This window comes from Planctomyces sp. SH-PL14, assembly GCF_001610835.1.
In the GTDB taxonomy this organism is placed as follows: Bacteria; Planctomycetota; Planctomycetia; order Planctomycetales; family Planctomycetaceae; genus Planctomyces_A.
On sequence record NZ_CP011270.1, the window covers coordinates 2,341,819 to 2,398,880 of the forward strand.

Annotated in this window: 48 protein-coding genes, 1 tRNA gene and 2 pseudogenes (2 of these 51 only partly in view); 21 read left to right on the plus strand and 30 right to left on the minus strand. The window is 66.3% G+C overall.

The genetic code is table 11. The annotated features are described in order from the left end of the window. On the minus strand, positions 1-1,055 hold the 5' portion of the coding sequence (locus tag VT03_RS09130) for a DUF1549 domain-containing protein (protein WP_075092696.1). Its footprint begins 4,063 nt before the window's first position; 1,055 of the gene's 5,118 nt are visible here — the first part of the coding sequence; its start codon is at positions 1,053-1,055; the stop codon falls past the left edge of the window. 678 nt (positions 1,056-1,733) lie between these two features. Here VT03_RS09130 and VT03_RS09135 point away from each other — a divergent pair. Further along, positions 1,734-2,114, plus strand: a pseudogene (locus VT03_RS09135) (glyoxalase superfamily protein); the annotation flags it as partial. Positions 2,115-2,132: 18 nt separating this feature from the next. On the opposite strand, the gene VT03_RS09140 reads toward VT03_RS09135, so the two are convergent. Both VT03_RS09140 and VT03_RS09145 read right to left on the minus strand, forming a co-directional pair. Next, the gene (locus VT03_RS09140) at positions 2,133-2,891 is read right to left on the minus strand and encodes a DNA polymerase beta superfamily protein (protein WP_075092698.1); all 759 of its coding nucleotides are present in this window, start codon (positions 2,889-2,891) and stop codon (positions 2,133-2,135) included. Continuing rightward, positions 2,888-3,838: a DNA polymerase beta superfamily protein gene (locus VT03_RS09145; RefSeq protein ID WP_075092699.1), complete on the minus strand. Its 951-nt coding sequence runs from the start codon at positions 3,836-3,838 to the stop codon at positions 2,888-2,890. The genes VT03_RS09140 and VT03_RS09145 overlap by 4 nt, the downstream gene beginning before the upstream one ends. An 85-nt stretch (positions 3,839-3,923) precedes the next feature. Here VT03_RS09145 and solA point away from each other — a divergent pair, with 85 nt between their 5' ends. Both solA and VT03_RS09155 read left to right on the plus strand, forming a co-directional pair. Then, complete coding sequence (solA, locus tag VT03_RS09150; protein ID WP_075092700.1) at positions 3,924-5,075, plus strand: N-methyl-L-tryptophan oxidase; 1,152 nt, start codon at positions 3,924-3,926, stop codon at positions 5,073-5,075. Positions 5,076-5,146: 71 nt separating this feature from the next. Then, positions 5,147-5,851, plus strand: coding sequence for a DUF72 domain-containing protein (locus VT03_RS09155; RefSeq protein WP_075092701.1), 705 nt, complete (start codon positions 5,147-5,149; stop codon positions 5,849-5,851). A 139-nt stretch (positions 5,852-5,990) separates the two neighbouring features. Here VT03_RS09155 and glnT read toward each other — a convergent pair whose 3' ends face one another. The 3 genes from glnT to VT03_RS09170 are packed head-to-tail and all read right to left on the minus strand — an operon-like array spanning position 5,991 to position 9,408. Further along, positions 5,991-7,301 carry a type III glutamate--ammonia ligase gene (gene glnT / locus VT03_RS09160; RefSeq protein ID WP_075092702.1) on the minus strand — a complete coding sequence of 437 codons (1,311 nt, stop codon included), beginning with the start codon at positions 7,299-7,301 and terminating at the stop codon, positions 5,991-5,993. A 27-nt stretch (positions 7,302-7,328) separates the two neighbouring features. Beyond that, positions 7,329-8,339: an alpha/beta fold hydrolase gene (locus VT03_RS09165; RefSeq protein WP_075092703.1), complete on the minus strand. Its 1,011-nt coding sequence runs from the start codon at positions 8,337-8,339 to the stop codon at positions 7,329-7,331. A 34-nt stretch (positions 8,340-8,373) separates the two neighbouring features. Next, positions 8,374-9,408, minus strand: a complete 1,035-nt coding sequence (locus tag VT03_RS09170; protein WP_231870632.1) for a fatty acid desaturase — start codon at positions 9,406-9,408, stop codon at positions 8,374-8,376. Positions 9,409-10,159: 751 nt separating this feature from the next. On the opposite strand from VT03_RS09170, the gene VT03_RS09175 reads away from it, so the two are divergent. Further along, positions 10,160-10,486 carry a hypothetical protein gene (locus VT03_RS09175; RefSeq protein ID WP_197489268.1) on the plus strand — a complete coding sequence of 109 codons (327 nt, stop codon included), beginning with the start codon at positions 10,160-10,162 and terminating at the stop codon, positions 10,484-10,486. Between the two features lie 138 nt (positions 10,487-10,624). On the opposite strand, the gene VT03_RS09180 is transcribed toward VT03_RS09175, so the two are convergent. From VT03_RS09180 to queF, 4 genes are all read right to left on the minus strand, one after another. Continuing rightward, on the minus strand, positions 10,625-12,076 hold the full coding sequence (locus VT03_RS09180; RefSeq protein ID WP_075092705.1) for a PQQ-binding-like beta-propeller repeat protein: 1,452 nt from the start codon (positions 12,074-12,076) through the stop codon (positions 10,625-10,627). Positions 12,077-12,207: 131 nt separating this feature from the next. After that, positions 12,208-14,094 (minus strand): FG-GAP repeat domain-containing protein, encoded by a 1,887-nt coding sequence (locus VT03_RS09185; protein WP_075092706.1) that lies wholly within the window; start codon positions 14,092-14,094, stop codon positions 12,208-12,210. After that, positions 14,091-15,359 carry a tetratricopeptide repeat protein gene (locus VT03_RS09190; RefSeq protein WP_082846067.1) on the minus strand — a complete coding sequence of 423 codons (1,269 nt, stop codon included), beginning with the start codon at positions 15,357-15,359 and terminating at the stop codon, positions 14,091-14,093. The genes VT03_RS09185 and VT03_RS09190 overlap by 4 nt, the downstream gene beginning before the upstream one ends. Positions 15,360-15,466: 107 nt before the next feature. Further along, the gene (queF, locus tag VT03_RS09195) at positions 15,467-15,823 is read right to left on the minus strand and encodes a preQ(1) synthase (protein ID WP_075092708.1); all 357 of its coding nucleotides are present in this window, start codon (positions 15,821-15,823) and stop codon (positions 15,467-15,469) included. Positions 15,824-16,428: 605 nt separating this feature from the next. Here queF and VT03_RS09200 point away from each other — a divergent pair. Further along, positions 16,429-16,863, plus strand: a complete 435-nt coding sequence (locus VT03_RS09200; protein ID WP_156514371.1) for a hypothetical protein — start codon at positions 16,429-16,431, stop codon at positions 16,861-16,863. A gap of 109 nt (positions 16,864-16,972) precedes the next feature. Then, positions 16,973-17,800, plus strand: coding sequence for an ExeA family protein (locus VT03_RS09205; protein WP_075092710.1), 828 nt, complete (start codon positions 16,973-16,975; stop codon positions 17,798-17,800). A 93-nt stretch (positions 17,801-17,893) separates the two neighbouring features. On the opposite strand, the gene VT03_RS34585 is transcribed toward VT03_RS09205, so the two are convergent. Both VT03_RS34585 and VT03_RS34590 read right to left on the minus strand, forming a co-directional pair. After that, complete coding sequence (locus VT03_RS34585) at positions 17,894-18,253, minus strand: hypothetical protein (protein WP_231870733.1); 360 nt, start codon at positions 18,251-18,253, stop codon at positions 17,894-17,896. Positions 18,254-18,305: 52 nt separating this feature from the next. Then, positions 18,306-18,461, minus strand: a pseudogene (locus VT03_RS34590) (RNA recognition motif domain-containing protein); the annotation flags it as partial. Between the two features lie 511 nt (positions 18,462-18,972). Between VT03_RS34590 and VT03_RS09215 the strand changes: the two are divergent. Further along, a complete protein-coding gene (locus VT03_RS09215; RefSeq protein ID WP_075092712.1) occupies positions 18,973-20,535 on the plus strand; it encodes a hypothetical protein in 1,563 nt (520 codons plus the stop codon). Positions 20,536-20,864: 329 nt separating this feature from the next. Here VT03_RS09215 and metF read toward each other — a convergent pair whose 3' ends face one another. From metF to VT03_RS09245, 6 genes are all read right to left on the minus strand, one after another. Then, positions 20,865-21,761: a methylenetetrahydrofolate reductase [NAD(P)H] gene (gene metF, locus VT03_RS09220; RefSeq protein WP_075092713.1), complete on the minus strand. Its 897-nt coding sequence runs from the start codon at positions 21,759-21,761 to the stop codon at positions 20,865-20,867. A 267-nt stretch (positions 21,762-22,028) separates the two neighbouring features. Beyond that, complete coding sequence (locus VT03_RS09225; protein ID WP_075092714.1) at positions 22,029-23,246, minus strand: DUF1501 domain-containing protein; 1,218 nt, start codon at positions 23,244-23,246, stop codon at positions 22,029-22,031. 326 nt (positions 23,247-23,572) lie between these two features. Further along, on the minus strand, positions 23,573-23,911 hold the full coding sequence (locus VT03_RS09230) for a translation initiation factor (RefSeq protein WP_075092715.1): 339 nt from the start codon (positions 23,909-23,911) through the stop codon (positions 23,573-23,575). Positions 23,912-23,959: 48 nt separating this feature from the next. Beyond that, a complete protein-coding gene (locus VT03_RS09235; RefSeq protein ID WP_075092716.1) occupies positions 23,960-24,529 on the minus strand; it encodes a DinB family protein in 570 nt (189 codons plus the stop codon). A gap of 429 nt (positions 24,530-24,958) precedes the next feature. Further along, complete coding sequence (locus VT03_RS09240; protein ID WP_075092717.1) at positions 24,959-26,080, minus strand: MraY family glycosyltransferase; 1,122 nt, start codon at positions 26,078-26,080, stop codon at positions 24,959-24,961. A 141-nt stretch (positions 26,081-26,221) separates the two neighbouring features. Beyond that, entirely contained in the window at positions 26,222-26,995 is a 774-nt protein-coding gene (locus VT03_RS09245; RefSeq protein WP_075092718.1) for a metallophosphoesterase, read from the minus strand. Positions 26,996-27,294: 299 nt separating this feature from the next. Here VT03_RS09245 and VT03_RS09250 point away from each other — a divergent pair, with 299 nt between their 5' ends. Further along, the gene (locus VT03_RS09250; RefSeq protein WP_082846068.1) at positions 27,295-28,674 is read left to right on the plus strand and encodes a DUF1501 domain-containing protein; all 1,380 of its coding nucleotides are present in this window, start codon (positions 27,295-27,297) and stop codon (positions 28,672-28,674) included. A 537-nt stretch (positions 28,675-29,211) separates the two neighbouring features. Continuing rightward, on the plus strand, positions 29,212-29,667 hold the full coding sequence (locus tag VT03_RS09255) for a DMT family transporter (protein ID WP_197489269.1): 456 nt from the start codon (positions 29,212-29,214) through the stop codon (positions 29,665-29,667). Positions 29,668-29,685: 18 nt separating this feature from the next. Here VT03_RS09255 and ispG read toward each other — a convergent pair whose 3' ends face one another. Further along, positions 29,686-30,852, minus strand: a complete 1,167-nt coding sequence (gene ispG / locus VT03_RS09260) for a (E)-4-hydroxy-3-methylbut-2-enyl-diphosphate synthase (protein ID WP_075097023.1) — start codon at positions 30,850-30,852, stop codon at positions 29,686-29,688. Between the two features lie 282 nt (positions 30,853-31,134). On the opposite strand from ispG, the gene VT03_RS09265 reads away from it, so the two are divergent. From VT03_RS09265 to murG, 3 genes are all read left to right on the plus strand, one after another. Continuing rightward, entirely contained in the window at positions 31,135-31,470 is a 336-nt protein-coding gene (locus tag VT03_RS09265; protein WP_075092720.1) for an ArsR/SmtB family transcription factor, read from the plus strand. Between the two features lie 345 nt (positions 31,471-31,815). Beyond that, positions 31,816-32,424: an NAD(P)H:quinone oxidoreductase gene (gene wrbA, locus VT03_RS09270; RefSeq protein ID WP_075092721.1), complete on the plus strand. Its 609-nt coding sequence runs from the start codon at positions 31,816-31,818 to the stop codon at positions 32,422-32,424. Between the two features lie 41 nt (positions 32,425-32,465). Then, positions 32,466-33,560, plus strand: coding sequence for an undecaprenyldiphospho-muramoylpentapeptide beta-N-acetylglucosaminyltransferase (gene murG / locus VT03_RS09275; RefSeq protein ID WP_075092722.1), 1,095 nt, complete (start codon positions 32,466-32,468; stop codon positions 33,558-33,560). Between the two features lie 21 nt (positions 33,561-33,581). On the opposite strand, the gene VT03_RS35065 is transcribed toward murG, so the two are convergent. After that, positions 33,582-34,436 carry a hypothetical protein gene (locus VT03_RS35065; protein ID WP_075092723.1) on the minus strand — a complete coding sequence of 285 codons (855 nt, stop codon included), beginning with the start codon at positions 34,434-34,436 and terminating at the stop codon, positions 33,582-33,584. A 271-nt stretch (positions 34,437-34,707) separates the two neighbouring features. On the opposite strand from VT03_RS35065, the gene VT03_RS09285 reads away from it, so the two are divergent. Beyond that, entirely contained in the window at positions 34,708-35,442 is a 735-nt protein-coding gene (locus VT03_RS09285) for an alpha/beta hydrolase (RefSeq protein ID WP_075097024.1), read from the plus strand. 19 nt (positions 35,443-35,461) lie between these two features. Here VT03_RS09285 and VT03_RS09290 read toward each other — a convergent pair whose 3' ends face one another. Then, positions 35,462-37,789 carry an SLC13 family permease gene (locus tag VT03_RS09290; RefSeq protein WP_082846073.1) on the minus strand — a complete coding sequence of 776 codons (2,328 nt, stop codon included), beginning with the start codon at positions 37,787-37,789 and terminating at the stop codon, positions 35,462-35,464. Between the two features lie 178 nt (positions 37,790-37,967). Then, positions 37,968-38,420, minus strand: coding sequence for an RrF2 family transcriptional regulator (locus VT03_RS09295; RefSeq protein ID WP_075092724.1), 453 nt, complete (start codon positions 38,418-38,420; stop codon positions 37,968-37,970). 631 nt (positions 38,421-39,051) lie between these two features. On the opposite strand from VT03_RS09295, the gene VT03_RS09300 reads away from it, so the two are divergent. The 4 genes from VT03_RS09300 to VT03_RS09315 all read left to right on the plus strand — a co-directional run bounded on the left by VT03_RS09300 (position 39,052) and on the right by VT03_RS09315 (position 44,464). Beyond that, positions 39,052-40,401, plus strand: a complete 1,350-nt coding sequence (locus VT03_RS09300; protein ID WP_231870633.1) for a DUF1080 domain-containing protein — start codon at positions 39,052-39,054, stop codon at positions 40,399-40,401. Between the two features lie 482 nt (positions 40,402-40,883). Beyond that, on the plus strand, positions 40,884-41,942 hold the full coding sequence (floA, locus tag VT03_RS09305; RefSeq protein ID WP_075097027.1) for a flotillin-like protein FloA: 1,059 nt from the start codon (positions 40,884-40,886) through the stop codon (positions 41,940-41,942). 162 nt (positions 41,943-42,104) lie between these two features. Next, complete coding sequence (locus VT03_RS09310) at positions 42,105-42,827, plus strand: hypothetical protein (RefSeq protein WP_075092725.1); 723 nt, start codon at positions 42,105-42,107, stop codon at positions 42,825-42,827. Positions 42,828-43,024: 197 nt separating this feature from the next. Continuing rightward, on the plus strand, positions 43,025-44,464 hold the full coding sequence (locus tag VT03_RS09315) for a serine/threonine-protein kinase (RefSeq protein WP_082846075.1): 1,440 nt from the start codon (positions 43,025-43,027) through the stop codon (positions 44,462-44,464). Positions 44,465-44,810: 346 nt separating this feature from the next. Here the strand turns inward: VT03_RS09315 and VT03_RS09320 are convergent, their stop codons facing one another. Then, on the minus strand, positions 44,811-46,037 hold the full coding sequence (locus VT03_RS09320) for a cell surface protein (protein ID WP_075092726.1): 1,227 nt from the start codon (positions 46,035-46,037) through the stop codon (positions 44,811-44,813). 68 nt (positions 46,038-46,105) lie between these two features. Between VT03_RS09320 and VT03_RS33320 the strand changes: the two genes are divergently transcribed. After that, positions 46,106-46,327 (plus strand): hypothetical protein, encoded by a 222-nt coding sequence (locus tag VT03_RS33320; RefSeq protein WP_156514372.1) that lies wholly within the window; start codon positions 46,106-46,108, stop codon positions 46,325-46,327. Between the two features lie 2 nt (positions 46,328-46,329). Here VT03_RS33320 and VT03_RS09325 read toward each other — a convergent pair. From VT03_RS09325 to VT03_RS09340, 4 genes are all read right to left on the minus strand, one after another. After that, a tRNA-Asp gene (locus VT03_RS09325) sits at positions 46,330-46,403 on the minus strand. A gap of 198 nt (positions 46,404-46,601) precedes the next feature. Further along, positions 46,602-47,924, minus strand: coding sequence for a right-handed parallel beta-helix repeat-containing protein (locus VT03_RS09330; RefSeq protein WP_082846076.1), 1,323 nt, complete (start codon positions 47,922-47,924; stop codon positions 46,602-46,604). 80 nt (positions 47,925-48,004) lie between these two features. Further along, entirely contained in the window at positions 48,005-49,297 is a 1,293-nt protein-coding gene (locus VT03_RS09335) for an SUMF1/EgtB/PvdO family nonheme iron enzyme (protein WP_082846077.1), read from the minus strand. Positions 49,298-49,342: 45 nt separating this feature from the next. Continuing rightward, on the minus strand, positions 49,343-50,143 hold the full coding sequence (locus tag VT03_RS09340) for a 2-phosphosulfolactate phosphatase (protein WP_075092729.1): 801 nt from the start codon (positions 50,141-50,143) through the stop codon (positions 49,343-49,345). Positions 50,144-50,422: 279 nt separating this feature from the next. Here VT03_RS09340 and VT03_RS09345 point away from each other — a divergent pair, with 279 nt between their 5' ends. The 3 genes from VT03_RS09345 (at position 50,423) to VT03_RS09355 (ending at position 54,345) form a co-directional block, all read left to right on the plus strand. Beyond that, positions 50,423-51,385 carry a phosphatidylserine decarboxylase family protein gene (locus VT03_RS09345; protein WP_082846078.1) on the plus strand — a complete coding sequence of 321 codons (963 nt, stop codon included), beginning with the start codon at positions 50,423-50,425 and terminating at the stop codon, positions 51,383-51,385. A gap of 64 nt (positions 51,386-51,449) precedes the next feature. Further along, complete coding sequence (locus tag VT03_RS09350) at positions 51,450-52,736, plus strand: formylmethanofuran dehydrogenase subunit B (protein ID WP_075092731.1); 1,287 nt, start codon at positions 51,450-51,452, stop codon at positions 52,734-52,736. Between the two features lie 694 nt (positions 52,737-53,430). Next, positions 53,431-54,345 (plus strand): M28 family peptidase, encoded by a 915-nt coding sequence (locus VT03_RS09355; protein WP_082846079.1) that lies wholly within the window; start codon positions 53,431-53,433, stop codon positions 54,343-54,345. A 333-nt stretch (positions 54,346-54,678) separates the two neighbouring features. On the opposite strand, the gene VT03_RS09360 is transcribed toward VT03_RS09355, so the two are convergent. From VT03_RS09360 to VT03_RS09370, 3 genes are all read right to left on the minus strand, one after another. Beyond that, a complete protein-coding gene (locus tag VT03_RS09360; protein ID WP_082846758.1) occupies positions 54,679-54,942 on the minus strand; it encodes a MazG nucleotide pyrophosphohydrolase domain-containing protein in 264 nt (87 codons plus the stop codon). Between the two features lie 180 nt (positions 54,943-55,122). Beyond that, the gene (locus VT03_RS09365) at positions 55,123-56,580 is read right to left on the minus strand and encodes a hypothetical protein (protein WP_075092734.1); all 1,458 of its coding nucleotides are present in this window, start codon (positions 56,578-56,580) and stop codon (positions 55,123-55,125) included. A 60-nt stretch (positions 56,581-56,640) separates the two neighbouring features. Continuing rightward, on the minus strand, positions 56,641-57,062 hold the 3' portion of the coding sequence (locus VT03_RS09370; protein WP_075092735.1) for a DUF6580 family putative transport protein. 178 nt of this gene lie beyond the right edge of the window; 422 of the gene's 600 nt are visible here — the last part of the coding sequence; the start codon falls outside the window, past its right edge; the stop codon is at positions 56,641-56,643.

Consider the following 57,062-nt stretch of genomic DNA (forward strand, 5'->3'; position numbering starts at 1 on the left):
ACAATCTCGTCCCGCTGCGGATGCCGGGTGACCGCCTGCAGTCCCCCCTTGAGGGCGCCCGGGGTGATCGAAGTGATGTTGTCGATGAACCGCTGCGTCTTGACGTCGTACAGCTTGGCGGTCATGTCCCGACCGACCGAGACGAGGTTCGAGCCGTCCACCGAGAACGCGGTGTCGACGACCCAGTCGTCGTGGGACATGTTGAAGAAGACCTGCTCGCCGGTCGTGCTGTTGAACGCCCGGATCGTCTTGTCCGAGCAGCCGACTGCCACGAGCTGTCCATCCGGCGACCAGCTGGCGCCGTAAATCGTGTCGAACGTCACCGGAACCGAAAGCGCGAGCTCTCCCTTCCAGGTTCCGGCCGCCATGTCTTCAGCGAGGTTCCAGACCTGGAGTTCGCCCATCCGGCCCGGCAGTCCGCCGGTGACGGCGATCCGCTTGCCGTCCGGCGAGAAGCGTGCAGACTCGATCCGTTCGGAGAGCCCGACGAGGCGGGCGACGAGGCCGGAGCCATCGGCCCGGTGGATGAGGACTTCGTGGAAGCCGGCGACCGCCAGCAGCCGGCCGTCGGGCGAGATATCGAGCGAGGTGATGACCGGGGGACGGCTGTAGACGGGCGGGTGGTTGACGTCGAACCGCTGGCGGGCGTTGGCCGGGGTATCGTCGACCGCTCCCTGGGCGATCCAGCGGCGGATGAGGTCGATGTCGGTCGAGGCCAGGGGGGGCTTCCCCTTGGGCATTTCGGCCTTCCCCTCCGTAGGCGTAATCTCCGCCAGGAGGTGGCTCTCGTCCGGCTTTCCGGGGACGATCGCCTTGGAGCCGCTCTCGCCGCCGGCGACCAGCTGGTCAAAGCCAGTCATGACGTAGGCGCCGTTCGGCCGGGCGGGCTGGTGGCAGCCCTGGCAGTGGGCCTGGAAGATTGGACGGATGTGCTGGTGGTAGCTGACTTTATCGGCGGGCCGTTCTTCGGCGTGGAGAGGCGAAGTGGCCGGGGGGGAGAGAGCGAGCCAAGCAGCGGCAAACGCTCCGAGCGGAGCGGATCGGAGAAACGTCATCGGCGGGGCCTCACGCGACCAGCGAGGGATTTGTGGCGGGATTTACGTCACGGTCCGGGATTTGGCGGGCGGCCAGTCGTTGGGATCGATGATGCGATAGCCCCCGGCAGGAAGACCGGCGCCAGCACGTCCCGGACAAAGGGTGGGGAGAGTCATCCAGACATCCACATCTGTCGATGCTACGGGTGTAGGGGGGAAGTTTTCAAGCAGGAGGAAGTATTCCCTGCGGAGCCAACGTCCCTCCACCGGGTCCAGGGGTCACCCTGGTGGGGGATGCAAGGGGGCAACGCCCCTTTGCCCGCCGGAGGCCTGGCCGTCGAGAGATGTCTGAAGGAGGGCGTGTCCAAACGCGGACAACATGCCGGATGCCCCCTCACCAACCCGTGAGAATTGCAGGACCAGCGGCATCCCGTGAGGGAGTCCTCAACACCGGTTCCGCAAACAGACGTCCGTTGCTTGCCACGGTTCCTCATCGAAGCGCCTCCGGCGGCAAGGGGTCGAAACCCCTTGACCCCAGCTGCCGTAGCACATTGGGTTTGAGCGAGCGGAGTCGTGCCGGCAGGAACGCGATTCCCGCAATCCTCACAACACCCTCACCAACGCCACCCGGCCGATCGGTACACTCCCCCGCGATGACGGAAACCCACCCGTCACAGCCAACACACCCAGGAAACCTTTTCCCAGATGGCTGAGCAACGCGTCGTCCCGGCCCTGCGGATCCTCCGCTACGAAACCAGCGGCCCGTTCTACACGAAAGGACTCGGCTTCGAAGTCGAGTGGGAACACCGCTTCGAACCCGACTTCCCGGTCTTCGTCTCCATCGCCCGCGACGGGATGCGGATCTTCCTCACGGAACACACGGGCGACTGTCAGGTCGGAGGACTCGTCCACTTCTACATCCCGGACGTCGACGCCCTCTACCACGAACTCCGCGACCGGGACATCCCGGTCACGGAACCGCCGAACGACTTCCTCCCCAGCCTGCGGACGATGACCGTCACCGACCCCGACGGGAACCAGCTCCGGTTTCTGACCCGCCACCCGCCCGGCGAGGACTGAGCCGCCGCGGCCGCCCGCTCACTCCCGCTCCTGAAGACGGACCCGCACCAGCAGATCGTTCAGCGCGGCGCTCCCGGCCGGAACCTCCGGCAGCGTCGTCTGCTCAAACGCCTGCCGCAGCTCACCCCGCAGCCGCTCATACTCCCGTTCATGGAACGCCAGGTCCGCACGGTCGAGTTCCCCCTTCTCCGGACCGGCCGTCTTCCGGACGATGAGGTCGTCAACATGCGACAGCCGCGCCGTCTCGTTGAGCCGGACCAGATTCGCCTCGACCTCCCCCGTCTGCATCAGGTGGATGCCCGTCAACAGAACGCGGTACACGTACAGCAGCGGTTTCACCCGCGGCGGGTCGGTCTTACGGAACAGCGTCCACTGCGTCTCGGCAAAGCCGAGGTAGTGGTGCGCGTGGTGCCGCGTGACGCAGCCGCGGGCGATGCTCTTCAGCTCCTCGTGCTCCGGCGTCGTCAGGACGACGAGCGGAGAGAGGACCTGCTCCAGCACATACCCGTTCTTCTTCAGCAGCAGCCCGAAGAACTTGGCGACGTCATGCGTCACAAGGTCGATCTCCAGGCCGTCATGAATCCCCGACTTCTCGACGGTCTCCCGGCGGTCAAAGAGCCCCACGACCTCCGCCAGCGGCAACCGGTGCGCGCCTCGCAGGTCGAAGTCGGAGTCGGGCGACGGGAAGCCGTAGAGGTGCGCGCCGCTGATCGTGGCGAAGAGCAGCGGATAGCGATGTTCGGCCACCTGCCGGTGCAGCCGCGGATCGATCGTCATGGCAGGGTCTCCTGAAGGGCGGCCCGGCGGGCCCGGATGAGGAAGGCGTTCGCCCGCTCGTAGTCGGGACGCTCGGGGAGCGTCGACTGCGTCAGGGCGGCATCAAACTCTTCGTGCAGCGACCGCCGCCACCGCTCGGTCTCGTCCCACGGCATCTCACCCCGGCGGATCGTGAGGAGCCGGTCGCGGTGCTCCTCGACCCGAACAGGAACTCGCCCCTCCCGCAGGACCCGGATCCCGGCGATCAGGAGGCGGATCAGGTGCATGACGTGTTTCCACTTCACCGCCCCCTGGTTCCGGAGGTCCGCCTGCATCTTCTTGAACTGCGAGAGGACGTAGCCGTTGTAGGTCTGGTAAACGAGCCGGGAGAGAAAGATTTCCCGCATCGCCAGCAGTTCCTCTCCCAGGGGCGTCGCGGACTCGACGAGCGGGGAATAGAGACACTCCAGCACGTTCGGGTTCGCCTTCAGCGCCAGGACGAGGAACCGCTGGACCTCCCAGTAGTGTTCCTGCGTCGCATCGCGTTCGATCTGCTCCGGCACGCCGTACAGCGACCACTGCAGTTCCGCCGACGGCAGGAACACGCCGCGGTAGTCCGTGTCGGAGTCCGGCCCCTCGAGCCCATAGGCTCGCGAGCCGATGACGCACTTCAGGATCACCCGCTCGTACAGGTCGCTCCGGGCCGCCGAGACGGCCGTGTCGCCGATGGCTCCCGCCTTGTACTCCGCCAGCGGGATGAGCTCGTCGTGACCGAACGACTCCTCCACGCCGTCCGGAAACCGGACCCGATAGGCGTGATCGAGATCGGACGGGGCGCGGACCACGACCCCGACGGCTCCCTGGGGGTGGAGCGTCCGCGAGCCGCGGCCGGAGACGTCCCGCAGGACGACGACCTGCGTGCCGGCCGAGTGCAGGAAGGGTCGGGAGTTCGGATTCGGGTCGGTCATGAGATCGCAGGGGAACAGGGAGTCGGGTATAGAGACCGACGCGGCGGAAAGGTTCGGATCGCAACGGCCCGAGGGAGGTAGACCGGTGGAGCGGCATTGGGGCGTCATTGTGATCGGACTCGGCGGGATGGGGAGCGCCGCCTGCGTCGAACTGGCCCGCCGCGGCGTGCGGGTCCTGGGGCTCGAACAGCACGCGGCGGCTCACGACCGGGGGAGCTCGCACGGCGAAACGCGGATCATCCGGCAGTGCTACTTCGAACATCCGGACTATGTGCCGCTCCTCCTGCGGGCCTACGAACTCTGGGGGCGGCTGGAGCAGGATTCCGGCCGCCGACTCTACCGGCAGACGGGGCTGCTGATCTCCGGGACGCCCGACGGCGAAGCGGTCGCGGGGGCCCGGGACGCGGCCCGGAAGCATGGACTTCCGCTCCACGACCTCTCCGCCGCGGAGGTCGCCCAGCGTTTTCCGTGGTTCCGCAGTCCCGAGGGGCATGCGGCGGTGTTCGAGGAACGGGCCGGATACCTGGCGGTCGAGGAGTGCGTCCGGGCGCACTGGCAGGTGGCCCGCGCCGCGGGGGCCGAGTTGCGGGAGCGGGAGCCGGTCGTCGACTGGCAGGCGACTGATTCGGGAGTCGTCGTCCGCACGGCGCAGGGAACGTACGAGGCCGACCGGCTCATCATTGCCGCCGGGGCCTGGTCGGGGCCGCTCCTGCGGGATCTCGATGTGACACTGAGAGTGGTCCGCAAAGTTTCCGGCTGGTTTCCGATTGCCGGCCCGATGGTTCATCCCGACACCGCCTGTCCGACCTACTACTTCGAACTCGATGACGGTGCGTTCTACGGTTTCCCGAGCCTCGACGGGGCGACGATCAAGGTGGCGGAACACAGCGGCGGGGAGCCGGTCGCCGATCCGGCCACTGTCGATCGGACGGTGCGGCCCGATGATGTCGCTTCGCTCCAGCGGTTCCTGAGCCGCGTCGTCCCCGAGGCCGCCACGACTCCCGCGCGGACGTCGGTCTGCCTGTACACGCTCTCGGCCGATCACCACTTCGTGATCGACCGGCATCCGGCTCATTCACGCGTCGTCTTCGCCGCAGGCTTCTCCGGTCACGGATTCAAGTTCTGCCCGGTCATCGGCGAAGTGCTGGCCGACCTGGCGCTCAACGGAGCAACGGCGCTCCCCATCGGCTTCCTGGGACTTTCGCGATTTGAATCCGGTGGCGAATTGCCTTTGTGATCGGATAGGTTTGACAGGCCTTGCGGGGATGTGCCATCGGTCCCCCCGCCCCTACGTCAGTGGAACAGGCGATGCACTTCTTCGTCGGCACGAGCGGCTACGCGTATAAGGAATGGAAGGGCTCGTTCTATCCCCCCAAGATGCCGCCGGCCCAGATGCTGGGCTTCTACGCGGAGCGGTTCGGGACGGTGGAGATCAACAACACCTTCTACCGGATGCCGGAACCGAGCGTCGTCGAGTCGTGGAAGACGCAGGTCCCGGCCTCGTTCCGGTTCGTCCTGAAAGCCCCGCAGGCGATCACGCATCGCAAGCGGCTGAAGGGGGCGGAAGACGACACCGAGATGTTCCTGGAGGCGGCGGCCGTCCTCGGAAAGCAGCGCGGCCCGCTGCTGTTCCAGTTGCCTCCCAACATGAAGAAGGATCTCGAGCGGCTCGACAGCTTTCTCGATCTCGTCGGGAAGCGGGCGCCGCTCGCCTTTGAGTTCCGGCACGAGAGCTGGTTCGAAGACGATGTCCTGGCCCTCCTCCGGAAACACGCGTGCACGCTGTGCGTCGCCGACACCGACGAGCTTCCGGCCCCCGAAATCGTCGCCACCGCGGACTGGGGCTACCTCCGTCTCCGCCGCGCGGAGTACACCCGCGAGGACCTGGAAACGTGGCTCGAACGAATCCGCAAGCAGAAGTGGAAAGACGCCTACGTCTTCTTCAAGCACGAGGACACGGGAACCGCCCCCCAGTTCGCGACCACCTTCCTCGAATGCCTCGCGGCCAGCTGACTTGGCAATTCGGAAGAAGAGTTAAACACCAAGACACCAAGAAGGCACCAAGGTCACAAAGGGACATAGCCCTATCCTATTCTTGGTGTCCTTGGTGCGACCTTTGTGCCTTGGTGTTTAACTCTTCGTACGGCCAGCCTCAGCAATCCAGCGTCCGCTCTCGCTCCCAGGCGGAGATGTGGCGGCTGTAGTCCTGCCATTCGGCCCGCTTCAGCTTGAGGTAGGACTGGACGAAGGAGGTTCCGAGACGCTCCCGCAGGATCGCGCTCCCTTCGAGCGCCCGCAGGGCGTCGAGGAGGTTGTCCGGGAGCTGCCGGAGCGATTCGGTCCGCGGCTGCTGGTAGACATCGAAGTCCATCGGCGGGCCGGGATGGCGGCGATGCTCGATGCCGTCGAGCCCCGCTTCCAGGATCGCGGCAGCGGCCAGGTACGGATTCGCCGCGCCGTCGACGAGCCGCAGCTCCATCCGGCCGGCATCGGGAATGCGGATCATGTGCGTCCGGTTGTTCCCGGCGTAGCTGATCGTGTTGGGGGACCAGGTCGATCCGGAGGCGGTGATCGGGGCGCGGGTCCGCCGGTAGGAGTTGACCGTCGGATTGATCAGGGCCGCGAGCGGCTCGGCCGAGTGCAGAACCCCGCCGATGAAGTGGTACGCCAGCTCCGAGATCCCCAGCGGATCGGCGGCATCGCCGAAGAGGTTCTTGCCGCCACCTCCGGACGGGCCGCGGTCCCACAGCGAGAGGTGCATATGGCAGCCGTTTCCGGTCAACCCGGCGAACGGCTTGGGCATGAAGGTCGCCCGCAGCCCGTGCTTCTCGGCCAGCGACTTCACAAGGTACTTGAAGAACGTCTGCCGGTCCGCGGTCTGGAGGGCGGTCGAGTACTTCCAGTTGATCTCGAACTGGCCGTTCGCATCCTCGTGGTCGTTCTGGTACGGCTCCCAGCCAAGGTCGAGGATGGCGTCGCAGATCTCGGCGATCAGGTCATAGCGGCGGACGAGGGCGAGCTGGTCGTAGCAGGGTTTTGGCTGCGAGTCCTGCGGGTCGCCGATCTGCTCGCCGTCGGGGGTCAGGAGGAAGAACTCGCACTCGACGCCGGTCTTGAGTTCGTAGCCAAGGTCCGCGGCCCGCGCGAGCGATCGCTTCAGGACGTTGCGAGGGGCCTGTTCGAGCGGCCGGCCGTTCATCCACAGGTCGGAGGCGACCCAGCCCACCTCCTTCTTCCACGGCAGCGGGATGAGGCTGTCGGGATCGGGGATGGCGAAGACGTCGGGATCAGCCGGCGTCAGGTCGAGCCACGAGGCGAAGCCGGCGAAGGCCGCTCCCGCCTCGCCGATCTCGCGGATTGCCGCCGTCGGGACGAGCTTGGCCCGCGGCGTTCCCATGAGGTCGGAGTAGGAGACGAGGAAGTAGCGGAGGCCGAGGTCGCTCGCCTTTTGCGTGAGAGTCATCGATTCGAGTCCATCGGCCGAGCCGCCTTAGCGCGACAGCAGTTCGGCAATCGCCGCCTTGATGAAGTCCTGATCCGCCGGGTTCTTGGAGGGGTTTCCCGCGCGGTGTCCCCAGATCGACGGGATCGGCCGGAACTCGGCGCGGGGGATCCGCTCCGCGTCCGCTCGGGCGTCGTCCGGAGTGAAATAGAGGTCGTGCGTCCCCGGCATGATGAGCGTCTTCGCCCGGATGGCGCCGAGCGCCCGGTCGAGGTCGCCGCCGAAGAGGGCGTTGTCGCTGACATCGGACCGCTTCCAGGTCTCGATCATCGACAGGAGGTTCGCCGCGTCCCGGCGGAGGAAGCTCGCCTCCCAGTCGCGGATGAGGAAGTCTTCGAGCGAGCCGTAGCCATACTCCTCGTAGGCCCGCTTCCGGTAGAACGCCTGAGACAGCGCCCACCCGGCATAGACCCGGGCGAACGCCCGCAGTCCCCGCTCGGGCCGGGCCGTAAACCGCTCGCCATTCCACGCCGGATCGCAGGTCAGGGCGGCCCGGAGACCCTCCAGGAAGACCAGATTGTGGACCGACGTCCTCGCTGATGTGCAGAGGGCCGCGATCCGCTCGACCCGTTCCGGATGGAGCGCTCCCCAGTGGAGCGTCTGCTGTCCCCCCATCGACCAGCCGTACGCCAGAGCGAGCCGCTCGATGCCGAGCTCTTCCGTGACGAGGCGGAACTGCGCGGCGACGTTGTCGACGTGCGTAAAGACCGGACTGCGCGGCCCGCCGAACGGCTCCGGCAGGTTGCTCGGCGACGAGGAGAGGCCGTTCCCGAACATATTCGGAATGACGACGAAGTACCGCGAGGAATCGAGGATCTTCCCCGGCCCGACGAGCCAGTCGACATCGGGGTGCTGGGCCGCGTAGGACGTGGGATAGAGGATCGCGTTCGACCGGTCGCGGTTCAGCTCCCCGTAGGTCGCGTAGACGAGCGTTGCTTCCGGGAGCGTCCATCCGGACTGCAGGCGGAAGTTCGGCAGCGTCAGCGTGTGGACGGGCATGAGGCGAGAGGTGTTAGGTCTTAGGTGCCAGGTATTAGGGCGTCTGTGAGGAGGCAGGCGCTGGTGGCTGGGGAGTCAGCGTGTCGAGGATCGTCCGGTTGGCTGCGACGTAGCTCGGGGCGACGTGGGTGAGTCTTTCCTTGAGCTCCCGGTGAGCGCGGGGGAGCTGATAAAACGGGATCGACGGGTAGAGGTGGTGTTCGGTGTGGTAGGGCATGTTCCACATCAGGAGCCGGATGAAGCCGTTCGTCAGCGTCGTGCGGGTGTTCGTCAGACCGTTCTCGTCGTCGCTGCAGCCGGTGTGCTCGGCGATCAGGATCGCCCGTAGCAACGGCTGGGCCAGCATCGCCGGGAGGAAGAAGTAGAGCAGGGCAAAGTCGTAGCCGAGCGCGATCGAGACGATTCCGGCAACATAGATTGAGAGCTGCAGCGCGGCCGAGAGAGCGACGCGTGATCGGGAGTCGGCGGGCAGGAACGGGTACCGTCCGATCTGTCCCGTGGCGAGGCGGAAGAAGAGGAGCGGGCGATAGAACCAGAAGCCGAGGCCGCTGAGCTCTGATAGGTATTCCCACCGGTTCCGCGGCTTGGGGGTCATGAGCTCCGGGTCGCGGTCGGGGTCCTGCGTGTAGCGGTGATGCCAGGTGTGGTAGTAGCGGTAGTAGGTGAAGTTGTAGAAGCTCAGGAGTCCGGCCAGCCAGCCGAAGACTTCGTTGAGCCACCGCGAGGCGAAGGCGGTCCGGTGGACGCACTCGTGCATCGGGGCGAACATCGTCACGAGGGTGAAGCCGTGGAGGACCATGGCGGGGACGGTGAGCCACCAGTTCGGCCGGGTCCACCAGACGAGCAGTCCCGTGAGGGCCATCACTGCCAGATGGGCTCCGAACCGTGCCAGTCCGTGGAGATCGGAGCGGAGGCTGAGGGAGCGGACGATGGCGATGTCGAGCGCGTTCCGGCCCAGGAGTCCGGCGGTCCCCATATCCCGGGCGTCCCCATCGGCGGCGACGGTGGCATCCATAGCGGCTCCGGCGAGCTTCCCGGTGAGAGCGGGGAGCAGCCAACGAAAACCCATGCTGACGATCGGCCGGAGCGTGAGCGACGATTCGTCGGTACCGAGAGTACGGCGCCCGTCGGGGGACTTCAACCGATCTGGTGCGGAGCGAGCTGAGGGGGGCATTCGCCGATTGGGGGGCGCCCAATTCTGGTCCACTGGGTCCAGGGGCACCCTGGTGGGGGATGCAAGGGGGCGAAGCCCTCTTGCCCGCCGGAGGCCTGGCCGTCGAGAGATGTCTGAAGGAGCACGTGTCCAAGTGCGGACGGCGTGCCGTATGTCCCCTCACCAACCCGCGGGAATCGCAAAGCCAGCTGTGTGATGTGAGGGAGTCCTCAACGCTGGTTCCATAAAGCGGACATCCGTTGTGTACCACGGTTCCTCACGGAAGCGCCTCCGGCGGCAAGGGGTTGCCCCCTTGACCCCGACTGCCGTCGCACGTTGGGCTTGAGCCAGCGTCGCTGTGCCGGCAGGGACGCGGTTCGAGCCAGCGGGACAAGCCATCCCGTCCCTCGTTGACCGACCACCATCCAGCGAATGCAGCCAGCGGAAGGGGCGGGGAGGGCCCGACGTTACGTTTCCGAGAGTCCGTGGCCGAGAGGGCCGCCGGAACGCGCGTTCACTTCACAGAGGATTCCGCTGGACGAATGATAACGTCAGCGGCGATGCGAACGGGACTCACGGGGTCACGTCGACCTGACCGAAGTCTTCCCGCGGGCCGTGTGGGGACGCCAACATGACGGGCGGGGGCAAGCGACTGGCGGGAGTTCTGGTGGCAGCTGTGGTGATGGTGGGACTCTGGGCAACGACCGCCCAGGCGCAGTTCTACGTTGGCGTCGGCTCCGGGTACGGCGGGTACTACGGCGCCCGCTACGGTGGATACGGTTACCGGCCGTACGGCTACAACGGCGGATACGGCTACGGGTACCCCTACAGCATCGGATACCGCAGCTACGGCTATCCCTATGGGGCCGGCTACACGCGGTACGGCGGAGGCTACGGCGGCTACTACGGCCGCAGCAACTACTACGGCGGCGGGGGCTTCTGGGCTCCGTCCTACAGCACCGGGTACTACGGCAACGGCGGCGGATGCTGGTGAGCGAGTCATTCCGCCTCTGCGCTCAGGACGCCCTTGCGGGACCGATCCGCAGCCAGGCCGGGTGAGAGGAAGTAGCGACGAAGTGCTCGGGACTCCCCTCGTTAAGGGGCGTCCCGCGGCGCTTCGCGTCATTGAGGATCAGTTTCGCGAGGCCTGGTCCCGGAAGGCATAGAGGTGCCCGGCGGTCCGGACGTAGAGCGTGTTGTCCGCGATGACCGGCGTCGCGGCGACGCGCTCCTCCAGCGGAGGATTCTGGGCGACCTGCTCAGGCTTGCCGTCCGTCGGCCGGATCACCGTGAAGCCACCTTCGTCCAGCGTCGCCATGTAGACGAGGCCGTTCGCCGCGACCGGCGAGGAGTAGTACCGTCCTCCGCGGACCGCCCGACCCTGGTAGCGGACGTCCCCCGACTTCGTGTCGTAGATCGTCACGAGGCCGCCGTCTTTCACCAGGATGTACTGGTCCTTGTAGACGATCGCCGAGGGGACATACGGCAAACCCTTGCTCGCCTTCCAGACGACATGCGAGGTCGTCACGTCCCCTTTGCCGCCGGGCTTCAGGGCGAAAGCGCTGTTCTTCGAAGCGGACATGAACTTGATGACGGTGTCCCACTCGTCTCGAGTCAGGATTTGGTCCTTGTTCGCGTCGTTGGAATCGAAGAAGCCCTTGATCGAGGTCTTCTCCGACTCCTCGCGGGAGAGCTGCCCGTCCTGGTTGGCGTCCCCTTCCTTCAGGAACGTGTCGAACGACGGCATCTGGAACTCCTTGTCCTCCGCGTCCCCCGGCGACCACCCGGCGAAGTACAGCATGCCGCCAGAAATGACAGGCGTGGTGCAGCAGGCCGAAGGCATACCGGCGACGGACCAGACCTCTTCTCCGGTCTTGAGGTCATAGCCGATCATCCGCCCGAAGCCCGCCGCCACGATCTGTTTCCCCTGCGGCGTGTCCCACAGCACCGGGGTCGTAAAGGCGGAAGGGGACTGCCGGGGGCGTTCCCACAGGACGTTGCCCGACTCCAGCGAGATCGCGTAGATCCGGGCGTCCTTCGTTTCGTCGCGGACCAGGATGACAACGCCGTCGGCCAGGATCGGGGAGGTGCCGGTGCCGAAGTCGCCCGGCGTGGCGGCCAGCGGGGTGGCGAAGTGCCAGAGCTGCTTCCCGGCGAGGTCGTAGCAGAAGAGTCCGCACGATCCGAAGTAGCTGACGATCCGCTTCCCGTCGGTCACGGGGGTCGAGGCGGCAGGGCTCCCCTCCGTCTTGTGATACGGCTCGATCTCTTTGGCCGGAGCTTCGGTCCGCCAGACTTCCTGACCGTCTGCGCGGCGGTAAGCGACCGTGTAGAGCTTTCCTTCGTCGAAGGCGGTCATGACGAGGAGGTCTCCGACCAGGATCGGAGAGGAGTAGCCGCTGGGGGCGGCGACTTTCCACAGGACGTTCTTTTCCGGCCCGAACTCGACCGGAGGCTTCTGCGTCTCGGCCACGCCGGTGCCGGCCGGACCCCGGAACTGCGGCCAGTCCAGCGCGGGATCCCCCGCGACCGCCCCACCAACACCCAGCCCCAACACCAGCGTCCCAGTGATCGCGCCTCTCATGACGACTCTCCACACGAACATGAACGGGGAATGAAGGCGATTTTACTGACATGGTACATAATGTCCATGTCAACTTTTTGCGAGCTATTGTTCGAGTCTTCCGAAAGGGGGACCGCGATGGCGGCCGAGAATCAGCGCAGTTCGAGTTTTGGCCGCAGGGCAGAAGCGGGTGAGGCAGCGGGGGGAGCCGGTTCGCCGGTCCCCTCCCGGAGAGCGTGGAGCCGGTCTGTCGCGAGATTTGTCCATCGCTCACTGCGGCCGGGGCCCCAGCGGACCACGACTTCGTCGATCGATTCCGCGCCGGCCCGTGAGGTCGTCAGGAGGAGCAGGTCGTTGTGCGTCGCCTGAAAGCTTCCGCCCGCCGGGACCGGCATGGCGAGGCGGGGGCCGCCGGAGGTCCACTCGACCCGCCGTCCGAGCGGCTGCCGGGCGGTGCCGGTTCCGATCAGCTTCACGCGGGCGGACCGTCCGACGCGCTCGGTGTCGTTCCTCAGCAGGGCCGGGGCATCGAAGAGCAGTCCCATCACGACATCGGGGTCGCCATCGTTGTCGAGGTCGCCGACGGCCAGTGAGCGGGCCAGCCACGACTTCTTGAAGAACTCTCCCGCCGCGGACGAAGCATCGTCGAAGCGGGTCCCGTCCCGGTTCCTCAGGACCTGTGAGGGCATCCGGTAGGCGTAGTTGAGCGGCAGGTGGGTCAGGTCCCAGATGTGCCCGTTGGCGATCAGGAGGTCGGGCCGCGTGTCGAGGTCCAGATCGGAGAAGGCGATCCCGAACTTGAGGAACGGGCGGGAGACGATGTCGAGCCCCGTCCGGGAATTCACGGCGAGGAAGCCGCCGCCCGCTCTGTCTCCCGCCGGACCGAGGTTCTGGAACAGGTCATTCGGCTGGTGGAGAAAGTTCGTCACGGCGATGTCGAAGCCCTGTCCGTCTTCGCCGTCGAAGTCGCCGATCGCGACCCCCATGCTGGAACCGGCGGTGCCGTCGTGGCTCAGCGCCACCCCCTGCACGACCGCCTCGTCGACGAACGTCCCGTCCCCCTGATTGACGAACAGGAAGTTCGGCGTGGTGTCGTTGGCGACATAGACATCCAGCCGGTCGTCTCCGTTCAGGTCCGCGATCCCGACCGCCAGCCCCTTGCCGGACTCCTCGACGGCGACGCCGGCGGACGGCCCGATGTCTTCGAACGTCCCGTCTCCGCGATTCCGATAGAGGCGGTCGGGCTGGCCCGGCAGCATCGTCGGCGGGCAGGAGATCCGGACCGGCGGTTCGTAGGGGAGGGAGCAGGGGGGGCTGCCGGGCGACCAGTCGACGTAGTTGACGGCGTACAGGTCGAGGAGGCCGTCGTCGTCGAGGTCGGCGAAGGCGGGGCTCGTTCCCCAGCGGTCGTTCGTCACCCCCGCCGTCGCCGTCGCGTCCTCAAATGTCCCGTCGCCGCAATTGAGCAGGAGCTGGCTCGCGCCGTAGCGGGCGATGTAGAGGTCCGGGAAGCCGTCGCCGTTGAGATCCCCGGCCGCGACCCCCTGGCCAAAGCCGTACCCCTCGACACCGCTGACGGAGGTCGCGTCGCGGTACCGCATCGCTCCCAGGCCGCGGTAGAGCCGCTGGGTGTGGGGGAACGCCGCCGGCTGCCGCGTGGTGGAACCGTTCGAAAAGAAGAGGTCCGCGACGCCGTCCTGATCGAAGTCCAGGATCCCGATCCCGCCGCCGTTCTGCTCCGTCATTTCGCAGTCGGCCGAAGGGCCGCCGTAGTAGCGGAAGTCGACGCCGGACTCGTCCGTGACATGGGTGAACCGGATGGGCGACGGGTGAGGAAGCGTGGAGGCCGCCGTCGCCGGGAGCACGATCGGTTCCTCCGCTTCGGTCTCGGCGGGAGGAGCATCCGGGGCGCTGGCCGCGGACTCGACCTTCCGGGGATCGCTGGCGGAGGGGCCGCATCCGACCGGGAGCGAGAACAGAAGCGAGAGTGACAGGAACAGACGGAGCCAGCGATGCGGCGGAGCAGAGGAGCGGCTCACGGCTGGCCCCCGCCGGAGGAGGCGAGCCGGCGGCGGATTTCGAGCCAGCCGCGGGCCTGCAATGGCCTTCCCAGTTCGCCGCAGAGGTCCGAGAAGGTCTGGCAGTCTTCGGGCGTCGGATTCCGATGCGTCCCGGCGTCGACCATCTCCCACAGCCGACGTTCCTGGGACTCCAGCCGTTCGGCCCGCCGTGCCGCGGCCGCCGCCTCTTCGGGCCGCCGGAGCAACCGCAGCAGGCCGGATCGGCGGACCAGCAGTTCCTTGCGGACCGGCCCGAGGGCGATGGCGCGGTCGAGGCTCGGGAGCGCCTGGTCGTACCGCGCACGGCGCTCGTCGATGTCGCTCTTGAGCAGCCAGTACGACTCCCGCAGCGCGGGAGGGACGACCGTTCCCTTGTCACCTTCGGTCTGCAGGGTTTGCAGGAGTGTCTCGGCGGCGTCGATCTGTCCCCGCTCCAGGAGGAAGGCCGAGACGGTCAGCGTGGCGTAGGCGGCGTCGTCCCCTTTGCGGGAGGCGGCCAGGAGGTGCTTCTCAGCCTTCCCGATCTCCCCCAGTTGCCAGTAGCAGACTCCGAGGGCCAGGCCGACGCTCTGCTGTCCAGGAAGCTGCCCGTTGACCGCCTGGAGCGTCTTGAGTCCCTCCTGCGGAATCTGACGCCGGTGCTCGGTTTCGAGGAGGTCGATCAGGGCCTGGAGGTCTCCCGCCTCCAGTTTCCGTTCGAGGACCGCCAGCGCTTCCGATGACCGCAGCAGGTTGAAGTCCAGCCAGCGGAGCTCCTCGAGGGCGGCCAGGTCTTTGGGGGACTCTTTGAGGAACCGGCGAAGAGCGCGAAGGGCGGTGTCCCAGTCCGCGGCGGCCAGGGATGCCTTGGCGTAGGCCAGTCCGATCCGTCCCCAGGCGGGGGACTGGGGCGGCAGGCGGGACCAGAGCTGGCGGGCCCGCTCGGGGGCCTGCTGCTGGAGGCTGGCCATTCCTCCCAGCTCGAGGGCGTCGGCCGACTGGGTGGGGGAGTCGAGCAGCGGGCCGAGGCAGGTGAGGGCGTCGTCCGGGCGGCCCTTCTCCAGGAGGGCCCGGGCGTCTTCGACGATCTGCCGGGCCTCCTGCGGTGATGGAGTCCGGTCGCGGAAATAGAAAACGAGGCCGCCGACGAGCCCCAGCAGCACGGTCACGGCAATCGCCTGAGCTCGCCTACGGATTGCCGGAGACATGAACGCCGTCTGGTGCCACAGCCACGAAGTCCCGCCGCGGCGCCGAGCGGGCTTCACCGCGAGTGATCGAGAGACGAAGCATATCAAGGAGCGCGCTAAGCTGTCAGCCGTGGGCGATCAGGCCGAGGCGGAACATCGCGGGACGGGCTCCGTCCTCTCGGGGGTCAGCTTCGCGTGTACGGGTACTCCACCGTGACCGACGTGCGGATTCCTCCGCGGGGGGTGAAGTCGGCGACGATCTTCATCCGTCGCGGCTGCACGACTTCGACGAGGTCGGTGAGGATGGAGTTCGTGACGTTCTCGTAGAAGGCCCCGTGGTTGCGGTACTGCTGGAGGTACATCTTGAGCGACTTGAGCTCGAAACAGTGCCGGTTGGCGACGTAGGAGATGGTCAGTGTGCCGAAGTCGGGCTGACCGGTCATGGGGCAGACGGAGGTGAATTCGGGGCAGACGGTGTCGATGACGTAGTCCCGATCGGGGAACGGGTTGTCGAAGACTTCGAGGGCGTCGCGAAAGGCCATTTTGTCGGAGTTCCTGGGCGGGAGTGGGGGAACGGATGATAGGCCGCGGGGCGGGAAGGTCGAGACTGCGGGGAGGGCGGGGGGTACGGGCAAGTGGGCTTCGATGCGTCAGGCCGGCGCTTTATTCACCGGGTCCAGGGGCACCCTGGTCAGGGGATGCAAGGGGGAGAATCCCCCTTGCCCGCCGGAGGCTTTGGCCGTCGAGAGATCTCTGAAGGAACACGTGTCCAAGCGCGGACGACGTGCCGTATGCCCCCTCACCAACCCGTGGGGATTCCAGGGCGAGCAGTGAATCCTCAACGCCGGTTCCACAAAACGGGCGTCCGTTGCGTACTACAGTTCCTCATAGAAGCGCCTCCGGCGGCAAGGGGGCCTGTGTGGTTTCTTTGGCCCCTTGACCCCGGCTGCCATGGCACGTTGGGGCTGAGCAAACAAAGCCGCGCCGGCAAGCTCGGAAAAATCGAAGCGACCCGATTCTTCGGCAAAAACCTCACGATCCGCACAACTTCCAGTCGATATCGACCTCACGGGACGGACAGGTCGTCCCGCCGGGGGCGATGAGCAGTCACGTTTCCGCCACAAGAATCGTCTCTCCGGGGGGGAGCATGGCGATTCCCAAATGGGAGCATTGTCTCCAGACGATCCGCAGGGATTCGATCCGCATGATGGCCGCCGGCCTGGCCATCGGGATCAGCGGCCTGCTGGTCTATGGACTCACGTCCGATCCACCGATCACGGTCCAGAAGAGCGACACAACAAACTCCTCCGGACAGGCCATGCGGCAGATCGTCTGCGAACTCGACGCAGACCTCGACCGCGAAGCCCGCCGGAACCCGAAACCGCTCGCCGGAGCGCCGCGGCTGATACCGCGACCGACTCCGGAGATCGTTCCGGCCGTGGCCTTCACCGACACCGCGGAAACCGGAGTCGACCAGTCCATCCAGCGGGTCGCCGCCACGGCCGAGGCCGACCGCGATCCCGCCCCGCGACGGGCGACGTCCCCGGTGCGGTTGACCGGAACCATCGAAGAGATCGACTGACCGAAGACATCGAACGACGGCGGCGACCGGAGTCGGATCCGCGCGGGACGACTCCGGACCGGGACCTCACGAACGTCGCCGAAGCCCCCTCCGGACAGGCAGTGGAAGCATGTATCAACGCTATTGGCATCTGGCCCGCTCGCCGTTCGAGAACTCGCTCGATCCGGGAGACTTCGTCCCGACGTCGACCCATCAGGGCGCGCTGCTGAAGCTCCAGTACGCCGTCGAGCACCACAAGGGGCTCGCCGTCCTGACCAGCGGACACGGGATGGGGAAGACGTTCCTGACCCACGTCCTGGAAAAGGAGCTCGGAGCGGGCTTCGGGCCGATGGTCCGGATCCTCTTTCCCCAGATGTCCCCGGCCGAGATGCTCGGCTACACCGCGATCCGGATCGGCTGCTCGGACCCGGCCCTGGCGTCGCGGCAGTGCGGCGTCGACCAGATCCTGCGACTCATGGAGGGCCGGCTGCGGCAGTTCGCCGACGAGGGGGCCCGGCCGGTGATCGTGATCGACGACGCCCACCTGCTCCAGCCGGAACACCTTCAGACGCTGCAGCTGTTCCTCAACCTGCAGCAGCACTGCGGCGACGTCTGCACCGTGATTCTGGCGGGACGTCCCGACCTCCTGGCCCGCCTCCAGAGGATGGCCGGCCTCGACCAGCGGGTCAGCGTCCGGATGGCGCTTCATCCGCTCACCGAAGAGGATGTCGCCCGGTACGTCCAGGAACGGCTCGAACGAGCCGGCGACGGCGGAGGAGCGATCTTCGACGAGGAGGCGATCCACACCCTGTGGGAACTGTCCCAGGGGAATCCCCGGCGCCTGAACCAGATCTCCGACCTGGCGCTCCTGGTCGGCTTTGCCGACAACCTCTCGAGCGTCACGCCGATCGAGCTCGAAGCGGCGGCCCTGGAACTGACCGGCGTCTCGAACGACTGAGCCTCTTGTCCGTCCGCGAAACCTGCGGCGACGCGATTCGTCAAAAACAGAAGGCCCGGCAGCCATGAGCTGCCGGGCCTTCGTCGTTTTCGATTACATGTTCGGAGCGAGTCCGCGGGAGATCTTAGTACCGACCGCCGCGGCCACCGCCGCCCCCACGATCGTATCCACCACCCCCGCCTCCTCCGCCGCCACGGCCGCCGCGTCCACCGCCGCCGCCACCGTAACCGCCTCCTCCACCACCATATCCACCGCCGCCGCCACCACCGTAGCCTCCTCCTCCGCCACCGCCGTAGCCGCCGCCCCCACCACCGCCGCCGTATCCACCACGGCCGCCGCCTCCACCACCACCGTAACCGCCGCCTCCGCCGCCGCCACGGTATCCACCGCCGCCGCCGCCCGCACCGCGGGGACGTTCTTCACGCGGCCGGGCTTCGTTGACCACCAGGGCACGGCCTTCGAAGTCCGCTCCGTTCATGGCCTCGATGGCGCCGTCGGCCCCTTCTTCCATTTCGATGAAGGCGAATCCGCGCGACTGACCCGTTTCCCGGTCCTTGACCAGATCGACTGCCACCACCGTGCCGTGCTGCTCAAATGCTGCCCTCAGATCGTCCGGCGTGGTACGGAAAGGCAGATTTCCCACGTAAAGCTTCTTACTCATCGTCTTCCTGCGCGGATGCGCCGCTCCAAAAAATGCTTCTCGATGTGGCAAGCCCCCTGGGCTCGCGATGACACATCAAGCTAGGCCCGGATCGACTGGCCGACTTCTCCCGAGGGGACACGTCTGAAAGCGAGACTCGACTGCGTTGCGATTGCGAAGGGCTCGAAGTCTTGGGCGACCAGGAACACGATTTCCAAGGAGATGAACCAAAACCAACAGGCTGGGGCAAAGGCAACCCTGCCGAGTGAACTCGGCCTCTATGGGTGCGGGGACTATACACGCGAGTCTCAATTGCGGGAAGATCAAGGGAGAGGGCTTTGTCCGCCCGACGCCTCGCCGGACGGTCTCGCACGCGTCGGAATTTCGCCGTTCAGATGTTGCCGGAGTCGGCGCCCGGATTTGTCCTGAGGCCCGGAGTTCTGGTCGCCGGCCGGCGCATTTTGCTTCGAACCGCGGTTCGCGGCCGGTAGGCTGGAGTCCACGTCTTTCCAGTCCTTGCGGGAGAGTGGCTATGCGGCACGGACAATCGCGTCGGGCGTTTCTGTCGAACGTGGGGCGGGGGATGGTGGTGGCGAGCGTCGGCACGTCCGTCGCGCACGAGATGGGGCTCGTCTCCCGCGGCTGGGCCGACGAGATGACGGACCGGCCGCTGCAGTTCGGCGACCGGGAGCCGCTGGTGCGGTTCATGCAGGAGACTCCCGCCGCCGCGCTGATCCCGGCTCTCGGCCAGAAGCTCAAGGATGGAGTCGGGCTGCAGGACCTGCTGACGGCGGCCGCGCTGGCGAATGCCCGGGCCTTCGGTGGCGAAGACTACATCGGGTTCCACACCCTGATGGCGCTCGGTCCGGCGTGGCACATGTCGCGGGAGCTGCCGGCGGCGCTCCAGCCGCTTCCCGTGTTCAAGGTCCTCTATCGCAACTGCGACCGGATCGCGAAGACCGGTGGGCTCGGCAAGGAGACGCTCCGCAGCATCGAGCCTCAGTCGCAGTCTCTGGAGAGTACCTCGCTCCGCGACGCCAGTCGGAAGCTGAACAAGAGCGAGGCGGAGCGGATCCTGGCGACGCTGGCCCAGGCCGGTCCGGCCAACGCCTTCAACGCTCTGCTGATGGAGGTGGAGGACGAGACCGAAGTCCACCGCGTCGCGCTGCCGTACCGCGCGTGGGACCTGATGGGGATCATCGGTCAGGATCATGCCCTCACGTTCCTGCGGCAGAGCCTGCGGTACTGCGTCGACGCCGAGGCGCGGCCGCACTCGACGGCGACGCGCGACGCGCTGGCTCATGTGATGAGCGAGTTCCATCTCGACACCCGTCAGCCCGGCGACCGAATCCCGGACGACCAGTGGGTTGAAGAGACCGCGCGGCTGCTGCTCAGCAGTCAGCCGGCCGACGCGGCGGCCGCGGTGGGGGCAGCCCTGGCGGACGGAATCAGTCCTGACGCCGTGACCGAAGCGGCGGCGGTGGCGGCCAACCAGATCCTGCTTCGCGATCCGGGACGGCCGCAGAAGTACGCCAGCGACAACAAGCCGGCCGGGAGCGTTCACGGCGACTCGATCGGCCTGCACTGCTGCGATGCGGTGAACGCCTGGCGGAACATCGCCCGTGTGGCGGATGACCGGAACCGGTTTGCCGCGGCGGTTCTTTCGGCGTATCAGGTCGCTCGCGACCGGATCGTGCCGGGGACGGAAGGGGAGCGGTTCATCGACCGCGAGGCATTGCCGCATGCGGCCGATCGGGAGCAGGTGAAGGAGAGCGAGCGGGGTCCCCTCCTGGCGGCGGCGGAAGAGGCGATCCGCGGTCGCGATCAGCGAAGGACCGTGGCGGTTCTCGAGAAGCTGCTGAGCCGGGGAGAGGCGGAGCAGGAGATTGTCGGGTTGCTGCGGCGGTTTGCGATCAGCGAGGACGGGGCGCTGCATGCCGAGAAGTACTACCGGACCGTGACTGAAGAGCGGGCGACGATCCGTCCGCGGTTCCGGGCGAATCAGTTGCTCGCGCTAGGCCGCGTGACGGCGAGTGCGTTCGGGTATCCGGCGCCGGGATACGACGAGACGCGGGAACTGCTCCGCGTGTCGTAAGGGCCGTCCTTGCCGGCACGACGTGATAGCTCAGACCCAACGTGCTACGGCCGCTGGGGTCAAGGGGGTCTCACCCCCTTGCCGCCGGAGGCGCTTTCCCGCTGAACCGTGGGACACAACGGACGTCCGCTTTGTGGGACCGGCGTTGAGGATCACCGCTCGCCCTGAAGACGCCGCGGATTGGTGAGGGGGCATACGGCACAGTGTCCGAGTTTGGACACGTTCTCCTCCAGACATCTCTCGACGGCCAGGCCTCCGGCGGGCAAAGGGGCGTTGCCCCTCTGCACTCCCCACCAGGGTGCCCCTGGACCCGGTGAAAAGCTGCGGCATCAGGCCAGTTGGAACTCCGCTGCTTCCGGCTGGAAACCCAACGACTCCAGAATCCGCTCACACGCCTGCGACTTGTTCAGCACATAGAAGTGAATCCCAGGAACCCCTTCCGCCCGCAGCTCCTGGCACTGCTGAATCGCATGCTCGACACCAATCTCAAACTGAGCCTCGGCATCCGTCTGCACCGCCTCCAGCCGCGATGCCAGCGAACCCGGAAACTCCGAGCCGCACAGCGACGTGATCCGCTTCATCCTCGCAAACTCGGTGATCGGCATGATCCCCGGCACGACTGGGACCGTCAGCCCCGCCGCCGCGCAACGGTCGCGGAACCGCAGGAAGTGCTCATTGACGTAGAAGAGCTGCGTGAACACCGCATCCGCGCCGGCATCGACCTTCGCCTTGAGATACCGCAGATCACTGTCGGCATCGGGGGACTCCGGATGCCGCTCCGGATACCCCGCCACGCCAATCCCCGTATCGGGAAACGTCGAACGGATCAGGGTGACCAGCTCGTTGGCATTGCGAAGGCCCCCTTCGACCGCCTGGAACGACGTCTGTCCCTGCGGCGGATCCCCGCGGAGGGCCATGATGTTCTGAATCCCGTTCTCCCGGGCGTAGGTCAGCCAGTCGACAAGCTCCTGCCGCGTCGAGCCGACGCACGTGAAGTGAGCCGTCGCCGTCAGCCGCATCTGCTCCTGGATGTTCCGGCAGATCTCGACCGTCCGCTTGCTCGTCGTCCCCCCCGCCCCGTACGTGCAGGAGACGAACCCGGGCCGATACGCGCGGAGCCGATCGAGCGCCTTGTACAGCAACTCGTCCCCCTGCTCGGTCTTGGGGGGGAAGATCTCGATCGACAGTCCGAACTTCGATCCTTCGTAGATCCGGGGCATCAGCATGGGAGGACTCAACTTCCGCGAATTCGTTCAGTCGGCCACGGGCATCGGAAACCGGCCCAGGCCGCGGTACAGCCGGACCCGCGATACCGGGGCGGCTGGTCCCGGGATTGTAGCGAAACGGCCGTGATCGACACGGAAAACCGCCACTTCCTCGCCCGGTGACCACCTACACACACTGGATGGCCCCGGAAGCGATGGCAAGCGCCCGCCGGAGAATTTCCGGTGAACCGGCCGGCTCGGTGCCGGCCGATCGGACCGCACGCAGCGTCACGCGAACCCCAGCTCCGAGATCGGGGCGGTACAGCAAACCTTCTGCTCGGTCTCGCCGCTGCGGACAACCGCATCGGGCGGAATCCGCAGGGCCGAGGCCATCGTGGCGGCCAGTTCGCTGAGCGACACGGGACGGTCGGTCACGTATTCGCCGTGCCGGTCGGTCGCCCCGATCACCTGTCCTCCCTCGGTGCCCGCCCCCATGACGAGGCCGGACCAGGCGTGCGTCCAGTGATCGCGTCCGGAGTGGGAATTGATCCGCGGGGTCCGCCCGAACTCCCCGGTGCAGACGACAAGCGTCTCCCCGAAGAGTCCCGAGGACTGCAGGTCGTCCATCAGGCCGCCCAGGGCCCGGTCGAGCTGGGGGCCGAGCGTGTCGCGGTAGTCGTAAACGGTCGCCGGAGCCGACGGATCGCCGTGGGCATCGAACGTCTTCTGGCCGTGGAACTGGTCGCACAGGTTGACGGTGACGAACCGCACTCCCCGTTCGACGAGCTGGCACGCCTGCCACAGCCGCTGCCCGAAGACCGACGTCCCGTACATCTCGCGGGTCCGCGAGGACTGCTGCTCATAGGGCTCGAGGACCGTCGTCGGCGCGTCGGCCGATTCGACTTCGCCGAGGGCGACCATCCGGCCGCGGGAGTCGACGACCAGAGGCGAAAACTCTTCGCCGAGCGACGACTGCCGGTCGCCGCGGTACGCCACGACGCCGGTGTTGGCGAGCGGGCCGGGGAGGATGACGTGAGCCGGAGCCCCCTTCCGGGGTCCCAGGACGCGGGCGACCATCGAGCCCAGGCTGGGGGGCTTCTGGCTGCCGGAAACGAGGCGGCCGGTCTGGAGGAGCTGCAGGCCGGTCTCGTGGATCGGGGCAGCGGAGTGATTCAGAGAACGAATGACGGTGAGGTGCCGCGCCCGTTCGGCGAGCTGCGGGAACGCTTCGCTGAACTGGACGCCGGGAATGCTCGTCGAGATCGGCCGGACGGGGCCGCGGATCTCGCGCGGGGCGTCGGGTTTGGGATCGAAGGTGTCGAGCTGGCTCGGTCCCCCGGCCATCACGGCAAGGATCACGCTCCGCGGTCCGCTTCGCTTCTGGGCTCCCGCCATGGCTGTGCGCTCCGCCATCGTGAGGCTCATGACACTGAGGCCACCGGCTGCCAGGAAGTCGCGTCGCGAGACGGGCCAGAGCGGACGGAACGACAGAGGAGAGGGAGCCATAGACGCAACTCGACGAGGCGGAGCCCCACGGGAGGAAAGACCCCACGCGCCTCCGGCGGCCAGGCCCGCAAGAGAGGAAGACCCAACTTCCCCGCTCAGGACCGCGCAGACCCAGTTCTGCGCCGGCCGTATGGAATGATTGTCATTTCGTCATCGGGAGCCCGCAACTCAGAATCGACTGAAGGCGGCAATCGGCGGAAAATCCGTTCTGTCAAGAAAACCGCGTGGAATCGACAAAATGCGGTGGTTTTCGCCTGGGCGATCGACCTTCGACGGGGGCCCCGTTTCCCTGTCGCGAGCCGCGACTCGGCGACGGGGAAAAACCTCTATCTCACGCGATAACCGAGCTTTCCGAGAAACTCCCGGACCTTGGTGTTCTGGTCCCCCTGGATCTCCAGGATCTCGTCCTGGAGCGATCCCCCCGCGCCGCAGTGGTTCTTGAGACGCGTCAGGAGGTCGGGAAGATCGGAATCCGCGGCGGCCAGTCCCCGGACGACCGTCACAACCCGGCCCGCCTTCCGCTTCTCGAGGGCGACGCGGGCGGTCTGCTTTCCAGGCGGGACGCGGACCGGTTCCACGGGAGGGCAGGTGCACTCCGCTTCCGGGCGGTCGCAGCGGTCGCAGTGCGGCGGTCGGTCGAACGGCGTTCCGGCGAAGAGGTGCATGCGCTCAGGGGATCAGATCACGGGCGGTTCTGCAACCGGGCGGTCGGCTCAGTCGACGTCGCTCATGTGAGCCCGGTTCTCGGCTCGGGACAGGGAAATCAGCATCAGGTCGGGGAGGGGGGAAACGCCGGAGGTCCGGATCATGTTGACCGTTTGGGCCCCCGTGTAGTGGGCGTGCGTGCAGACGTGGAGGAGGATGTCCGACCGGGGAGTCCCCCACCGCTTTCCCAGGCCGGAGCTTGTACTGACGCGGTAGACGAGTTCGCCGAGTGCCGCTTCGGCCAGATCTGCGAGGTAGGTGGTCCAGCGCTCATCGAGCTGTGTCCACGCGGTGTCGAGGTCTGCGAAGCCGGCGAATCCGCCCGTACCGCGCTGCGATCCCGGCAGCTCGCCCGGGAGGTCTCCGGGGGTGAGCGCTCGTTCGTTCCCCTGACAGGCCTCCAGCCACACGAACTCCGCTGCGTACATGTGTGTGAGCGACTTCCAGATCGATCCCTGTCCGATCATGAAGGACTGCCGCAACTGGTCCTCGTTGAGTGTCCCGGCCGCGGCCCGCAGCTGGCGGTTGGCGTGGATCCGGTGCTGATGCAGGCGGCAAAGGACGTCGAGGGCGTTCATAAGCGGGGCTCGGGGGCATGACGGGGGAGAACAAGCCGACGGACAGTTTGCGGAGCGTGCGGGTTCGCAGGCGACGATGGTCGTACCCGCCGGCAGAGCTTCCATAGCTCAAACCCAACGTGCTACGGCCGCTGGGGTCAAGGGGGCCTCGCCCCCTTGCCGCCGGAGGCGCTTCCATGAGGAACCTTGGGACACAACGGGCGCCCCTTTGTGGAACCGGCGTTGAGGACTCGCCGCTCGCTCTGCAGTCCCTGCGGGTTGGTGAGAGGGCATCCGGCACGGTATCCGCGTTTGGACACGTACTCCTTCAGACATCTCTCGACGGCCAAGCCTCCGGCGGGCAAAGGGCCAAGAAAACAACACAGGCCCCCTTGCATCCCCCACCAGGGTGCCCCTGGACCCGGTTGGTCAATGCCGCGCGCAGACGCGTCACTCGCCGTTCTTTGACTGCTGGATCGTCCGCCGACCAGTGCTCTCCAGAATCGCAATCAGCAGCATGATGCAGACCACGAGCGCCAACACGATCGCCGCCCCCGTCCAGTCCGACACGCGGTAAAGCAGCAGAGCCCCGAGACCCGACATCAGCGTCACCAGATGCACCGTCAGGACCGCATTCTTCCGCGTCAGACCGAGCTCGACCAGACGATGCGAAAAGTGACTCTTGTCCGGCTGGAACGGACTCCGCCCCTGCGACAACCGGATCCACATCACGGAAGCAAAGTCATACAACGGCACCGCCAGGACACAGATCGGTGCCAGGATCACATGCGTCCCCGCGGAGCTCGAATCATAGAACGTGCCGCGGATCGTCATCGTCGCCAGCATCATCCCCAGGAACGTGCTGCCGGCATCCCCCATGAAGATCTTGGCGGGAGGCCAGTTGTGAACCAGGAACCCGGCAATCGAGCCCGCCAGCACAAGCAGGCTGCCGCCGACCAGCCACCGCGGCTCGCTCGTGGCGGTCAGCATGACGAGGGCGAAAATCGACGACGCGATCAGCCCGATCCCCGACGACAGGGCATCCATGTTGTCGAGGAAGTTGATCGAGTTGATCAGCAGCACGATCCAGAAAATGGTGAACAGTGTCCCGACCCAGGGGAGCGAAACGAAGAGCGTCGCATGGACGCCGCTCGACACGACGATTGCCGCCACAAGGAACTGCACGACGAGCCGCGGCGGCCACGGCAGTCCGACGCCGTCATCCAGAAGCCCCATCGCAACCAGGATCGCCCCCGCCGCCACGATCCGCCACATCTGCCCCGCCTGTTCCAGAACGCCGGGAAGGTAGGCGGCGAATTCCGTCGGCAGCCACGTCGGGAGTGTCGGCTGCCGGGAGAGAATGAAGACGCTTAGATGGGCCAGGCCGATCGTCGCCACAAAGCCGAAGAAGATTCCGAGCCCCCCGCCGAGCGGCGTCGGCGTCACGTGGACTTTGCGGGCCGCCGGCTGGTCGATCAGTCCCCACCGCGGGGCAAGACGGCGCATCGCGGCTGTGCCGAGACACGAGAGGACGAACGACGGGACCACGCAGACCAGCAGGAACCAGATCATGGAGACCGACGGAAGAAGACGGGAACCGGGGAGCGGAGTTTAAGACCTCGCTGAGCCCGCCGATACGCCGCCGGTGACGGAAGACTGTCCCTGCGTCCGGACCCTCCGAACAACTGCCGCCCCAGCGGTCCGGGATCCGCGCTAGCCGACGGAGACGAGAGTCACCGCGGGATCGGCGCCTGGAGTCTCGACGTCGAATTCGAGGACGTGAAACCGGGCCTTGCCGATCGGGGCGCCGCCGTTGAAGAACGTGACTCCGCCATGCTCAAAGCCCAGTACGATCCGGTGCGTGTGGCCGAAACAGACCCGTCGGATCCCCTGCTCGGGCCCCTGGGCGATGTCCCGGAGGTAGTGCAGAATCCGCCGGGCGACCGTCTTTCGCGGGTAGACCGCCGTCGGAATGATCCGGTGCAGATGCGACCGCACCACGAGGTCGTACGCGCCGTGGTGCATCTTGCTTCGGGATTCGTGGCAGAACCCGTTCCGCCGCGCTTCCAGCAGGCACTGGGTGGTCGAGTGCCGGTCGGCGACGTCTCCGTGGAGGAAGATCGTGTCCCCCATCCGGAGAAAAAAGTGCTCCCAGGCAAAGTTCGGGAGCCGGCAGGCGAGGGCGGGGAGCCGCTGGATCAGGGCCGGATGAGAGTCGTGGTTGCCGAGCAGGAAATGAAAACGGCACTCGGGCGTCGCCTGGGCGAGCTCGAAGAGCCACGATTCCGCCGCGGCGATCGAAGCGTCGAGCGAGTGCAGCGTCGACCACTTGAAGTCGAAGATGTCCCCCCCGAGGACAAAGTGCTGCGACTTCCTCGCGACGGCGTGGAGGCTGTCGAGATGCCGGGGGGCGCTCGATCGCCGTGAGAGGAGGTGAAGATCGGAGACAAAGCTGACGCGCTGACGGTCGTTCGTGGCCGTGCTCATCTCGGTGCAGTCTCCTGGGGTCGCCCCAATGCTAACGTCCGCTGGACGCCGATCCAGTACGAGTTCTCGCGACAGAATCGCCGATCGGGCCTCGAACTCTTGAGCAAGAGACGTTCCGGACGCCTCATCGGAACGTTGCCGACGGGCGGTGTCGACTCCACCGGGATTCCGATTGTGCCTGCCGATTTGCCTCGGATTTGCCGCGATGGATACGATGAAGGGCCGAAGTCCCCGCGTCACGCCGATTTGAGGACCGCGTGAACCCAGTCTCTCTCTGCCATTCGGTCTCCCGCCGCGACATGCTGGTCCAGGCGGGCGCCGGGTTCGGCGGCATCGTCCTGGCGGACCTGCTCCACGCGGCCCAGGCGGTCCCCCAGATGACCCCTGGCCGGTCCCTCTATCGCCCGACGGCGAAGAGTGTGATCTTCCTCTTCATGGAAGGGGGGCCGAGCCAGATGGACACGTTCGACCCCAAGCCGAAGCTCAACGAACTGGCCGGGCAGCCGCTTCCGCCCGGCTACAAGCGGGTCATCACCGCGATGGGGGAGATCAACTCGCCGCTTCTCGCCTCGAAGCGGAAGTGGAAGCAGCACGGCGAAAGCGGGATCTGGGTCTCGGACTGGCTGCCTCACACCGCCCAGTGCGTCGACGATCTGGCGGTCATCCGCTCCTGCTGGACCAACGGAATCAACCACTCCGGCGGCGTCTGCCAGATGAACACGGGGACGCCGATCGCCGGCCGGCCCAGCCTGGGGGCCTGGGTCAGCTACGGGTTGGGGACGGAGAACGCGAACCTCCCCGCCTTCGTGGTCATGACCGATTCGACGACGTCGACGATCAACGGTCCGCGGAACTGGAGCGCCGGCTTCATGCCGGCGGGGTACCAGGGGGTCCAGCTCGAGTCGCAGGCAGATCCGATCCGAAACCTGGCTAACCCCAAGGGGATCTCGGTCGAGCAGCAGCGGGACAAACTGGCGCTCCTGACCTCGATGAACTCGGACTTCGCTCGCAAGCACCCCCAGCAGACGGAGCTGGATGCCCGGATCCGCAGTTACGAGCTGGCTTTCCGGATGCAGGCCCACGCTCCCGAGGCGGTGAACTTGGCGGAGGAGACGCCGGCGACGCAGGAGGCGTACGGCCTCAACCGGAAACAGACTGCCGCGTTTGGCAGGAACTGTCTGCTCGCCCGGCGGCTGGTCGAGCGCGGCGTGCGGTTCGTCCAGCTGTATCACGGGGCGGGGAGCAAGTGGGACGCCCACAGCGCGATCGAGAAGAACCACACCGACCGCTTCGCCGAGAGCGATCAACCGGTCGCCGCGCTGCTCAAGGACCTGAAGCAGCGGGGGCTTCTCGATGAGACCCTCGTCATCTGGGGGGGGGAGTTCGGCCGGACGCCGATGAGTGAGAAGGGGGACGGCCGCGACCACAACCCGACCGGGTTCACGATGTGGATGGCCGGTGGCGGGGTGCAGGGTGGTCAGGTGATCGGCGCGACGGACGATCTGGGCTTCCATGCTGTCGAGGACCGGCTGCATGTCCATGATCTGCACGCGACGGTGCTGCACCTGTTGGGCGTGGACAACATGGCGCTGACGTACATCCACAAGGGACGTCCGGAGCGGCCTACGCAGAACGAAGGGGGCCCTTACCGGAAGATCACTGGCCGCGCGTTGGGCTGAGGTCGGATGTCGTGGTCGGTCGGCTGATCCGGTATTTCGAACCACGTCCTTGCCGGCGCGGCTTGATAGCTCAAACCCAACGTGCGACGGCAGCCGGGGTCAAGGGGGCAACCCCTTGCCGCCGGAGGCACTTTCATGAGGAACCGTGGTAAGCAACGGACGTCCCCTTTGTGGTACCAGCGTTGAGGACTCACCGCTCGCTCTGGAATCCTCGCGGGTTGGTGAGGGGACATACGACACGGTGTCCGCGCTTGGACACACACTCCGTCCGACAATGTCGGACGAGACGGCCTCCGGCGGGCAATGGGGATTCTCCCCTCTGCACTCCCTGACCAGGGTGCCCCTGGACCCGATCAGGACCAAATGATCCTCAGTTGCGCCGCTCTACCTTACGCCTTCAGCCTGAACCCCTTCCGCCTCCCTCACAGGCCCCCTTGCATCCCCCACCAGGGGTGCCCCCTGGACCCCGACTGGCGGTTCGCGCCGGTGCTGTCGCTATGCTACGGCCGCGACTCGAATCCGTTGCCGGAGCCCATATTGAAATCGCTGCTTACCCTCATTGCGTTCACTGCCGGCGCCGCGACCTCCGCCCAAGCGGCCATCAACGCCCAGCTTGGCCGACGGTTCCTCCACCCCATGCAGGCCGCCCTGGCCTCCTTCACGATCGGCACCCTCGCGTGCCTCGTCATCTGCCTGACAATGCGTCTGGCATGGCCCAGCCTCGCCCGCCTGGCCTCCGTCCCCTGGTGGCTCTGGCTCGGCGGCTTGCTCGGAACGTGCTACGTGCTGACGAGCATCATCGTCACGCAGCGGATCGGCGTCGCGGCCATGCTCGCCCTCGTCATCGCCGGGCAGATGGCGATGTCCGTCCTGATCGATCACTACGGATGGTTCCAGGTCACACCCCGCGCCCTGACCCTTCTCAGAACGATCGGGGCCGTGATGGTCATCGGCGGCGTCGCCCTGATGATGCTGAAGACGCGGATCGACTGACCGCGCGCCTCCGCCGCCTCACCGCGCTCCTGCCGTCGCGGCACCCTTCTCCACCAGCAGACGGTCGAGCTCGCTCTTCAGTCGGGGAAGAATCTCCTCGTAGCTGTAAGCTCCCAGCTCCAGCGGCCCCTTCTTGAGATTCACGAAGTTCGGCCCGCACCACAGGCCGAGATCCGCGTCGTCGGTCTCCCCGGGGCCGTTCACCCGGCAGCCCATGACGGCGATCGTGACCGCATGGTCCTTAGCGTACGCCGCCATCTCTTTGACCTGCGCCGCCAAGTCGATGAACGCCTCGTTCTCGACTCGCGAGCAGCTCGGACAGCTGATGATGTTGAGGACGTTGAGGCCGTAGTCGACGACGCTCCGGACCCGTCCCGCCGCGATGTCGTCCAGGATCTTCCGCCCAGCGACGATCTCTTCGCTCTTGCGGGCGTTCGGCACCGTGAGCGAGACCCGGATCGTGTCCCCGATCCCGCGGCTGATGAGCTGCTCGAAAGCGATCCGGGTCTTGATGATCCCGTCCGGCGGCATCCCGGCCTCGGTCACCCCCAGGTGCAGCGGCACGTCCGGACGCTGCTCGGCAAAGCGGCGGTTGACCTCGATCACGTTCCGCGGATCGGAGTCCTTGAGCGAGACCGCGTACCGGGTGAACCCCAGCGAGTCGAGCAGTTCGCAGTGCTCGAAGGCGCTCGCTAGCATCGGGCCGATCGAATCGTCGGCGGCGAACTTTTCCTTCTTGTCCGGATCGACCGAGCCGCAGTTCACGCCGACCCGCATCGCACAGTCGTGCTCCGTCGCCACGTCAACGAGATACTTTACCTTGTCCTGCCAAGGCTTCTCGCGCTCGTGGTGGTAAAGGTGGCCGGGGTTGTAGCGGATCTTGGCGATCGACGGGGCGACCACCTCCGCCATCCGGTAGTTCTCCTGCAGGTCGACCGCCAGATTCGCCTCGATCCGCTGGGCGACCTCCCGCAGCGCGTCGGCGTCCTTGCGGCTGTCGACGGCGACCCGGATGACATCCGCCCCCGCCTCGACCAGGTCGCGGATCTGTCCGACGGTCGCCTCGATGTTCTGCGTGTGGGTGGCCGTCATGCTCTGGACGGCAATCGGGTTCCCGCCGCCGATCGTGACAGAGCCGATACGAACCGAACGGGTCGGGTTGCGGGCAATCTCTCGCGTATTCACCAAGGTCGTCCTGGGGGAGCTGAAGCAGACATCCTCTGTCCGCGGTTCATCATACGGATTCACGCTCAATTGTCCCAATCCGCACACCTTGACGTATCAACAGTCGCAAATAGGACTCTCCGAACGGAATAGCGAGACGAAACGTCCGCGGGAGGGGCGGTTTCTTTCCGCCCACGAGAATTCCGTGTTTCTCAGGACAAAATGTCGCCGAGTCCTCTTCTGCGGTGCAAAATTTCGCCCCAGGACTCTCGGGGTGTTCACGGTCAATGCAGGTGCTTCCCCGTGTCTCAAGACGGATACCACGTCTGGAACAAGACCGTCGAGCAACTCAAAGCGCTTGCGGACCCGCTCCGGATTCGACTGGTTCAAGAACTTGTTGCTGGCCCACGGACGGTGACGGAGCTCGCCATCCAGTACGAGATGGATATCGGCGGGTTGTCCCACCATCTTGGTGTTTTATTTCGCGTCGGTCTCGTTGACCGTACCCGTCAAGGTCGATTCGTCGAGTATCGCGTCGCCGTCCCGTTCGATGTGGATCGCGGTCAGGTTCTTCGGCTCAAGTTGGATCGGCTGACGGTCGAGCTCGAACTCGCCCCGGGGGCCGGCAAACCCGCCTGATTCGCTCCGTCGCTCTGCCGATGGTTCGGGCTGGCGCCCGCGGGACGGTGCGCGACCGGTCAGGATGGTATGGATGCAGCCAGATTGGCTCCGACGCTGCCGGATCCTTTTCTTGAATACGACGGTTTCCGCTGTACGGGCACGCAACTTGGAAGCAGGTCGGCCGGGCACAGCGGCGGGCTTGGATGGCACGGGGCGTGCATCCATGGGGCATCCGTGCCAGAATCGGCACCCGTGTCGGAACTTCCGTTGTCCTGCTGCGTTCGTTCATCCCGGCAGGCGGGCGTTTCGATCGGTCTCACTTCGCTCATGACATCCTGAGTCGCCCGTCCGGAGGAGCACGCCATGAAGGTTCTCATCGTCTACTACAGCACGTATGGAAACGTCTACAGGATGGCGGAACTGATCGCCGAAGGCGTTTCGCACGTCTCCGGCGCCGAGCCTGTGGTCCGCCGCGTTCCCGAGCTCATTCCCGATGCCACGATCGAAGCCCGGCCCGACATGAAGGCCGGGCGGGACATGCAGAAGCATGTTCCGCTGGTCACGGTTGAAGACTTTAAGGAGGCTGGTGCGTTCGCATTCGGAACTCCGACGCGCTTCGGCAACTGCTCGGCCCAGCTCAAGAACCGCATCGACCAGCTCACCTCGCTGTGGCTCAACGGCGAGTTCGAAGGGAAGCCGGCCGGCGTATTCGTCTCCACCGGCAGCATGCACGGGGGCCAGGAGACGACGGCGCTGACGCTGATGGCTCCGCTGCTGCACCTGGGGATGGTGATCGTTGGTCTCCCGTATTCAAACCAAGAGTTGTTCACGACGACCGGCGGGGGCTCACCCTACGGCCCAGGGCATCTGGCGGGGGGCGACAACAAGCGTGACATCGACGAGAATGAGGCGGCCCTCTGCCGGGCCTTCGGCAAGCGCCTGGCCGAAATCGGTCTGAAATTGAAGAAGTAGCGGGAACACCCGCTCTTGCCTCTGAGCCCCCATTGCCTCCCGTGCCATCCATTCTGTTCGCAGCCGGTGGTTCGGGAGGTCATGTCTCGCCGGCGCTGGCCGTGATGGAATCGCTCCAGAGACGGAATCCTCCCGTCTCGACCTCTCTGGTGACGACGGAGAAGGGGGTGGACCGCCAGCTCTCGAGCGGCGGTCTGGGTAAGGTTCTGACGATCTCCGCGGTCTCTCCCCGGGAGATCCTGCGGAAGCCGTTCCGGACGGTCCGCGCGAACTGGGGAGCCTGGACGGGGGCCCGCCGCATCTTGCGGGACGAGGCGCCGGACGTGGTCGTTGGCTGCGGCGGATACGCAAGCTTTCCGGTCTTGCTCGCCGCCCGCGCCCGCCGGATCCCGATCGTGCTGTTGGAGCAGAACGCCGTTCCCGGGCGGGTCACCCGCATTGCGGCCCGATGGTCGCGGATCGTGTGCTGCACGTTCGGGGAATCGGAGTCGTACTTCTCCGGCACCGATGTCCGCCTGACCGGGAACCCCGTTCGACGAAGCATCGCGGAGCTTCCGCCCTCGGTCGACCCGCGCCCGACGAACGGCCGTCCCGTTCTGCTCGTGTTGGGGGGGAGCCAGGGCTCACACGCGGTCAACAACGGCATGCTGGCGGTCGCCGATCACAACCCGGGCCTGCTGCGGGAGTGGGACATCGTTCACCAGACGGGTGAGACCGACCGCGAGCGTGTGGCGGAGGCCTACCGGAAGGTCGGCTGGAAGGCGGAGGTTGAAGCGTTCTTTTCCGACCTGGCGCCGCACTACGCCCGGGCAACATTGGCCGTGACGCGGGCGGGGGCGACGACCCTGGCCGAGCTGGCCTGCGTCGGCATCCCGGCGATCCTGATCCCCTACCCGCACGCCGCCGACGACCACCAGCGGGCCAACGCCCGGGTCTTTGAACGAGCGGGGGCCGGGTTTCTCGTCGACCAGGCGGACGGGCACTTCCTCGAACAGTTCGAAGCGACGCTGCACCGCGCCCTGAGCTTTACCAACCGCCTCGACCGCATGGGAGAAGCGATGCTGGGACTGGCGCGGCCTCAGGCGGCGGACGCCGTCGCCGAGGCGATCCTGTCGCTGGTCACGCAGCCAAAGTGAGGATTGAACTGGTCTCGAAGGTCAGTTCGGCCGCTGGCGAGGGGGCTTGGGACGCATCGTTCCGTGGCCGAGGGCCGTTCCCAGAGTGACGACTGGTCCCTGAGGACGCGGCGGGACGGCTCGCTGGGACGACGCCCCGCCCGTCGGGGCCACGGGCGGCTGCTGGGGAGCCGGTTGGGCGACGGGAACTTGGCGGGCGACCGGAGCCTGTTGGACCGGCGGAGCGGGGGCCGTGAAGAGCGGCGGAGGAGAAACGGGAGCGGCCGCGGGGGCAGGGGCCGGAGCGGGCGTACCGTAGTGGTTGGCTGGCAGTGGAGGCGGAACGGGGGCGGTGAAGAGGGGAGGCGGCGGCGGGGCCGGAGTGGGGGCCGGGGCCGCGGGGGGGACGAAGTTGACGAGGGCACTGCGGCGGGTCGGCACGGGGATCTGCAGGACGTCGGCGTAGGAGCGGGCGTGCTGGAGGGCGGTCGCCTGGACGGCGGCCATGCGGGCCGGGCTGTCGTGCGAGGCGCCGGCTCCGGGGGTCTGCATTTCGTCGGCGACCATCCGGAGGAAGTCGCCCGTGTGGTCAAAGCGGGCCTGGGACGCTCTTCGTCCCCCTTTCAGGAACGCCGTCTTGGCGGTGCCGGAGCGGGGAACTCCGCTCCATTCGACTGCGCTGGCGTCGAGTTCTTCGAACCATTTCTCCGCCACCAGCATCGCCAGGACCGCGAAGGAGATGAACAGCAGAGTGAAGAGCAGCAGGACGACGATCACCTGGCCGGGCTGATCCCACCCCAGCCAGTTGCAGAGTGCGTACGCGATGGCCGTCGCGAAGCCGCACAGCCAGATGAAGGACCGGGTGTGGCGGTCAATGAATTCGGTCGGGTGGGCCATGGTTCCATCCTTGGACAGGCAAGCAACCGGAACTCTAACGCGGACCGGAAAATCGAGGCAACAGGAGCTGTTTCGAGCCCGCCGGCGTGCCCGGGCCTCATTTCACAATTTTCACACACTCGCCACTCAGAGAAGACGACGTGGGAGCGAACAATGACAGGAGACGGGACGAAGATTCGCCCTGGATTCCGCACCGGCGGCCGATTGATCCCCTGCGCGCGGTTTCCTAGCTTTTCGGCCCCGGTCCGTCCTCGTGAAGCAGGTTTTGAACGTGTCGAAGTTGCGCAAGCAGACCTATGGGCCCCTTTCCTGCACCGTCGTCGACGGGACGCCGGGGACGCCGCCGGACCGGCTCGTCGTTCTCTGTCACGGATTCGGAGCCGGGGGGGACGACCTGGTGTCGCTCGCTCCGGAATTGATTCAGCGGTTCCCCGGTGAGCTGGCGTCGACGCGGTTTGTCTTTCCGGCCGCGCCGATGGACCTTCGGGAGTATGGGATTCCTGGGGGCCGGGCGTGGTGGCCGATCGACATGGTCCGTCTGCAGCAGGCGGCCGCCGCCGGGCGGCTGCGCGACCTCCGGTATGAGCATCCGCCCCGCCTTCCTGAAGTCCGGCAGGCGTTCTCGACGGCGCTGGAGGCGATGCTGGCCGATGCCGGCCTGGGGATGGACAAGACCGTGATCGGCGGGTTCTCGCAGGGGGCGATGGTGACGACGGATGCCATGCTCCACCTGGAAGTCCGGCCGGCGGGGCTGATTGTCTTCTCGGGGACGCTCCTGAGCGAAGAGGACTGGCGGGCGACCGCCGAGAAACAGGGGCTCCAGGGACTGCGGGTCGTGCAGTCCCATGGACGTCAGGATCCGGTCCTGCCGTTTTCGCTCGCCGAGGAGCTTCGGGCGATGCTCACCTCGTTCGGCGCGGAGGTCGACTGGAACCCGTTCGACGGTCCGCACACGATCAGCGGCCCGGCGCTGATGGCGGCGGGACGGCTGATCACTTCGATCTGAATCCCGGCTGTCTCGTTCCCTACTGCGGCAGCGTGAGCGACCAGAAGCACGGGATCAGGATCACGGTCAGAATCCAGCAGATCAGATCCAGCGGGATGCCGATCTTGAGGTAGTCGGAGAACTTGTACCCGCCCGGGTTCAGGACCATCAGGTTCGTCTGGTATCCGATCGGCGTCGCGAAGCCGTAGGACGAGGTGACCGCGACTGCGATCAGGAGCGGCCGGGGATCGAGTCCCGTGGCGCGGGCCGTGGCGATGGCGAGTGTCCCCATCAGGGCGGCACAGGCGTTATTGCTCAGCAGCTCCGTCAGCAGTCCCGTCAGCAGGACGATCGCGGCCAGGATCGCCAGCGGACCGTAGGGCTGCACGATTGTCAGCAGTTGGCCCGCGAGCCACTCGGCGGCGCCGCTGGAGTCGAGGGCGCGGCTCACTCCGAGGGCCGAGGCGACGAGGACCAGGACCGAGAGGTCCATCGATCGCATCGCCTCGCGGCTGGAGACGCATCCGCTGAAAATCGAGAGGGCCGCGGCGGCCATGGCGACGATCGCCGCGAGCTCGGGCTCGAACGACATCCCGATGATCACGAAGGCCAGGATCGCGAGGGCCCGCCAGGCGCGGTGGTGGACGATGGGAGCGGAGTCGTCGAGGCCGGAGACGAGGATGAAGTCCCGTGAGTTCCGCCATCGCCGGGCGAAGTCGGCGCCGGCGTCGACGAGGAGCGTGTCCCCCGACTCCAGGACGATCTTGCCGATCTTCTCCGAGAGCTTCTGTCCGCTGCGGTGGACGGCGATGATCGAGGCCTGATAGCGGGACCGGAAGTCAGCCGCTTTGACGCTCATGCCGACAAGCGGCGAACTCTGCGAGATGACCACTTCGGCGAGCTGATGGCCTGTCCGGGGGGCGGGCTTGGGTGTCGAGTCGGAGGGAGCGGCCCCCTCGGTCGCGGTGCCGGCGGCGGAGGTCGGCTCGATCTCGTGGTGCTCGACCGGATCGAGGCCGCGGATCTTCTGGACGTCGACGATCGTGCCGATGACGCCGGAGAAATAGAGAAGGTCGTTCGCCTGGACTTTCTCGCTGGGGGCGACGGGCGAGAGCAGCTCACCGGCCCGTTCGATCTGATAGAGGTAGAGGCCGGGGAGGTCGCGGAGGCCGGCCGCGCGGATCGTCTGGCCGACCCACGGGCAGTCTCCGCGGACGATCAGCTCCGCGGTGTACTCGCGGGGATGGGACTCGACGTACTCGAGGAGGTCCTTGCGGTCGGGAAGCAGCTTCTGGCCGACGGTAATCAGGAACGCCAGGCCGATGATCGTGACCGGGATGCCGACGGGGGAAAGTTCGAACATCGTCATCCCGCCGAGTCCCTGCTCGCGGAGCGTGCCGTCGACGACGAGGTTCGTGCTCGTGCCGATCAAGGTGCAGGTCCCGCCGAGGATCGAGGCGTAGGAGAGGGGGATGAGGAGCTTGGACGGGGAGGTCCGCATCTTCTTGGCGACGCTGATGAAGATCGGCAGGAAGAAGGCGACGATCGTCGTGTTGTTGAGGAACGCCGACATCGTGGCGATGGGCGTGATCAGTCGGAACAGCGGGGTGCCGGACTGGGTCCGGCCGAGCAGGTAGTGGCTGAGCGTCTCCATCCCGCCCGTTCCCTGGAGTCCCGCCCCGACGATGAACAGGGCCGCGATCGTCAGGATCGCGGGGTTGGCGAAGCCGAGGAGCGCCTGGTCGAGGGAGACGACGCCGAAGGCTACCAGGATCAGGAGCGCGGAGAGCATGATGACCTCCGCACCGAACCGTTCCTGGAGCAGGCCGAGGATGACGCCGACGAGGACGACGCAGGTCAGGACGAGATGCAGCGTGTTCCGCGTTGTGATCTCGACGCGGACCCGCTCCAGCGCGGCCCGGCCTTCGGGGGTCTTGAGCGATTCGGTGGCCGGGAGATGCGCGAGGGTCTTGCGGTCCCGCTTGCGGAGGACGTCTTCCGCGGCGGTGCGGATTTCGGGCTGCGGGTCGTCGAGCCGGGCGACGAGCTGGTTGAGTTCGATCCGGTTGCGGATTCGTTCGACGCGCGTCCGGACCGTCGGTTCGGTCACGACGGCGGTCGGGGGGAGGACTTCCAGGGCGTGCGGACCGGCGGCGATCAGCGTCTTTTCCGCGTCCCGCTGCGTCTGGATGTCGTCGGCCATCAGGCTGTCGACGGCCGCGGCGAGCGCCCCTTTGTTCTCGGTCGCTGCGGCCGCATTCGCCGCGGGGGCCGGTTCTGCGGCGTGGGCTGCGGTCGTCGAGAACGTCGTCCCGGTCCAGATGGCCAGCGCCAGGGCGGCGCGGAGGGCCAGCAGTCGATAGAGCATGAAACCTGATTCCGTCGTCGGTGATCAGTGGAACGGGAAGGGCTGGCGGGACCGGAAGCCCGGGATCGTCACGTTCGTCCCCGTTCGCTGCTCGTGCAGTCGGCGGGAACGACGATCCACCGGCGTGGAGTTTATGGGGGAAATCCCGATCGGAAAGGATCCCGACCGAACCGATTCGCTAAATGCCGTCCCCGGCGGTGAAGACTTCCTCGCGGCGGACCGGCTCACCGCGCAGGACGGAGGCGAGGGTGGCCTTGTCCATGAGCTGCGTGGTGAAGTTGCGGATATCGAGGAGGACGCGGCGGAAGCGGCAGAACGGCTCCTGCGAGCAGGGCTCATAGTCGCTGGAGGAGACGCAGCCGATGGGGGCCAGGATTCCGTCGAAGAAGCGGACGACCTGTCCCATGCTGAGCCGGTCGGGGGCGACGGCGAGTTCGAAGCCGCCGATGCGTCCCGGGATGCTGCGGACCCAGCCCTGGCTTTTGAGTTCGAGCATGATCTGCTCGAGGAACTTCTTGGGGACGTCGTTCTTTGTCGCGATTTCGCGGATCGAGATGGGACCTTCCCCGTAGCGACTTGCGAGCGCGAAGAGCGCTCGCAGGGCATAGTCGGAACGTCGGGAAAGTCGCATGGCGTGGCCATCCTCGGTCGAAGTCGGAACTTTGAAAATACACCATCCAGGTCGGAATTCGAAGCCCGGCGAGCGTCCCGCTGTCTCGAACCACGTCCTTGCCGGCGCGACTGTGCCAGCTCAAACCCGATGTGCGACGGCCGCTGGGGTCAAGGGGGTCTCACCCCCTTGCCGCCGGAGGCGCTTTTTATGAGGAACATTGGGACACGACGGGTGTCCCCTTTGTAGAAGAAAGATTCTTTCGTCCCTGACGGGACTGCTGGTCCGGAGCCACACTGCGAACCCACCATTGAAATGGTGGGCTATTTTCGGCCGTCCCTGGCGGGACTTCCTGGGGCCTGTTGTGGTTCGGTTGCCGGTTCGCGAGCCACGCGGGTTGGTGAGGGGGCATACGGCACGTTGTCCGCGCTTGGACACGCGCTCCTTCAGACATCTCTCGACGGCCAGGCCTCCGGCGGGCAAGAGGGCGTTGCCCCCTTGCATCCCCCACCAGGGTGCCCCTGGACCCGGTTGAATTCTGTCATGGATCGTCCGCCCTTTGGTCCGCGAGGCCGTGAGTGTCCGTCCACGCCACCGCTCACTAGACTCGGCCAGGAATTCTCTCCGCTGCCATCTGGAGCCTGCGCCCGCCATGCGAACCGTCCTCTTCGCCTCCGCCCTCGGTCTTGCTTTCGCGGGATGTGCGCCGGCCCCCGCCCCCGCTCCCTCGGACAGCGCCTCGCCGGCGGCCAAAGAGGCTGCTCCCCCGGCGGCCGAGAAGACCACTCCCCCAGAAGCCCCGGCCGATCCCATGACGGCGGCCGTCGCCGCCAAGCCCGCCGCGGCGCCTGCGCCGCTGACGCCCCCTTCGACCGCGGAGTGCATCCCCTACGTCAATCCGCTCACCGCCGAAGAGATCGAGGCGGGCTGGCTGAGCCTGTTCGACGGACACACCCTCTTCGGCTGGGCCTCCAACCAGTCGGAAGTGAACTGGTCGGTGAAGGACGGGACGATCACCGCCGACTCCGGGCCGATCGGACTGCTCAATACCACCGTCCCGTTCGCGGACTTCGAATTCCGGTGCGAGTTCCGGACCGCCGAGGGGGCCAACAGCGGTGTCTTCCTGCGGACGACTGCCGATCCGAAGGACCTCAAGGCGGACTGCTACGAACTGAACATTGCCGACGAGCAGCCGGAAGGGTTTCTGACGGGCTCGATCGTCGGCTGGAAGAAGACCGACGAGCCGATCAAGGGCTCGGGGGACTGGCGGAAGTTCTCCGTTACCGCCGAGGGGAACCGCGTTCGGGTGCAGCTCGACGGCAAGGAGATCATGGACTTCACGGACGAGTCCGCCGCGCGGAAGTCGGGGCTGCTGGGGCTGCAGAAGAACAAGGGGAAGGTGGAGTTCCGGAACCTCGCGGTCAAGCCGCTCGGTATGGAGAAGCTGTTCAACGGAAAGGACACGGCGGGGTGGACGCTGGTGCCGGGGAGCAAGTCGAAGTTTGACATCGTCGATGGGGCGATTCATTGCCATGACGGTCCCGGGTTTCTGGAGACGGAGCGGGAGTTCGGGAACTTTGTTGCGCGGGTTGATGCCCAGACGCACGCGGCGGATCTCAACAGCGGGTATTTCTTCCGCGCGATGAAGGGGACGGAGAAGGACCCGTCGAACGGGTATGAGGTGCAGGTCCACAACGGGATTGAGAATGGGGATCCGTGCCGGGCGTCGAATGCGGGGACGGGGGCGATCTTCCGGCGTGTTTCGGCCCGGCGGGTGATTCCGAAGGACAAGGAGTGGTGTACGACGACGCTGGTGGCGAATGGCAACCGGATGGCGGTGTGGGTGAACGGGTATGCGGTGGTGGATTGGGAGGACACGCGGAAGCCGGATGAGAATCCGCGGAAGGGACAGCGGACGAAGGCGGGGCATATCAGTCTGCAGGGTCATGATCCGACGACGGATGTGTCGTTCCGGAATATTCAGGTCGTGGAACTGCCGTAGATGATGAATTCCCTCACCGGGTCCAGGGGCACCCTGGTCAGGGGGTGCAGGGGGCAGAATGCCTCTTGCCCGCCGGAGGCCTGGCCGTCGAGAGATATCTGAAGGAGAGCGTGTCCAAACGCGGACACCGTGCCGTATGCCCCCTCACCAACCCGCTGCGATTCCAAAGCGAGTGGTGTGATGTGAGGGAGTCCTCAACGCCAGTACCACAAAGGGGACATCCGTTGTGTACCACGGTTCCTCACCAGAGTGCCTCCGGCGGCAAGGGGTCACCCCCTTGACCCCGGCTGCCGTGGCACGTTGGGTTTGAGCTAACGCGCCGTCCTCGGCATGGACGCGGTTCACATCGCAACTTGTGCGGCCGCCGCATTTTGACTTCCCTTCCCCAGTGCCTTCCACGAAACTCGGTTGGTCCTCAAAGGACAAATCTGCGTTAGATGGGCAGACGGCTGGGGAGACTCCGGATGAGCATCACGATGAACATGTTGGCACAAGTCGGAAACGGCGGAGGCGGCAACGGCCAGGGGCCACTCTTCTGGGGCATCGTCGGGATCGTCGTCCTCGCCCTCTTCGTCTTCCTCATGGTCCTGGCCCGCTACTTCGGCCTGTGGATCCAGTCGAAAATGTCCCGGGCGGGAATCTCCCTCCCGAACCTCGTCATGATGTCGATCCGCAAGGTGAACCCGAGCGTGATCGTCCGCACCAAGATCATGGCGGTCCAGGCGGGACTCACCGAGCAATACCCGATCTCCACCCAGGCCCTCGAAGCCCACTACCTCGCGGGCGGCAACGTCCAGAACGTCATCCGGGCCCTCGTCGCCGCCCACAAGGCCGGGATCGACATGGACTGGCAGGTCGCCCAGGCGATCGACCTCGCCGGCCGCGACGTCCTCGAGGCGGTCAGGACGAGCGTGTATCCCAAGGTCATCGAGTGTCCCGATCCGCGGAAGACCGCCGGGACTCTCGACTCCGTCGCCGCCGACGGCATCCAGCTCAAGGCCCGCGCCCGCGTCACCGTGCGGACCAACATCAAGCAGCTCATCGGGGGAGCGACCGAAGAGACGATCGTCGCCCGCGTCGGCCAGGGGATCGTCCAGGCGATCGGCTCGACGAGCTCCTACAAGCTCGTCCTCGAGAACCCGGAACTGATCTCGCAGACGGTGCTGAACCAGGGACTCGAGGCCCAGACCTCCTTCGAGATCGTCTCGATCGATATCGCCGACATCGACGTCGGCGACAACATCGGCGCCCGGCTCCAGGCGGACCAGGCCGAGGCGGACATGCGGGTCGCCCAGGCCCGCGCCGAGCAGCGGCGGGCCGAGATGGCGGCGCGGGAAGTCGAGATGGTCGCCAAGACCCAGGAAAACCGCGCCGAGGTGGTCCTGGCGGAGGCCGCCATTCCCAAGGCGGTCGCCGAGGCGTTCCGGGACGGTTCGCTCGGTCTCCTGGACTACTATGAGATCAAGAACCTCCAGGCAGACACGTCGATGCGGAGCTCGATCGCCGGCGTGAAGGCGGAGGGGAATTCCGCCTCGGCGTAGCACGTTGTTGAAGAATGGATTTCGAAAGTGTCCTGCCGACACCAGCCCGAAGCGCGAGCGAGGGAATTCACGCCATGTCCCTCGCTGGCGCTTCGGGCTAGTGTGGGAGCGTAGTGCCGTCCGCTCCGCGTTTCGTTCCGTCCCGGCTGTGGGAGATCTCCCGTGACTGTCCCTGCGATCCTGGCCGCCGGCGTCGATCCGGGCGCGATCATCGCCATCATCTTCGGGCTGATCTCGTTCATCGGCTGGATCGTCAATCAGGTCAACTCGGCCCAGAAGGCTCCTCCGCCTCCCCGCAAGCGGGCGCCGCGCGACCGGAGCATCCAGGACGAGATCGACAAGTTCCTGTCGGAGCGGGAAACCCCGCCGGCCGCCGAGCAGCGCAATCGCGAGACGCCGATTCCCCGGAAGGCGCCGGAGCCCCGGCCGCAGCCCCCCCGCAAGGCCCCTGCACCGGCTCAGACGACTCGTCCGCTCCAGCAGCAGAAGCCGCGGCCCAAGGCGAACGGGAACGGGAACGGCGGCAATCGCCCGCAGCCCAAGAGCCCCCAGCCCGGCCGGACCGTTGCCGACGCACCCGCCGCCCCGATTTCCAATCGCGGACCGGCGCTCGGAGCGCAGGTGACGCAGCACCTGGCGGAGGCGATGGCGCCGCGGATTGGCCAGGCGGTGCAGCAGGACCTGCCCCATGCGGTCCAGCAGTCGGTCGATCGGCACCTGGGGAAGACCCGGACCATCAGCGGCCGTCCGGGAGGCGAGGCGGGCGGCGGCTCCGCCGCGCTGATCGTGGCGATGCTGAAGAAGCCGGAGACCGTCCGGGCGGCGATCATCCTGAACGAGGTCCTCGCCCCGCCGCCGTCGATGCGGCGGAAGCGCGTCTCCTGATCGCGGGATTCCCGGGCCGTTTCCGCGGGGGGAAGACGCTCGAAACGCGGGCTTGTTCGCGGAGTCGACCTGTCGAATCGGTCATTTCGCAGAGCGGGAGTTCGAGTGGCAAAGAATTCGCTCCGGGCCGGTTCACTCCCCTCGGTGAATCTCCTTAAGATTGCTTGGGCCCGTCCGTGAGATCTGCGCTCTCCAGTATGTCTCTGACTGTCGAAGACCTGTCGAACTCCATCGCCCGCCTGAAGTTGCTCTCGGATGCCGAGCTGCTGCAGGCCCGGTCCGCGGTCCGGACCGAGGACGCCGGTGAGTTCCTCGATTACCTCGTCCGACGCCAGATGCTGACCGACTTCCAGGCGGACCGCCTGAAAGGGGGGGAGCATGACATCCTCGTCGTCGGCGGGTGCAAGCTCTTGTATCGAAATGCGTCGGGCAGTTTCGCGCGGCTGTATCGCGCCTGCTCGATGTCCGACGGGAGCATGGTGGGGATCAAGCTCCTGCGGGAGCGGTGGGCCAAGGACGCCGATTTCGTCCGCCTGTTCCACCGGGAAGGGGAGATCGGCCAGAAGCTGAAGCACCCCAACATCGTCCCGATCTACCGCTGCGGGACGGACCGCCAGTACCACTACCTGGCGATGGAATTTGTGGAAGGGGGGAACCTCCGGGACTTCCTGAAGATCCGCAAGAAGCTGGTGCCGCTGGAAGCCTGCAAGTACGCCCTGCAGCTGGCGAGCGGGCTGGAGTACGCGCTGCGGTTCGGGTTTACGCACCGGGATCTGAAGCCGACGAACGTCCTGATGAGCAGCACGGGGGTGGTGAAGCTCATCGACTTCGGGCTGGCGGCGGACGATTCGCTGCTGAACCGGGCCGGGACCGACCTGCAGCAGGCGGTCGAGTATTCCACGCTGGAGAAGGGGTCGGGAGCGCCGACGAACGATCCGCGGAGCGACCTCTTCTTTCTGGGGACGATCCTGTACGAGATGCTGACGGGACAGAAGCCCTACGCGAGCACGAAGGACCGCGAGGAGCGGAAGCGTTTTGGCCGGTATCGGGACATTCCGTTCGTGACTTCGATCGACCGCCACATTCCGCCGGATGTCGCGACGGTCGTCGACAACCTGCTGCAGATCAATCCGGCGATGCGGTATCAGACGCCGGGGCTGGTGGTGGCGGCGTTGCAGAAGGCGATTGTGTCGTTGGGAGGGCCGGCCGGCGGGGCGGATGCGGCTTCGTCCGAAGGGGGCGGTGAGGGGAGTGCGGCGCGGAGTCCGACGGTGTTGATTGTGGAGAACCGTCCCAAGCAGCAGGACATGCTTCGCGATTATCTGTCGAACCGGGGTTACCGGGTGCTGATGTTGAGTGATGTGGACCGTGCGATGTCGCGGTTGAAGAATCAGCCGCCGGATTGTCTGGTGCTGGTGGGCGAGGTGGTGGGGGACCGGATCGTTTCGGACTTCAAGACGGCGGCGGATGATTTGTTGGCGACGAAGCCGGCGGTGGTGGCGTTGTTGTCGGAGAAGCAGGTGGGGTTGCAGGATGGGTTGTCGCCGAATTCGGCGCGGACGCAGGTGCTGGTGCAGCCGGTGACGTTGCGGGAGTTGCGGCGCCGGATTCAGCAGAGTCTGGAAGCCAGAACCTAGCGCCGCCCCAACTGGCCCAACTCACCGGGCTCCAGGGGGTACCCCTGGTGGGGAGTGCAGAGGGGCAACGCCCCTTTGCCCGCCGGAGGCCCTCTCGTCTCGATCTCTCTGAAGGAGCGAGTGTCCAAGCGCGGACTCCGTGCCGGATGCCCCCACATCAACCCGCTGGGAGTGCGGGGCGAGCGGTGAGTGCTCAACGGCGGTCCCACAAAGGGGCGTCCGTTGCGTCCCACGGTTCCGCGAGGGAAGTGCCTCCGGCGGCAAGGGGTTGCCCCCTTGACCCCGGCTGCCGTCGCACGTTGGGTTTGAGCTATCAGAGTCGTGCCGGCAAGGACGCGGACGTGGGTCAGGCTTTCCCGTCTCGCGCGAAGCGCGCCAGCGTCTCCTGAAACCGCTTCTTCCCATCCTCCACCACCCGCCGAATCTCCTTCGTATTCTCCTCGCTCTCCTTCCGCAGCTTCGCGATCGTCTCCAACGACTCGACCTGGAAGTTGCTGATCGCATCGACCAGCTTCTGCACCGACTCCGGCTTGATCGTCGACCCGTATCCCGCCTTCAGCGCCGCCCGCTCCAACTCCTGTCCCACCTCGGCGATATCTTCAATCCCCTTGTTCACGCCAACCTTCATCGCCTCGGTCGCCTGCGTCGCCTCATGCAGACCGTGCTGCGAGGTGTAGACCGTCCCCAGGATCGTGAAGACGTGCTCGTTCGTCGTGAAGAACGTCACCGCCCGCCGGAAGACCCGGTCCTTCACGTCATGCGTCTGCTTCAGCTTCGTAATCAGCGTCTCGCCGACGTCGTACCCGATCCGCAGGTTCTCCGAGATGTCCTTCAGAAGCTGGAACGACCGGTCCTCATCCTCCATGTTCTCCCGGGCTTCGTCCCGCGCCAGCTCCAGCTTTGACTTCGCTGTCTGGTCGGTCCCGGTGTAGGCCTCGACGGTCTTCTGCGCGTCGGCCAGCGCCCCCTTGGCCTGCTCCAGCACCGGGATCTGCTTGTCGAACAGCTCGCCCGCCAGGACCTCCGCCTGCTTGAGCGCGAAGCGGAAATCGATGTAGGCGTCCATGATCGCGTCCTCGCGGCTGAGCTGCTCCTTCGTGTCCTTCGCCACGTCGCGGTAGAGGTCGACGATCTTCTCGAACCGCGCCGACGGCGTCCCCCGCCGGATCCGCATCCACAGGTTCTGCACCTTCTCGCCAAGACCGATCTTGCCGTCGTCGAGCTGGGAGATCAGGGTCTTCGAGTCCTCCCGGATCGAGTCGAACATCTGCGTGATGTCGAGATACCGGTTCCCGATCGTGATGTTCTCCACGTTGTCCCGCACCAGGGCGTTGAACGTGCTCATGTGCCGGATCACATCCCCGATGGCGATGACCCGGGCCTCGTCGAGCGCCTTCACCCGGTCCAGGAGCGAGATCAACTCCTGCGGCACTTCGTCCCGGCGGCCGATCCCCAGCGACTGCAGCGTCCCGAGCGCCCGGTCGAGATACTTGTGAAGACCGGTCGTATCGGCCTCGCCGACGGCGGTGGGAACCTTGGGGGACGTTGTGGCCGGAACGCTGGACGAGGTCATGGTGTCTCCTCGGAAGAAAGATCGGAGTTCGGAACGCGAACGGAAAGTTCGTGCGAACGGATCAGTCGATGACGCTGAGTGACGGGATCATCGCCGAAGGAGACCGGGAAGGGATGGGTCGAGAGGTCCCTCGGCCCGGGCATTATCCTGCGGCGGACGAAAACACTTCAACCATCGCCACGCCGTCTCGCAGTGAAGACGCCGCGGGAATCGCCGACAGCGAGCAAAAAGACCGGCCCGGAAAAAGAAAGAACCCGCGTCCGTTTCACGAACGCGGGTTACTTATCTGAAGCGAGGCGGACGGGACTCGAACCCGCAACCTCTGGATCGACAGTCCAGTGCTCTAACCAATTGAGCTACCGCCCCAGTTCCCTTGCGGGAAGCCCGAAAGATATCGGCAATCGGTCCCCCGTCAAGTAACCGGATTTTCGCTTTTCCTGAACACGCTGGCGAGAGCGGCTATCTGGCGTAACTGCTTGGCCGCCAAGGAGCCGCGATCGGCGGGGTGGCGGCGCGGAGTTTCTCCACCCCGCATTTCCCCTGAGCCTCGCCTCTCACAAGTCCTTACGGGTTCACGCGGTTTCGATCGCCCCCCTCGACCAGGACGGACGGTCCTGCCGATTCTTCCGGCCGGGGACGGACGAGGAGGCTGTCGACACGGCAGTCCGATGAGTTCTGCAGCCGGACCCGCGTCGCCTCGCAATCGAGGAGCGAGCAGTCCGACACCTGGCACCACTGGCAGTCCTCCAGCACGATCGCTCCGTCCGGAGACCGGACCGCCGCCAGATGACAGCCGTCGATCAGACAGTCGCGGCAGCCCCGCAGCCGGATCATGTTGCTGCTGACTTCGTCCTTGTAATCCGGGTTGCGGTCGATCAGGTTGGCCGACATCACGACGTTGGACGACCCGACCGCCAGCACGCCGGCGTCGTAGCACTCCATGAACGTGTTGCCGGTGATGCTCACCCCCCGGGCGTACTGCAGGTCGATCCCGACCGCCACGTCACTGAAGACATTGTTCGCGATCGAAAGGTTCCCCACTTTCATCGGTTCCGCCTTCCGGCCGACGAGCCGGATGTTGGCCGAGCCGGGAGCGTCGTGGTCGTGCTGGATCGTGCAGCCGACAATCGCCCCCTCGCGGACCGAGCCGGTCGTGACGTCGAACAGGACGTTCGAGGCCGGGGGACCGTCGAGCGACTGGTTGGCCTCGATGTCGCACGTTCCGATCTGGATGTTCCGGATCTCGCTATCCTGGAGGACGATCCCCCCCTGCCGGTTGTAGCTGACATGCGAGCCGACGATGTTGATCTGATGCAGGTTGACGCCGTCGAGATAGATCCCGACGCCGCGGTTGTCGTAGATGTGGCAGTCCGAGATCTGGACGTTGCGGTTCCGCTTGATGATGTGGATCCCGTGCAGACAGTTCCGGACCGCGACCCGCGTCACGGTCGGCTGCATCGCGCCGTCGATCTCGATCCCGCAGGCCTCGGCGTGCTGGCCGTAGATCTCGAGGCCGTCGACGAGCGGCATCCGCTGGCCGTCCCATACGCCGGGCTTCAGCGACTTGGGATCGGCGGTCCCGCCGTGCGTCCCAACGATCCGGATCGCCGGTCCCGGTCCCGCCATGAGGATCCGGGTCGATCCGCTGCCGACGATGGCGAACGGGCCGGTCTTCTCCAGCCGGATTTCGAGCGGTCGCGTGAGCCGTAGAGTGCCGCCTGGGAGGTCCAGCCGTCCCTTGGCGGAATCGATCGCCGCCTGAAGCGCGGCGGTGTCGTCCCGGCTGGCCTCCGCGGCTTCCTTGGGGACCTGACCTTGGGCGGGCCACTGGGCCGAAACGACCATCAATAGGACCAGGATCGCCCCGGCCAACGACGCTGCTTTCATGAAAGACCTCTCGGAGAATGGCGCGAGGCGACTATCGCAGCCCCGAAGAAGCGGCACAACCGACGGACGAGGCGGCGCCGTCAGCGTCCGCTCGGCAGGGCGTCGAGCCGGCTGGTGCAGCGGAAGCCGAGGCAGCGGCCGCGGGCGTCGGGGTTGCGGCCGCGGCGGTAGGAGCTGCGGCACAGGTCGGCCGGGCCGACCCAGCTTCCGCCCCGTTCGCTCCGGATTCCGGTCGAGTGTCGGTTCACAGCGTTCGGCGCCGAGGCGTCGGGCTGCTGGTAGAAGCCGGGGTCGTACCAGTCGAGGCACCACTGCCAGACGTTTCCCGCCATGTGGTGCAGGCCAAACTTCGACATCCCGAGACGTTCGTGAACGGCGGCCATGGGGAGTGTGTCGGCGGCGTAGGTGACGCCCGGTTGATGCGCGGCGGACCGCATGGGGGGAGCGAGGTCGGCCGGTTCCTCGCCGGGGAATGTCCGATGGATCGCCCCGCGGGCGGCGTATTCCCATTGGGCTTCCGAGGGGAGGGATGGCTCCCGGGTGCGGTACTCGGTCCAGGAGCGGCCGTTGGCCCACAGGGAGTAGGCCGCGGCGCCGTACCACGAGACGAGGATCATCGGGAAGGTCGCCACTCCGGAAAGCGGACGCCACTCCCCGTTGACCTGCTCGATCAGCATGTGCTCCTCACGGTCATCGTCCGGTTCGAGGAGGACCAGATCGCGGAGGGATCCTGCCGTGGGATGGATCGAGTTCAGAAAGCGGCAGTAGGCAGTCGTGGAGACCGGCTCGGCGTCGATCGCGAATGCGTCGAGCCGCGTGCGGTGAAGCGGTCGTTCGTCAGCGCGGCCTTCGGGATGGCGGCTGCCGATCTCGACGTCGGCCGCCGGCAGGAGCACGCACCGCATTCCGTCGGAGCGGCGACGGAACTGCGGGGGCGACAGCGGTCCGGGGATTCGCTCGAACAGCGGCTGATCGGCGGGATGCGATTCCAGCGTCCACCGGCCGCCGAGTTGCGTGAACGGAACCGCCGGAGCCGAGGCGGGCTGCTGGATCCGGCCGCCCCAGCCGTCGCGATCCGGTCGACCGGTCCCCCATTGGAACGAGACGATCTCGGCGATGTCGCTCACCCGGAACGGCGATCGTGTGAAGACACCCTTGTAGACGGAGTTCGGAGGCTCGTCGGGGATCGTGATATCGAAACCGACTTCGATCGCCATCGTCAGCTCGAACCAGTCGAGGCTGTCGGCGTGGAGGTCTTCGATGACACGGCTCGCGGGGGTGATCTCGTGTCGCGGGATCGAAAGCGTCTTCGAGGCGATGTCGCAGATCCGATTTTGGATCTCATCGAGCGACATGGGCGGGGTGGGACTCATCGACGCTCCTTTCGAGGCACGCAACGTGAGCCGCCCGGCGCGTGATCAGATCTGAAACACCTGGGAGGCGGTCCCGCCGTTGGGGAGCCGGATCGCGCCGGAGCCGCCGTCCCACACGGGGGCGAAGCGGAACAGGTCCTGTTCGGCGCAGCGGTCGACGTCCCGGTCGAAGCCCAGCTCCAGGAGGTTGGTCCCGCCGCGGCTTTCGCGAAGGACCTTCCGGATCTGCTCCGGTGAACCGCCCTGGGCGGCGGCAAACTCACGGGCCATGATCGTGCTGGCGTCGTCCGCGAGCGAAAACCCTCCCGAGGCGACGAGATCTCCCGCGACCGCCCCGGCGAAGAGGCAGTCTTCGGCCGTGATGATTCCGTCGGTCCCGGCGCAGAGGAGATGAACGTCGCTGCCGCCGGCGACCAGCGCGTTCACGATGGCGCGGCGGTTGACGAAGGCTCCGATGAAGATCCGCTGCGCTTCGCGAGCGGCGGCGAGGGCTCGGGTGCCGTTCGTGGTCGTGAACAGGATCGTCTGGCCGCGGACGGTCGCTTCGTCATAGCTGAACGGCGAGTTGTCGAGGTCGAAGCCTTCGATCTTGACGCCGTGCCGCTCGCCGCCGGTAAGGACGTTTTCGTTCGGAAGTCCTTTCTTCAGGACCCGCAACCGGTCGACGGACTCGACCGGGATCACCTGCCGGGCGCCGGCCGCCAGGGCGTGGATGATCGTCGTCGAGGCCCGGAGCACGTCGATAACCACGACCGAGGAGCGGTGGAACGCCTCGACGCCCCCCGGGGCTGCTCCAAGCACGGGCTGGAGCAGAGTTGGCAGAAAATGGACATGAACGCTGGGCATCGTCAGATCTCCGGGGTGGCCTCACTGTAGCGGGGATCCGACGGCGAACGGGAGGCGGCCGCTTCTGATCCGTGTTTATCTGTGTTCATCTGTGGCTTGTCAAAGAAGGAGTTCAGCCACAGATCAACACAGATGGACACAGATCCGATTCGTTGGCCCCGCCGGACAGACTCGCCCGCCGGGCTTTGGAATTCTATTCTCCATCCCCGTTTCGACCGACGCTCCCCCTACCTCCGTTCCCGCCTGATGCCTGAGTATCCCCAACGCGAACTCCTCCCCATGGATCCGCAGATCCGCGACATCCAGCCTGGAGGGGGCGTGATCATCCGGCTGGAGCAGCTGTGGGGGTACGTCCGCCGCGGCTGGCTGAAGACCTTCCGTCGCGGTTACGTCGAGCAGATGCGGTTCCTTCGCAAGGGGGACCGGAACGTCTGCCCGCATGACGTGCTCGACCCGCGGGACATCAAGTTCTATCGCAACCAGGGGGGCTACTACTGGGAGCCCAAGGACGATCCGTTCGCGTGGCGGGACCATCTCCCGTTCGCCCGGTCGGGCCTGGCGGAACTGCTTGTCTTCGACACGCTGGCGTTCGGCTACGCGCTCCTCATGGCGCTGATCGCCCTTCGCTATCCGCTGGCGGGGTGGGTGACCGCGGTCCTGTGGCTGCTGGTCGCGACGTTCGTCGTGATCGGCGGACTCATCACCTGGTTCTTCCGCAACCCGCGCCGCCGCATCCCGGATGCTCCAGGGAACGTCGTCTCGCCGGCCGACGGCAAGGTCGTGCTGATTGAAGAGATCGCGCACGATCCGGACATCGGCGGGCCGGCGATCCAGATCGGGATCTTCCTCTCGATCTTCAACGTTCACATCAACCGCGTCCCGACGGCGACGCGGGTCATCGGCCTGCGGTATCGGGCGGGGAAGTTCCTGAACGCCCTGCGGCCGGAGTCGGCGCGGGAGAATGAGCAGGTCGCCGTGATCCTGCAGGAGACCGCCGCTCCTTATCGTCCGATGGTGGTCCGGCAGATCACGGGGGCGATCGCCCGCCGGATCGTTTGCTGGATCAAGCCGGGCGACACCCTCGTGAGCGGCGAGCAGTTCGGGATGATCAAGCTCGGCTCGCGGACGGAACTGGTGATCCCCAAGGAAGAGGGGCTGGAGATCGTCACCCGCCTGGGCGACAAGATCCAGGCCGGCTCGACGCTCCTGGCGCGGTATGGTGGGCAGGGGCCCAAGGCCTAGAGCCCATGGACGGAACGACGGGACATTGCTGGATCCTGAATCCTCACTCCGAGATCCTCTCCCCATGTCGCAGACCTTCACCGACGTCCCCTGCACGGTCTGCGGATGCGTCTGTGACGACCTGTCGGTGTCGGTCGAGAACAACACGATCGGGGTGATCGAGCGGGCCTGCGATCTGGCCAGGCCGTGGTTCGATGCGCTCCGCGCGGCGCCGCCCGCCGTGCCGGCGATCGAGGGGCGGCCCGTCGAGTATGCGGAGGCGCTGGCGGCGGCTGGGGACGTCTTGAAGCGGAGCCGGGCTCCGCTCGTCTACGGTCTCTCGCGGAGCTCGACCCCTGGGCAGCGGGCGGCGGTTGCGCTTGCCGAACGGCTGGGGGGGACGATCGACACGACCGCCTCGATCTGTCACGGGCCGTCGATTGTCGCCATTCAGCAGGCGGGGGAGTCGACCTGTTCGCTGGGGGAAGTCCGGCAGCGGGCGGATCTCGTGATCTTCTGGGGGGCCGATCCCGCGCGGAGCCATCCGCGGCACTTTGAACGTTACTCGGCCGAGCCCTCCAGCGAGTTCCTGCCGGGGGGGCGGGCCGATCGGCACATCGTCGTCATCGATCGGCCGGAGGCAGACAATGCCTCGGTCTCGCATGCCGATGAGTTCCTGGCGGTCGCGGAAGAGCGGGACTTTGAAGTCATTACGGCGCTGCGGCTGCTGGTTCGCGGCGAGACAGTCGCGGAAGCCGATGTCCGGGGCGTCGATCTCGGGCAGCTCGTTGCGCTCGCGGAGCGGATGAAGGCTTGTCGGTACGGGGTTGTTTTCTTTGGGCTGGGGCTGGCTCAGAGTCATCTGGGGCATGCGACGGTCGATGCGCTGTTGCGGCTGGTGGCGGAGCTGAATGCCCACACGCGGTTCGCCGCCCGGCGGCTGCGTATTCCGGGGGATGTGTCGGGGGCGGACAGTGTGCTCTGCTGGCAGACGGGGTTTCCGTTTGCGGTCGATTTCTCGCGGGGATATCCGCGGTACAATCCGGGGGAGTATTCGGCCAATGAACGTCTCGAACGGGGCGAGGTCGATGCCTGTGTGCTGGTCGGGACCGAGAGCCTGAAGTGGTTCTCGCCCGCGGCGCGGGAGGCTCTTCTTCAGATCCCGACGATTGTTCTCGACTATCCGCATGCGGAGACGCCGCTGGTTCCGACGGTCAAGTTTGTGACCGCGGTGTACGGGATTCATGCGGAGGGGACGGTCTACCGGATGGATGAGGTGCCGCTGCCGTTGCGGCGGCTCTGCGATGCTCCGTATCCGACGGATGAGCAGGTGCTGGGGGATCTGGAGCGGGCGATGGCGGCTGCCGTGTAGCTCGGACAGCGCACTCGCCGGCACGACACGGTTATGGGGGCACAGAGTGTGTTGTGCACCCGCTTGGGCCGAGAATCGGAGCCATCGGCACAATCCAAGGCCCACGCCAACGGCGTGAAACATCCTAGCCTGGGGCAACGCCCCAGGTTCACCGCGGGTAGGATCGACCAGCCCTGAAGGGGCGCAACCACAACCGGCGCTGTTGCGCCCCTTCAGGGCTTGGAACCGTCGCGGCCGCCATTCCTGGGGCGTTGCCCCAGGCTAGGGTGTTCAACGCTTTCAGCGTTCAGAAAGCCCGCTCAGTCGCTTCGGACACCGTCCTTCTCTCGGCTCTCCGCATCTCCGCGATTTGCAGATCTCTTTCGTCCCTGACGGGACTGCTCGGTCGCAGCGTGGCGTTGCCCCCCCTTGAAAGGGTGGGCTATTTTCGGCCGTCCCTGGCGGGACTTCCGGGGCTCGATCTCGGTCGACAGCCCGTTCGCGAACACTGCGGGTTGGTGTGGGGGCATCCGGCACGTCGTCCGCGCTTAGACAAGTGCTCCTTCAGAAAGAGCCCTACGAGACGGGCCTCCGGCGGGCAAGAGGGCGTTGTCCCCTTGCATCCCCCACCAGGGTGCCCCTGGACCCGGTGGGTGGCGCCGCCTCTGTACGGTGGCGATTGTCTTTGCCACACTCCTGGTCCAGGGAGGTTTCTATGTTTCTGGTTCGCATTCTCGTCATCTTGGCGTTCGCTGTCGCTGCCCGCGCGGACCAGCCCGGCCTCGCCACACCCGATCCCGTTCGGGCCTTCGGTTACCTGAAACAGGTCTGCGACCTCGGCCCCCGCATCAGCGGTTCCGCCGCGATGGAGAAGCAGCAGGAACTCCTCCGAAAGCACTTCACCGACCTGGGAGCTCAGGTCGCGGCTCAGGAGTTCGACGTCCGGCATCCCGAGACCGGTCTGCCGGTCCGGATGCGAAACCTGATCGTCTCGTGGCAGCCGGAGGCCAAGCGGCGGGCCCTGATCGGGTGTCATTACGACACGCGGCCCTTTCCGGATCAGGAGACGCTCCCGCAGTACCGCCGCGAAGTGTTTCTTGGGGCGAATGACGGCGCGTCCGGCGTGGCTCTCTTGATGGAGATGGCCCATTTCATGAAGGACCGTCCGACGCCGCTGGGGATCGACTTTGTGTTCTTTGACGGGGAGGAGTTGGTCTACAACAACATGCGGGACCGGTACTTCCACGGGTCGGAGTTCTTTGCGGGGCAGTACCGGAACAATCCGCCGCCGTACCGGTATGTGGCGGGGGTGCTGGTCGACATGATTGGCGACAAGGACCTGGAGATTTACATCGAGAAGTTCAGTGCTCGCTACGCGCCGCAGGTGACGGAGAGTTTGTTTCAGGTGGCCAAGGAATTGAAGGTGAAGGAGTTCGTGGCGCGGAAGCGGCATGAGGTGCGGGACGATCACATTCCGCTGAATGAGATTGCGAGGATTCCGACGTGTGACCTGATCGATTTTGATTATCGGTACTGGCACACGCGGAATGATTTGCCGGCGGCGTGTTCGGGGGAATCGTTGTCGAAGGTGGGGCGGGTGCTGTTGGCCTGGATGGACCGCTACAAGTAACTGGCCCTTTCACCGGGTCCAGGGGCACCCTGGTCAGGGGGTGCAGGGGGCAGAATGCCCCTTGCCCGCCGGAGGCCTGGCCGTCGAGAGACGTCAGAAGGAGTAAGTGTCCAAGCGCGGACACCGTGCCGGATGCCCCCACCTCAACCCGCGGGGATTGCAGGGCGAGCGGTGAGTCCTCAGCGCCGGTTTCACAAAGGGGGCGTCCGTTGCTTACAACGGTTCCTCATGGAAATGCCTCCGGCGGCAAGGGGGTGAGACCCCCTTGACCCCAGCGGCCGTCGCACGTTGGGTTTGAGCGAGCAGAGTCGTGCCGGCAAGAACCCGGTTCTACTACGGCTTCTCGGCCGTACCGCAAACACAAACCATCTGCCCACAACCCGGACAACCACGGCCATACTTCTCCAGCACCGCCTGCTGAAGATCAATCTTCGCCACATTGGCAATCGTCGCCAGCCAAGCCAGCACATCCGCGAACTCGTACGCCAGCTCTTCCTTCGTCCCGCTCCGCAGCGCCGCGGCCAGCTCACCGACCTCTTCCATCAGCCACATGAACGTCCCATCAACCCCCCGCGCCTCATCCTTGCGGGAGTACATCGTGTCGATCAGGGACTGAAGGTCCCGCAGGCTGAAGTTCTCGGGAGCGGACACGGTCGGAATTCCATTCGTTGTGGCGATGAGCCGTGATCTGGGTGAGAGGACGTCGGCGGGCGCGTCAGGGATGCGGGCGGGAGCCACCGCCGCGGCTCAGCGGGAGCTTCGCCCTCCCGCGAGGGATCACTTCCAGGAGTCGATGGCGGCGCCGTACTTCGCCCGCAGCTTGCGGCGGACCGATTCGCGATCGGCATCGATCATCGCCCATACGCTCTCCCGCTCGGACTGGCCCGCCAGGACCGCCTGGGCCTGCTTCTCGCGGACTTCCCGCAGATTCGAAGTCGTGTTCACGACGTCCGGCTGGTAACCGACACTCCACCACCCCGCGCTGACGTAGCCCGGCTGGTAGTGCACGTCCCACGTCACGCTGTTCTGGAGCGTATCGACCTGCAGCTTGGTCCCCCGCAGCGACGCGCCGAGCGCCCGCAGACGGGTGGAGAGCGTCTGGCCGTAATTGACGAGCATCGGATCGACGCCGGTCGTGGAGGTCCGCTCGATCTTCTTGGCGTAGTTCTCACACCACGAGGCGACCTTCGCCGCGTCGGACGCCTTCTTGGCCGATCCCTGGAGATCGTTCAGGATCTTTTCGAGATCGACAAAGTAGTCCCGATCCGGATTCTTCTTGGCGACATCCTTCCGCCCCCCCTGCGGCGACGTGATGAGCGTCATGATCCGCCGCAGGCCGAAGTCGGAAAGCTCGGCCCGCAGGACGACGGAGTTCCCCTCCGTGCTGACAAGCGCGCCGGCGACTTCGTCGAGGCTGGTCCCCATGTCGTCCAGGAACTCGGCGAAGACGTCGCGGACCAGCGTCGCTTCCGCGCCGACCGGCTGGTCGAAGTCGAGGGCGACTTCCCACTGGATCGTCTCGTCGATCGTCACCTGGCTCCGGACCCCCTGGAGGCCGCGGAACAGCATTTCCATCGTCTGGACGTCGGTCGGGCTCTTCCCCTGCAGCCCCTTGGCCCCTTCGATCCGGTAGCGGATGAACGACGGCTCAAACAGGTCGCGGCAGTCCATCGCCAGCACGACATGCCCGCGGGTCTGCTTCAGCGCGGCGTCGAGATAACCGACGAGGTCGGCGGTCTTCTTCGAGCGGACTCGGTCGATCCAGTTGCCGACGTCCTGCCGCGAGGCGGGGGCGTAGATCCCGAGGAGCTTCGGCTCCAGGCCGACGAAGTAGGAGTTCCGGTTCGTCATGATGACCGGCACGCCCCGCAGCATTTCGGCCGTCCCCTTCTCCATTCCCGCGATCTCCGGGAGCGAGAAGTCCTGCGAAGCCTCGACGAGCGCCGCGGACCACTGGCCGTCCATCCCCTGCCCGGGGTGAATGTGCGAGACGCGGACCAGGAGATCGATCCACGGCGGGACGGCGCCTGCCAGGAAGTCGCTCGACTGATTCGCCTGCCACCCTTCTCGGGCGGCCCGCTTCGTCGCCAGGGCTTCTTTCACCCGCACGACCGCCACGCTGTTGAAGTTCTCGGGGAACATCGGCAGCAGGGCTGCGGGTTCGGCCGCCGCGGCGCGGCTGGCGCTCCCCGCGAGGACGAACGACAGACACACGAGCGACAGCAGTGAGCGCATGACTTCTCCGCAGTTCGGCAGGCAACGAAGAGGAATGGGACGGAAGGCGGCCCCGGGATGTCAGACGAACGACTCGGCTTCCGGCGCGGGGGCCGCTTCGTGATCCGGCACGAAGGAGTAGAACAGCAGGTAGCTGAAGAACAGCGTGCTGATGACCGTCGTCGGGAAGAACGGCAGCGCCTGGGCGAAGCACTCCGCCAGCCCTTCGAGCGAGTGCGGATACCACTTCGTCAGGCCCCACACCGCCAGGTTGCTGACGAGGAAGTGTCCGATCGCCACGCCGGCGCCGGTTCCGAACAGCCGTCCGAGAGCCGGCCGCGGCTGGAGCGTCGTGCCGACGACGACCGCGAACCCGACCAGGATGTAGTTGACGAGGGTCGACATGCTGAACGCCTGCCAGACTTCTCCGCTCATCAGGCCGAAGACGATGTCCCCCAGCACCTGGGCGACCAGCGGAATGGCGAACCCCATCCAGCGGGGAC

Coding starts and splice junctions, on each gene's coding strand:
- VT03_RS09330 (WP_082846076.1), bottom strand. CDS start 47,924: ATGAAAGCAGCGTCGTTGGCCGGGGCGATCCTGGTCCTATTGATGGTC.
- VT03_RS09155 (WP_075092701.1), top strand. CDS start 5,147: ATGCACTTCTTCGTCGGCACGAGCGGCTACGCGTATAAGGAATGGAAG.
- VT03_RS09180 (WP_075092705.1), bottom strand. CDS start 12,076: ATGAGAGGCGCGATCACTGGGACGCTGGTGTTGGGGCTGGGTGTTGGT.
- VT03_RS09225 (WP_075092714.1), bottom strand. CDS start 23,246: ATGGCTCCCTCTCCTCTGTCGTTCCGTCCGCTCTGGCCCGTCTCGCGA.
- VT03_RS09345 (WP_082846078.1), top strand. CDS start 50,423: ATGGATCCGCAGATCCGCGACATCCAGCCTGGAGGGGGCGTGATCATC.
- VT03_RS33320 (WP_156514372.1), top strand. CDS start 46,106: ATGACGCTGAGTGACGGGATCATCGCCGAAGGAGACCGGGAAGGGATG.
- VT03_RS09170 (WP_231870632.1), bottom strand. CDS start 9,408: ATGGGTTTTCGTTGGCTGCTCCCCGCTCTCACCGGGAAGCTCGCCGGA.
- VT03_RS09290 (WP_082846073.1), bottom strand. CDS start 37,789: ATGCTCTATCGACTGCTGGCCCTCCGCGCCGCCCTGGCGCTGGCCATC.
- VT03_RS09335 (WP_082846077.1), bottom strand. CDS start 49,297: ATGAGTCCCACCCCGCCCATGTCGCTCGATGAGATCCAAAATCGGATC.
- VT03_RS09165 (WP_075092703.1), bottom strand. CDS start 8,339: ATGCCCGTCCACACGCTGACGCTGCCGAACTTCCGCCTGCAGTCCGGA.
- VT03_RS09250 (WP_082846068.1), top strand. CDS start 27,295: ATGCTGGTCCAGGCGGGCGCCGGGTTCGGCGGCATCGTCCTGGCGGAC.
- VT03_RS09145 (WP_075092699.1), bottom strand. CDS start 3,838: ATGACCGACCCGAATCCGAACTCCCGACCCTTCCTGCACTCGGCCGGC.
- VT03_RS09200 (WP_156514371.1), top strand. CDS start 16,429: ATGGCGATTCCCAAATGGGAGCATTGTCTCCAGACGATCCGCAGGGAT.
- queF (WP_075092708.1), bottom strand. CDS start 15,823: ATGGCCTTTCGCGACGCCCTCGAAGTCTTCGACAACCCGTTCCCCGAT.
- glnT (WP_075092702.1), bottom strand. CDS start 7,301: ATGACTCTCACGCAAAAGGCGAGCGACCTCGGCCTCCGCTACTTCCTC.
- VT03_RS09320 (WP_075092726.1), bottom strand. CDS start 46,037: ATGACCTCGTCCAGCGTTCCGGCCACAACGTCCCCCAAGGTTCCCACC.
- VT03_RS09300 (WP_231870633.1), top strand. CDS start 39,052: ATGCGAACCGTCCTCTTCGCCTCCGCCCTCGGTCTTGCTTTCGCGGGA.
- VT03_RS09205 (WP_075092710.1), top strand. CDS start 16,973: ATGTATCAACGCTATTGGCATCTGGCCCGCTCGCCGTTCGAGAACTCG.
- VT03_RS09240 (WP_075092717.1), bottom strand. CDS start 26,080: ATGATCTGGTTCCTGCTGGTCTGCGTGGTCCCGTCGTTCGTCCTCTCG.
- VT03_RS09360 (WP_082846758.1), bottom strand. CDS start 54,942: ATGTACTCCCGCAAGGATGAGGCGCGGGGGGTTGATGGGACGTTCATG.
- VT03_RS09140 (WP_075092698.1), bottom strand. CDS start 2,891: ATGACGATCGATCCGCGGCTGCACCGGCAGGTGGCCGAACATCGCTAT.
- VT03_RS09350 (WP_075092731.1), top strand. CDS start 51,450: ATGTCGCAGACCTTCACCGACGTCCCCTGCACGGTCTGCGGATGCGTC.
- VT03_RS09235 (WP_075092716.1), bottom strand. CDS start 24,529: ATGAACGCCCTCGACGTCCTTTGCCGCCTGCATCAGCACCGGATCCAC.
- VT03_RS09315 (WP_082846075.1), top strand. CDS start 43,025: ATGTCTCTGACTGTCGAAGACCTGTCGAACTCCATCGCCCGCCTGAAG.
- wrbA (WP_075092721.1), top strand. CDS start 31,816: ATGAAGGTTCTCATCGTCTACTACAGCACGTATGGAAACGTCTACAGG.
- VT03_RS09365 (WP_075092734.1), bottom strand. CDS start 56,580: ATGCGCTCACTGCTGTCGCTCGTGTGTCTGTCGTTCGTCCTCGCGGGG.
- VT03_RS09340 (WP_075092729.1), bottom strand. CDS start 50,143: ATGCCCAGCGTTCATGTCCATTTTCTGCCAACTCTGCTCCAGCCCGTG.
- VT03_RS35065 (WP_075092723.1), bottom strand. CDS start 34,436: ATGGCCCACCCGACCGAATTCATTGACCGCCACACCCGGTCCTTCATC.
- floA (WP_075097027.1), top strand. CDS start 40,884: ATGTTGGCACAAGTCGGAAACGGCGGAGGCGGCAACGGCCAGGGGCCA.
- VT03_RS09355 (WP_082846079.1), top strand. CDS start 53,431: ATGTTTCTGGTTCGCATTCTCGTCATCTTGGCGTTCGCTGTCGCTGCC.
- VT03_RS09230 (WP_075092715.1), bottom strand. CDS start 23,911: ATGCACCTCTTCGCCGGAACGCCGTTCGACCGACCGCCGCACTGCGAC.
- VT03_RS09215 (WP_075092712.1), top strand. CDS start 18,973: ATGCGGCACGGACAATCGCGTCGGGCGTTTCTGTCGAACGTGGGGCGG.
- metF (WP_075092713.1), bottom strand. CDS start 21,761: ATGCTGATGCCCCGGATCTACGAAGGATCGAAGTTCGGACTGTCGATC.
- VT03_RS09245 (WP_075092718.1), bottom strand. CDS start 26,995: ATGAGCACGGCCACGAACGACCGTCAGCGCGTCAGCTTTGTCTCCGAT.
- VT03_RS09295 (WP_075092724.1), bottom strand. CDS start 38,420: ATGCGACTTTCCCGACGTTCCGACTATGCCCTGCGAGCGCTCTTCGCG.